Annotated in this window: 50 protein-coding genes and 2 pseudogenes (2 of these 52 cut by a window edge); 18 read left to right on the top strand and 34 right to left on the bottom strand. The window is 68.1% G+C overall.

Annotated features, from left to right (window positions below; all coding sequences use genetic code 11):
* Window positions 1–688, bottom strand: partial view of a class I SAM-dependent RNA methyltransferase gene (locus AC1DSO_RS01720; protein ID WP_477067181.1) — the 5' portion only. Its footprint begins 554 nt before the window's first position; 688 of the gene's 1,242 nt are visible here — the first part of the coding sequence; its start codon is at window positions 686–688; its stop codon lies off the left edge, out of view.
* Between the two features lie 184 nt (window positions 689–872).
* Here AC1DSO_RS01720 and AC1DSO_RS01715 point away from each other — a divergent pair, with 184 nt between their 5' ends.
* Window positions 873–1,535: a hypothetical protein gene (locus AC1DSO_RS01715; protein ID WP_477067180.1), complete on the top strand. Its 663-nt coding sequence runs from the start codon at window positions 873–875 to the stop codon at window positions 1,533–1,535.
* A 57-nt stretch (window positions 1,536–1,592) separates the two neighbouring features.
* On the opposite strand, the gene AC1DSO_RS01710 is transcribed toward AC1DSO_RS01715, so the two are convergent.
* On the bottom strand, window positions 1,593–2,324 hold the full coding sequence (locus tag AC1DSO_RS01710; RefSeq protein WP_477067179.1) for a TlyA family RNA methyltransferase: 732 nt from the start codon (window positions 2,322–2,324) through the stop codon (window positions 1,593–1,595).
* Window positions 2,325–2,444: 120 nt separating this feature from the next.
* Between AC1DSO_RS01710 and AC1DSO_RS01705 the strand changes: the two genes are divergently transcribed.
* Window positions 2,445–3,932 (top strand): amidase, encoded by a 1,488-nt coding sequence (locus AC1DSO_RS01705; RefSeq protein WP_477067178.1) that lies wholly within the window; start codon window positions 2,445–2,447, stop codon window positions 3,930–3,932.
* 121 nt (window positions 3,933–4,053) lie between these two features.
* Here the strand turns inward: AC1DSO_RS01705 and AC1DSO_RS01700 are convergent, their stop codons facing one another.
* Window positions 4,054–5,805 carry a class I adenylate-forming enzyme family protein gene (locus AC1DSO_RS01700; protein WP_477067177.1) on the bottom strand — a complete coding sequence of 584 codons (1,752 nt, stop codon included), beginning with the start codon at window positions 5,803–5,805 and terminating at the stop codon, window positions 4,054–4,056.
* A 249-nt stretch (window positions 5,806–6,054) separates the two neighbouring features.
* On the opposite strand from AC1DSO_RS01700, the gene AC1DSO_RS01695 reads away from it, so the two are divergent.
* The gene (locus tag AC1DSO_RS01695; RefSeq protein WP_477067176.1) at window positions 6,055–7,290 is read left to right on the top strand and encodes a serine hydrolase domain-containing protein; all 1,236 of its coding nucleotides are present in this window, start codon (window positions 6,055–6,057) and stop codon (window positions 7,288–7,290) included.
* Window positions 7,291–8,045: 755 nt separating this feature from the next.
* On the opposite strand, the gene AC1DSO_RS01690 is transcribed toward AC1DSO_RS01695, so the two are convergent.
* The 6 genes from AC1DSO_RS01690 to phnC all read right to left on the bottom strand — a co-directional run bounded on the left by AC1DSO_RS01690 (window position 8,046) and on the right by phnC (window position 14,865).
* Window positions 8,046–9,356 carry a hemolysin family protein gene (locus tag AC1DSO_RS01690; protein ID WP_477067175.1) on the bottom strand — a complete coding sequence of 437 codons (1,311 nt, stop codon included), beginning with the start codon at window positions 9,354–9,356 and terminating at the stop codon, window positions 8,046–8,048.
* Between the two features lie 136 nt (window positions 9,357–9,492).
* Window positions 9,493–10,536, bottom strand: a complete 1,044-nt coding sequence (locus AC1DSO_RS01685) for a substrate-binding domain-containing protein (RefSeq protein ID WP_477067174.1) — start codon at window positions 10,534–10,536, stop codon at window positions 9,493–9,495.
* A 73-nt stretch (window positions 10,537–10,609) separates the two neighbouring features.
* Window positions 10,610–11,869, bottom strand: coding sequence for an OprO/OprP family phosphate-selective porin (locus AC1DSO_RS01680; protein WP_477067173.1), 1,260 nt, complete (start codon window positions 11,867–11,869; stop codon window positions 10,610–10,612).
* Window positions 11,870–12,203: 334 nt separating this feature from the next.
* Window positions 12,204–13,034 carry a phosphonate ABC transporter, permease protein PhnE gene (phnE, locus tag AC1DSO_RS01675; RefSeq protein ID WP_477067172.1) on the bottom strand — a complete coding sequence of 277 codons (831 nt, stop codon included), beginning with the start codon at window positions 13,032–13,034 and terminating at the stop codon, window positions 12,204–12,206.
* A gap of 8 nt (window positions 13,035–13,042) precedes the next feature.
* Window positions 13,043–14,074: a phosphate/phosphite/phosphonate ABC transporter substrate-binding protein gene (phnD, locus tag AC1DSO_RS01670; RefSeq protein WP_477067171.1), complete on the bottom strand. Its 1,032-nt coding sequence runs from the start codon at window positions 14,072–14,074 to the stop codon at window positions 13,043–13,045.
* Window positions 14,071–14,865: a phosphonate ABC transporter ATP-binding protein gene (phnC, locus tag AC1DSO_RS01665; protein WP_477067170.1), complete on the bottom strand. Its 795-nt coding sequence runs from the start codon at window positions 14,863–14,865 to the stop codon at window positions 14,071–14,073. The genes phnD and phnC overlap by 4 nt, the downstream gene beginning before the upstream one ends.
* 235 nt (window positions 14,866–15,100) lie before the next feature.
* Between phnC and AC1DSO_RS01660 the strand changes: the two genes are divergently transcribed.
* The 6 genes from AC1DSO_RS01660 (at window position 15,101) to AC1DSO_RS01635 (ending at window position 20,370) form a co-directional block, all read left to right on the top strand.
* The gene (locus tag AC1DSO_RS01660; RefSeq protein WP_477067169.1) at window positions 15,101–16,384 is read left to right on the top strand and encodes a type III PLP-dependent enzyme; all 1,284 of its coding nucleotides are present in this window, start codon (window positions 15,101–15,103) and stop codon (window positions 16,382–16,384) included.
* 273 nt (window positions 16,385–16,657) lie between these two features.
* Window positions 16,658–17,710, top strand: coding sequence for a 1,9-bis(guanidino)-5-aza-nonane synthase (locus tag AC1DSO_RS01655; RefSeq protein WP_477067168.1), 1,053 nt, complete (start codon window positions 16,658–16,660; stop codon window positions 17,708–17,710).
* A gap of 78 nt (window positions 17,711–17,788) precedes the next feature.
* Window positions 17,789–18,577: an acid phosphatase gene (locus AC1DSO_RS01650; RefSeq protein WP_477067167.1), complete on the top strand. Its 789-nt coding sequence runs from the start codon at window positions 17,789–17,791 to the stop codon at window positions 18,575–18,577.
* Window positions 18,578–18,629: 52 nt separating this feature from the next.
* Entirely contained in the window at window positions 18,630–19,118 is a 489-nt protein-coding gene (locus AC1DSO_RS01645) for a transcriptional repressor (protein ID WP_477067205.1), read from the top strand.
* A gap of 46 nt (window positions 19,119–19,164) precedes the next feature.
* Window positions 19,165–19,368, top strand: a complete 204-nt coding sequence (locus AC1DSO_RS01640; RefSeq protein WP_477067166.1) for a hypothetical protein — start codon at window positions 19,165–19,167, stop codon at window positions 19,366–19,368.
* Between the two features lie 57 nt (window positions 19,369–19,425).
* A complete protein-coding gene (locus AC1DSO_RS01635) occupies window positions 19,426–20,370 on the top strand; it encodes a thioesterase family protein (protein ID WP_477067165.1) in 945 nt (314 codons plus the stop codon).
* 63 nt (window positions 20,371–20,433) lie between these two features.
* Here the strand turns inward: AC1DSO_RS01635 and AC1DSO_RS01630 are convergent.
* Window positions 20,434–20,508, bottom strand: a pseudogene (locus AC1DSO_RS01630) (hypothetical protein); the annotation flags it as partial.
* Between the two features lie 6 nt (window positions 20,509–20,514).
* Entirely contained in the window at window positions 20,515–21,405 is an 891-nt protein-coding gene (locus AC1DSO_RS01625; RefSeq protein ID WP_477067164.1) for an alpha/beta fold hydrolase, read from the bottom strand.
* 71 nt (window positions 21,406–21,476) lie between these two features.
* On the opposite strand from AC1DSO_RS01625, the gene AC1DSO_RS01620 reads away from it, so the two are divergent.
* A complete protein-coding gene (locus tag AC1DSO_RS01620) occupies window positions 21,477–21,911 on the top strand; it encodes a DUF488 domain-containing protein (protein WP_477067163.1) in 435 nt (144 codons plus the stop codon).
* A 139-nt stretch (window positions 21,912–22,050) separates the two neighbouring features.
* Here AC1DSO_RS01620 and AC1DSO_RS01615 read toward each other — a convergent pair whose 3' ends face one another.
* Window positions 22,051–22,857: an SH3 domain-containing protein gene (locus AC1DSO_RS01615; RefSeq protein WP_477067162.1), complete on the bottom strand. Its 807-nt coding sequence runs from the start codon at window positions 22,855–22,857 to the stop codon at window positions 22,051–22,053.
* A gap of 100 nt (window positions 22,858–22,957) precedes the next feature.
* Here AC1DSO_RS01615 and AC1DSO_RS01610 point away from each other — a divergent pair, with 100 nt between their 5' ends.
* Window positions 22,958–23,818, top strand: a complete 861-nt coding sequence (locus tag AC1DSO_RS01610) for a crotonase/enoyl-CoA hydratase family protein (protein WP_477067161.1) — start codon at window positions 22,958–22,960, stop codon at window positions 23,816–23,818.
* 14 nt (window positions 23,819–23,832) lie between these two features.
* Here AC1DSO_RS01610 and mdoH read toward each other — a convergent pair whose 3' ends face one another.
* The 8 genes from mdoH to AC1DSO_RS01570 form a co-directional block, all read right to left on the bottom strand.
* On the bottom strand, window positions 23,833–25,719 hold the full coding sequence (mdoH, locus tag AC1DSO_RS01605; protein ID WP_477067160.1) for a glucans biosynthesis glucosyltransferase MdoH: 1,887 nt from the start codon (window positions 25,717–25,719) through the stop codon (window positions 23,833–23,835).
* A gap of 90 nt (window positions 25,720–25,809) precedes the next feature.
* Window positions 25,810–27,345, bottom strand: a complete 1,536-nt coding sequence (locus tag AC1DSO_RS01600) for an OpgD/OpgG family glucan biosynthesis protein (protein ID WP_477067159.1) — start codon at window positions 27,343–27,345, stop codon at window positions 25,810–25,812.
* 83 nt (window positions 27,346–27,428) lie between these two features.
* Window positions 27,429–28,859 carry an alpha/beta hydrolase gene (locus tag AC1DSO_RS01595; protein WP_477067158.1) on the bottom strand — a complete coding sequence of 477 codons (1,431 nt, stop codon included), beginning with the start codon at window positions 28,857–28,859 and terminating at the stop codon, window positions 27,429–27,431.
* 73 nt (window positions 28,860–28,932) lie between these two features.
* On the bottom strand, window positions 28,933–30,171 hold the full coding sequence (locus AC1DSO_RS01590) for a pentapeptide repeat-containing protein (protein ID WP_477067157.1): 1,239 nt from the start codon (window positions 30,169–30,171) through the stop codon (window positions 28,933–28,935).
* 105 nt (window positions 30,172–30,276) lie between these two features.
* Window positions 30,277–30,834: a putative glycolipid-binding domain-containing protein gene (locus tag AC1DSO_RS01585; protein WP_477067156.1), complete on the bottom strand. Its 558-nt coding sequence runs from the start codon at window positions 30,832–30,834 to the stop codon at window positions 30,277–30,279.
* 14 nt (window positions 30,835–30,848) lie between these two features.
* Window positions 30,849–31,808: a magnesium transporter CorA family protein gene (locus AC1DSO_RS01580; protein WP_477067155.1), complete on the bottom strand. Its 960-nt coding sequence runs from the start codon at window positions 31,806–31,808 to the stop codon at window positions 30,849–30,851.
* A 60-nt stretch (window positions 31,809–31,868) separates the two neighbouring features.
* A complete protein-coding gene (locus tag AC1DSO_RS01575; RefSeq protein ID WP_477067154.1) occupies window positions 31,869–32,570 on the bottom strand; it encodes a CHAP domain-containing protein in 702 nt (233 codons plus the stop codon).
* 67 nt (window positions 32,571–32,637) lie between these two features.
* Complete coding sequence (locus AC1DSO_RS01570) at window positions 32,638–33,735, bottom strand: acyltransferase family protein (RefSeq protein ID WP_477067153.1); 1,098 nt, start codon at window positions 33,733–33,735, stop codon at window positions 32,638–32,640.
* Window positions 33,736–33,875: 140 nt separating this feature from the next.
* On the opposite strand from AC1DSO_RS01570, the gene AC1DSO_RS01565 reads away from it, so the two are divergent.
* Entirely contained in the window at window positions 33,876–34,664 is a 789-nt protein-coding gene (locus tag AC1DSO_RS01565; protein WP_477067152.1) for a TerC family protein, read from the top strand.
* 86 nt (window positions 34,665–34,750) lie between these two features.
* On the opposite strand, the pseudogene AC1DSO_RS01560 reads toward AC1DSO_RS01565, so the two are convergent.
* Window positions 34,751–34,836 (bottom strand): annotated as a pseudogene (locus tag AC1DSO_RS01560) (hypothetical protein); the annotation flags it as partial.
* 97 nt (window positions 34,837–34,933) lie between these two features.
* On the opposite strand from AC1DSO_RS01560, the gene AC1DSO_RS01555 reads away from it, so the two are divergent.
* Window positions 34,934–36,517 carry an MDR family MFS transporter gene (locus AC1DSO_RS01555; RefSeq protein ID WP_477067151.1) on the top strand — a complete coding sequence of 528 codons (1,584 nt, stop codon included), beginning with the start codon at window positions 34,934–34,936 and terminating at the stop codon, window positions 36,515–36,517.
* A gap of 187 nt (window positions 36,518–36,704) precedes the next feature.
* On the opposite strand, the gene pstS is transcribed toward AC1DSO_RS01555, so the two are convergent.
* Window positions 36,705–37,748 carry a phosphate ABC transporter substrate-binding protein PstS gene (gene pstS, locus AC1DSO_RS01550; protein WP_477067150.1) on the bottom strand — a complete coding sequence of 348 codons (1,044 nt, stop codon included), beginning with the start codon at window positions 37,746–37,748 and terminating at the stop codon, window positions 36,705–36,707.
* Between the two features lie 131 nt (window positions 37,749–37,879).
* Window positions 37,880–40,042, bottom strand: coding sequence for a primosomal protein N' (locus AC1DSO_RS01545; protein WP_477067149.1), 2,163 nt, complete (start codon window positions 40,040–40,042; stop codon window positions 37,880–37,882).
* 125 nt (window positions 40,043–40,167) lie between these two features.
* Between AC1DSO_RS01545 and AC1DSO_RS01540 the strand changes: the two genes are divergently transcribed.
* From AC1DSO_RS01540 to AC1DSO_RS01525, 4 genes are all read left to right on the top strand, one after another.
* The gene (locus tag AC1DSO_RS01540; RefSeq protein ID WP_477067148.1) at window positions 40,168–40,845 is read left to right on the top strand and encodes a DUF484 family protein; all 678 of its coding nucleotides are present in this window, start codon (window positions 40,168–40,170) and stop codon (window positions 40,843–40,845) included.
* A complete protein-coding gene (locus AC1DSO_RS01535) occupies window positions 40,842–41,771 on the top strand; it encodes a tyrosine recombinase XerC (protein ID WP_477067147.1) in 930 nt (309 codons plus the stop codon). Before AC1DSO_RS01540 ends, AC1DSO_RS01535 begins: the two co-directional genes overlap by 4 nt.
* A 146-nt stretch (window positions 41,772–41,917) precedes the next feature.
* Window positions 41,918–43,930, top strand: coding sequence for a methyl-accepting chemotaxis protein (locus tag AC1DSO_RS01530; RefSeq protein WP_477067146.1), 2,013 nt, complete (start codon window positions 41,918–41,920; stop codon window positions 43,928–43,930).
* Between the two features lie 323 nt (window positions 43,931–44,253).
* On the top strand, window positions 44,254–44,826 hold the full coding sequence (locus AC1DSO_RS01525) for an alpha-ketoglutarate-dependent dioxygenase AlkB (RefSeq protein ID WP_477067145.1): 573 nt from the start codon (window positions 44,254–44,256) through the stop codon (window positions 44,824–44,826).
* Here the strand turns inward: AC1DSO_RS01525 and AC1DSO_RS01520 are convergent.
* Both AC1DSO_RS01520 and lpdA read right to left on the bottom strand, forming a co-directional pair.
* Window positions 44,823–45,218 (bottom strand): hypothetical protein, encoded by a 396-nt coding sequence (locus AC1DSO_RS01520; protein WP_477067144.1) that lies wholly within the window; start codon window positions 45,216–45,218, stop codon window positions 44,823–44,825. The two genes, AC1DSO_RS01525 and AC1DSO_RS01520, sit on opposite strands and share 4 nt — an antisense overlap.
* Before the next feature lie 88 nt (window positions 45,219–45,306).
* Entirely contained in the window at window positions 45,307–46,707 is a 1,401-nt protein-coding gene (gene lpdA, locus AC1DSO_RS01515; RefSeq protein ID WP_477067143.1) for a dihydrolipoyl dehydrogenase, read from the bottom strand.
* A 263-nt stretch (window positions 46,708–46,970) separates the two neighbouring features.
* Between lpdA and AC1DSO_RS01510 the strand changes: the two genes are divergently transcribed.
* Window positions 46,971–47,654, top strand: a complete 684-nt coding sequence (locus AC1DSO_RS01510) for an AcvB/VirJ family lysyl-phosphatidylglycerol hydrolase (protein WP_477067142.1) — start codon at window positions 46,971–46,973, stop codon at window positions 47,652–47,654.
* On the opposite strand, the gene AC1DSO_RS01505 is transcribed toward AC1DSO_RS01510, so the two are convergent.
* From AC1DSO_RS01505 to AC1DSO_RS01465, 9 genes are all read right to left on the bottom strand, one after another.
* Window positions 47,651–48,058, bottom strand: coding sequence for a PIN domain-containing protein (locus tag AC1DSO_RS01505; RefSeq protein ID WP_477067141.1), 408 nt, complete (start codon window positions 48,056–48,058; stop codon window positions 47,651–47,653). The genes AC1DSO_RS01510 and AC1DSO_RS01505 overlap by 4 nt on opposite strands.
* Window positions 48,058–48,324: an antitoxin gene (locus tag AC1DSO_RS01500; protein WP_477067140.1), complete on the bottom strand. Its 267-nt coding sequence runs from the start codon at window positions 48,322–48,324 to the stop codon at window positions 48,058–48,060. The genes AC1DSO_RS01505 and AC1DSO_RS01500 overlap by 1 nt, the downstream gene beginning before the upstream one ends.
* Window positions 48,325–48,384: 60 nt before the next feature.
* Window positions 48,385–48,732, bottom strand: coding sequence for a DUF3088 family protein (locus AC1DSO_RS01495; protein WP_477067139.1), 348 nt, complete (start codon window positions 48,730–48,732; stop codon window positions 48,385–48,387).
* A gap of 97 nt (window positions 48,733–48,829) precedes the next feature.
* Entirely contained in the window at window positions 48,830–50,050 is a 1,221-nt protein-coding gene (gene odhB / locus AC1DSO_RS01490) for a 2-oxoglutarate dehydrogenase complex dihydrolipoyllysine-residue succinyltransferase (RefSeq protein ID WP_477067138.1), read from the bottom strand.
* A 60-nt stretch (window positions 50,051–50,110) separates the two neighbouring features.
* The gene (locus AC1DSO_RS01485) at window positions 50,111–53,074 is read right to left on the bottom strand and encodes a 2-oxoglutarate dehydrogenase E1 component (protein WP_477067137.1); all 2,964 of its coding nucleotides are present in this window, start codon (window positions 53,072–53,074) and stop codon (window positions 50,111–50,113) included.
* Window positions 53,075–53,249: 175 nt separating this feature from the next.
* The gene (gene sucD, locus AC1DSO_RS01480; protein ID WP_047406411.1) at window positions 53,250–54,134 is read right to left on the bottom strand and encodes a succinate--CoA ligase subunit alpha; all 885 of its coding nucleotides are present in this window, start codon (window positions 54,132–54,134) and stop codon (window positions 53,250–53,252) included.
* A complete protein-coding gene (gene sucC, locus AC1DSO_RS01475) occupies window positions 54,135–55,334 on the bottom strand; it encodes an ADP-forming succinate--CoA ligase subunit beta (protein WP_477067136.1) in 1,200 nt (399 codons plus the stop codon). It lies immediately after the preceding gene.
* 226 nt (window positions 55,335–55,560) lie between these two features.
* Window positions 55,561–56,244: a hypothetical protein gene (locus tag AC1DSO_RS01470; RefSeq protein WP_477067135.1), complete on the bottom strand. Its 684-nt coding sequence runs from the start codon at window positions 56,242–56,244 to the stop codon at window positions 55,561–55,563.
* Window positions 56,245–56,300: 56 nt separating this feature from the next.
* On the bottom strand, window positions 56,301–56,306 hold the final stretch of the coding sequence (locus tag AC1DSO_RS01465) for a glycosyltransferase (protein WP_477067134.1). Its footprint extends 3,372 nt past the window's final position; 6 of the gene's 3,378 nt are visible here — the last part of the coding sequence; its start codon lies beyond the right edge, outside the window; its stop codon occupies window positions 56,301–56,303.

The raw sequence follows: 56,306 nt of genomic DNA, 5'->3' as shown, positions 1-56,306 counted from the left end.
GAGCGCCGTAGACGGTCTCGCCCGCCAGGGTCACCCGCGCGAAGTCACCCTCGCCCGCCGCCATGGCCGCGCGCATTCGGGCGTCGGCGGACAAGCCGCCGCTCTTGCGCTCGACGCCGGTGACATCGATGTCCAGGCCCGTGGCCGTCAAAGTGACGTGCAGGGTCGGGGCCGACTTCGGATGTTCCAGGAACGGCTCGGCCAGGCGCGACAGCGCCGGCAGGGCCGCGACGATGCGCGGATCGGTGACCGGGCATTCCTCGATCGGCACCAGGTTCCAGGAGCGGCGCTCCTTGAAGCCCAACGCGGCCCCGCCCTTCACCTTGCGGGCATGCAGGGCCACTCGGCGGCGCGAGGCTGGCGGGGCGGCGAAGGTCGGCAGGATCTCGGTTTCCAGGCCTTCCATCGACAGCTGAATGCGAACCTGCTCGGCCTTCCAGGCGCGATAGGGCTCGGCAGCCCAGTGCTGCAAGGCGCAGCCGCCGCAGGCGCCGAAGTGCCGGCAGGGCGGCGTGACGCGGTCGGCGCTGGCTTTGAGGATCTCGGAGATCTCGCCGCGTGCGCCGTCCATCTGCGCGAGGATGGTCTCGCCAGGCAGGCTCAGGGGCACGAAGGCCGGCTTGCCGTCGCCGGTGCGCGCGAGACCGTCGCCCTGGGCGCCGACGGCGTTGATCATCATTTCTTGCATTTGCCGTCCATACCCCAAAAACGGGGCTTGAGCGCGGGCCGTGAATGATTTTCCGTGCGGGTGAACAAAGCTGAATAGTCCGGTCAGGCGCCGTTCATGTTCGCCGCGCCATTCCTATATCAACGGACGGACTTGGGCGGTCGGCGCGGACGCGGCGGACGCCCACAAAAAGACAAGCTCTCTCATGACCATCTCTCTCAAGACCGCGACCGCCTCAACGAGCAGGACTCCGATGATCAAGACCGTTCTGGGCGTTACCGCCGCCCTCGTCTGCGGCGTGCTGACGCCGACCCTGGCCTCGGCCCAGGCCTATGGCTCGTCGAGCTATGGCAGCGGCGCCTACGACAACCGGGGTTACTACTACGACCCGTGTCAGCGCTCGACGACCAACCGCACCACGGGCGGCGGTCTGGCCGGCGCTGGTATCGGCATGGCGCTGGGCAGCGGCATCGCCGCGCGCGGCCACCGCACCGACGGCGCGGTCCTGGGCGGCGTGCTTGGCGCGGTGGTCGGGTCCATGGCCGGCAAGAGCTCGGCCGCCTGCCGTCCTGGCCAGGCTCCGCCGCCGCCTCCCCCGCCGCCGGCCGCCTACAATGGCTCCTACGAGGATCCGGCCTATCGTTCGGGATCGTACGAGGACGCTCGCCGTGACGCCGACCGCGACAGCTACTACGAGCGCAGCTACGAGCGCCGCGAAGGCTATCGCGTCAGCGACCGCAGTGGTCAGGCCGACGTCAACGGCTGCACCCTGGCCGAAAGCCCGATCTACCTGCCGGACGGCCGCACCCAGAAGCGCTTCGTGCGCGTTTGCCCGGACGCCAACGGCAAGTACCAGGTCGTCGACTAAGTCCGACCGACGTCTTGTGGAAGACCATCGGCCGCCCTCCGGGGCGGCCGATTTCGTTTAGCGCTTGGTCGCCCAGACCAAACGCTCGACCTGGCCCTCGCCGCCCGTGATCGGGCTTTCGGCCAAGCCCTTCACCGACCAGCCGGACGCTTCCAGGAAGTCGACGACCTCGCGCTCGACACGGGCGATGGTCTCGGGATCCTTGACGAGGCCGCCCTTGCCGACATTGCCCCGGCCCGCCTCGAACTGCGGCTTGATCAGCGCCACCAGATCCGCGCCGGCTTGCGCCAAACCCAGCGCGGCCGGCAAGGCCTTGATCATCGAGATGAAGCTGACGTCGCTGACCACCAAGGCCGGCGGCGTCGAGATCAAGCTTGCATCCAGCGCCCGGGCGTCGACGCCCGACAGCTCGACAACGCGCGGGTCGCCCCTGAGCTTGGCATGCAGCTGCTCACGCCCGACATCGACCGCGAACACCTGGATCGCGCCCCGCGAGAGCATCACCTCGGTGAACCCGCCGGTCGAGGCGCCAACGTCGATGGCGACGCGCCCCTCCACGGTGATCGGCCAGAGATCCAGCGCATGGACCAGCTTCAGCGCCCCGCGTCCCACCCAGGGATGGGCGGCCTCGGCGACGATCTCGACGTCCTTCTCGACCGTTTCGGCCGGCTTGAGGATCACCTTGCCTGCGACCGACACCAGCCCCGCCTCCACGGCCGCGCGCGCCTTGGACCGGCTATCGAAGACGCCTCGCTCGACGAGCAACTGATCGATGCGCTTGCGGGCCATGCGGCCTCCTGAAAACTCTGGGTTCGCCGTTTAGCACGGGCTTGCGGCCAAGGTCTCTTCGGGATCAACTGAACAGTGATCACCGGCGCATCAGACGCCGGTCCGTCGGGAGGGAACTCAATGCGTTTTAGCCGCCGCGGCCTGATGGCCGCCACCGCCGCGATCGCGGCCGCGCCTTCGGCCTTCGCCAAACCCGGGACGTCTTCCGCGCCAGCGCCGTGGACGCCCGACGCCACAGAGATCGCCGGCCGCATCCGCCGCAAGGAGATCAGCGCCGCCGAGGCGGTCGAGGACGCCATCCGCAAGGCCGAGGCGCTGCAGCCCCAGGTCCAGGCCCTGGTCGATTCCGATTTCGACCGCGCGCTGGCCAAGGCCAAGAGCGGCCAAGTCTCCGGTCCGTTCGCAGGCGTACCGTTCCTGGTCAAGGACCTGGACCCCTACAAGGGCGTGCCCACCCGCTACGGCACGCGCGCCAGCCTGGGGGCCGGACCCGAGAAGGAACAGACCGCCTATATCGACGCCTTCGACGCGGCGGGCTTCGTGACGATCGGCAAGTCGGCGACGCCGGAATACGGCTTCCTGCCCACGACCGAGCCGACGGGCTTTTTGCCCACACGCAATCCGTGGAACATCAAGCACTCGTCGGGCGGTTCGTCCGGCGGGGCGGCGGCGGCCGTCGCCTCCGGCATCGTGCCGATCGCCCACGCCAGCGACGGCGGCGGCTCGATCCGCATCCCGTCGTCGAACTGCGGCCTGTTCGGCCTGAAGCCCTCGCGCGGGCGGATGATCGAGAACCGGCCCAGCAGCCGAGGCATCGACCTGTCGGTCTCGCACTGCGTGGCCCACAGCGTCCGCGACTCGGCCGCGCTGTTCGCCGCCACCGAGCGCACCGATGCCGGCGCGCCCTTCAAGCCGATCGGGGTGGTCACCGCTCCTCTGAAGCGAAAGCTGAAGATCGGCCTGGTCATGAACACCGGCACCGGCCTGACGCCCCATCCGGAGGTGCAGGCCGCCGTCAACAATGCCGCCAAGCTGCTGAAGGACCTCGGCCACAAGGTCGAGCCCACCGCCTGGCCGATGGACGGCGCCCAGTTCGGTCAGGACTTCACCGTGCTGTGGGCCAGCGGCGCGGCCGAGCTGGTCGCTGGGATCGGCAAGGCCATGGGCCGCAAGCCCGATACGAGCGTGCTGGAGCCGTTCAGCCTCGGCATGGCCGAGCTGGTCGGCAAGCTGCCGCAAGGCGCCCTGCCCGCCGCCCTGCAGCGCCTGAACGCCACCATCGGGACCTATGACGCCTGGCTCTCCAAGTACGACGTCATCCTCTCGCCGGTGCTGGGCATGCCGCCGGTCGAGCTGGGCTATGTCGCCGGCTGGGTCCCGTTCGAGGAGCTGCAAGCCCGCCTGATGGCCTATGTCGGCTACACCCCGGTGCAGAACGTCGCCGGCGCGCCGGCCATGAGCGTGCCGCTGCACTGGACGGCGGACGGCCTGCCGGTCGGCGTCCAGATCGCCGGCCGCTCAGGTGGCGAAGCCACGCTGCTGGCTCTGGCCTATCAGCTTGAGGACGCCCAGCCGTGGGCGCACAGGAAGCCGCCGGTCAGCGCGTAATCGCCAACATTGTCATCCCGGGCGTAGCGCAGCGAAGACCCGGGACCGCAACAAACTCAGAGCTTCCGGCGGTCCCGGCTCGGCGCGCTTCGCGCTTGGCCGGGATGACAGCTTTTACGGCCTAACCCTCGACGAACACCTTCTTGAGCTCGTTCTTCATGATCTTGCCGTTGGCGTTGCGCGGCAGGGTCTCGTGCCAGAACACCACCTTCACCGGCACCTTGAAGGCCGCCAAACGGTCGGCGACGAAGGCGCGCAGTTCGGCCTCGGTGGCTTCGGCGCCCGGCTTCAAGGTCACCACCGCCGCCGGCTCCTCGCCCAGGGTCTTGTGATCGATGCCGACCAGGGCCGCGTCCATCACCGCCGGATGGTCGTACAGGCAGTTCTCGACCTCGATGCAGTAGATGTTCTCGCCGCCGCGGATCAGCATGTCCTTGGCGCGGTCGATGATGAAACAGAAGCCCTCGGCGTCGAGGCGCGCCAGGTCGCCCGTGCGCACCCAGCCGTCGATGAAGGTCTGGGCCGTGGCCTCGGGCTTGTTCCAGTAGCCGCGCACCACCTGCGGGCCCTTGCACCACAGCTCGCCGACCTCACCGATCGGCAGCTCGCGATACGGCGCCTCGACGGTCATAATCTTGAGGTCCGTGACCGGCACGGCAGGACCGCAGCTGTCGGGACGGTTCTCGTAGTCCTCGGCCGAGTTGGAGGTGGCCGTGGCCGAGGTCTCGGTCATGCCCCAGCCGTTGCCCGGTGAAGCCTTGGGCCAGATCTCCTTGATCTTGCGCACCAGCTCCGGCGCCGACGGCGCGCCGCCATAGGCCACGGCCTCGATCGACGACAGGTCGTACTTCTCGCGATTGGGATGCTCGATGATCTGCCAGGCGATGGTCGGCACCCCGCCCATCTGGGTCAGGCGCTCATCCTGGATCAACTGCATGGCCTTGTCGGGATCCCACTTGCGGATCATCGCCAGCTTGGCCCCGGCGAACAGCGATGGGTTCAGCACCGCGAAGCAGCCCGTGGCGTGGAAGAAGGGCACCGAGATCAGCGAGCCCTTCTGCGGCAGGCTGGGGTCGGGCTGGGGCGGCGCCTCGCCGCGGCGCAGGAAGCTGCGCGCTCCCGCGGCGGCGGCGGCGAAGATGTTGCTGTTGACGTTGCGGTGCGTGCCGATCGCGCCCTTGGGCTTSCCSGTGGTGCCCGAGGTGTAGAWGATCGTCGCGTCGTCGTCCGGGCCGATCGGCACGGTCGGCATCGGCTTCTCGTCCAGCTTGATCCAGTCGTTCGGGCAGCCGATCACGCCCTCCAGCCGCTTCACGTACGGGTGGGCGATCTCCTCCTTGGCGCGGCTGACATAGACCCGTTCCAGCGCCGGGCAATTGTCGAAATGCTCGGCCAGACGCTCGAAGCGTTCGACGTCGACAATGGCCAGCCGCGCCTCGGAATCGACCAGGCCGTATTCCAGCTCCGCGCCTGTCCACCAGGCGTTCAGCGGCGTGACGATCGCGCCCAGCGACAGGGCCGCGTAGAAGGCCACCGGCCATTCGGGCAGGTTGCGCATGACGATCGCTACGCGATCACCTTTTTGGAGGCCGAAGGCCTCCAGCTCGGCGGCCATGACGGTCACGGCGCGATAGAAGGCCTCGAAGCTGACGCGCTCGTCCTCGTGGACCAGGAAGATCTTCTCGCCATGGGCGCGGCCGACCAGAACGGTGTCGCGCAGGGTCGGCGGAGCGTTCTTCCAGGTCCGAGTCTTCACGCCCCGGATCTCGACCTCTTCCATCTCGCCGGGCGTGCCGGGCGCGGTGATCAGCGCATAGGCTTGCTGCACGGACATCGCCGGCCACGGCGCGGGCTTGGAGGCGGCCTGGGTCATGTTTTTACTCTCCCGGTATGGTGTCGCGCCTTGTTGAGCGAGCGCGTTCGTTGAAGACAGAGCACAGCCCGAAGCTGGATGCAAACGTACGTTTGATCCAAAGAGAACATTGATAACCTAGGCGCCCACGCGGGCGGTTCACCCCAGGTCATCACACCCCGGACTAGGCAAGGCCTTGCGCTCCCGCTTGGCGACCTCACATGCCCTGACAAGGCGTAGAGTCGCCGCGATTCGAGGGAAGAGGTTCCGATGCGTGTCCTGCTCACTGGCTTGGCGGCCGCCGCCAGCCTGGCCTTGGCCGTCCCGAGCGCGACCGCCGCCGCGCCGCGCCTCCCCGTCGCCGCCCAGGCGCCTGACGCGGCCCTGAAGGCGCGGATCGACGGTGTGCTCGACCGCGCCATCGCTGAGCAGCGCCTCGTCGGCGTCGTCGTGTTGGTCGCCCGGGACGGCAAGCTGGTCTATCACCGCGCCGCCGGCCTGGCCGATCGCGAGGCCAATCGGCCGATGACCGAGGACGCCGTCTTCCGCTTCTCGTCCGTGACCAAGCCGTTCGTCAGCGTCGCCCTGATGCGCCTGGTCGAACAGGGCAAGATCAAGCTCGACGCGCCGGTGACCACCTATCTGCCGGATTTCAAGCCGAAGCTGGCCGACGGGACCACGCCGGTCATCACCATCGGCCAGCTCCTGGACCACACCGCCGGCCTGACCTACGGCCTCGCGGAAGGCCCTTCGCACCCGTACCACACGCTGGGCGTCTCGGACGGCATCGACCTGTCCGGCCTTAGCCTCGACGAGAACGTCCGTCGCATCGGTCAAGCGCCCCTGGCCTTCACGCCGGGCTCGGCTTGGCGCTACTCCGTCGCCATCGACGTGCTGGGCGACGTGATCGAGAAGGCGGCCGGCAAGCCCTTGCCCGAGGTCGTCGCCGAGACCGTGACCCTGCCGCTGGGCCTGAAGGACACCGGCTTCCTGGCCAAGGCCCCTGCCCGCCTGGCCACGCCCTACGCCAACGCCCAACCCGCGCCAGTCAAGATCACCGACAATCAGGACGTCCCGCTCGGCCCGACCGCCGTCCGCTTCGCCCCCAGCCGCGCGACGCATCCGGAAGAGTTTCCGTCGGGCGGGGCCGGCATGGTCGGCACGGCCGGCGACGTGCTGACCTTCCTGGAGACGATCCGCAAGGGCGGCGCGCCGATCCTGAAAGCCTCGACCGTCGCGGAGATGATGAAGGACCACACCGGCCCACAGGCGGCCACCCAGGGACCGGGCTGGGGCTTCGGCTATGGCTGGGCGGTGCTGGACGATCCGGCGGTCGCCAAGACCCCGCAGGCGGCCGGCACGCTCGCCTGGGGCGGCGTCTACGGCCACAACTGGTTCGTCGACAAGAAGAACGGCCTGACCGTGGTGCTGATGTCCAACACCGCCTTCGAGGGCATGAACGGCCAGGTGACGCGCGAACTGCGGGACGCGGTGTACGGGCGATAGCGCCATGGCATGCGTCCTCGGCTTCACGCGGCTTCAAAGCGGGGCCCTGGCCCCCTCCGCGCCTGCGGCGCTCCTCCCCCGAAGGGGGAAGAAGGAAACGCGATTCTTCCGCCCCCTCCGGGGGCGGACGGCCGCGAAGCGGCCAGGTGGGGGCAAGTGACGTCGGCTTCACGCGGCGATCCGCTGAAGTGTGCTGGGGAGGCGACGGAGCGGCCGGGCGAACCCGGAGACCGTGATGGTTTGTATGTTTCGGCTCGCTTACCGCTCCGCCAGGCTGTTCTCTGCCGTGAGGACGGCGGGCGTGAGCGTTGTCTGCTCGGGCCTCCGTTACCCCCGGACGGGCGTGGACCAACTGGATCGGCTACTCCGTCTCCAGCTCGGCGATCCACGATAGGCGGTTTTGGATCGATCACCGCCCTGTCGCTCCGCTGACGATTTGATCCCGGACGACCTCGCCACTCGCACGCGCTCCTAAAGAGTAAGCCGCGCGACCTGACGCCACCGTCGGGAACCGCCAGCGGCCCCGCTCAACCTATCCCCATCGCCGCTTCGGGCCGGATCCAAGCGCCCTCCCCTTGCGACGGGGACAGGATTGATTGTGCGGCGGGTTTGAACGCGGATCATTCAGACGCGCGTAAAAGTGAGAAGCGGTTGATTTCGTTGGCTTCGGTTTCGCGAACGCCGGGGACACAGCGCCGCCAATCCCCGTACTATCTGCCGAATCCCTCTCTCTGAGAGAGGGATTGTGGCGCGCCCTACCCCTCGGCCTCGCCCTTCTTCCGCTTGCCGGACTTGACGATCACCTTGTCGATCCGCGAGCCGTCCATGTCGACGATCTCCAGGTCGAACGCGCCGATCTCGACGTGTTCGCCCTCGACGGGGATGCGGCCCAGGCGGTCGAGGATCAGGCCGGCGACGGTGTGATAGCCGCCGTCGGCCACGAAGTTCTCGCCGAGGTGATCGTTCAGTTCCTGGATGTCGAGGCGGGCGTCGATCAGCCAGCTGCCGTCGTCGCGGCGCAGGATGCGCTTTTCGTCGTCGTCGTGGTCCTCGGGGAAATCGCCGGCGATCATCTCCAGCAGGTCCAGCGGCGTGATCGCGCCCTGCAGCGAGCCGAACTCATCGACGACCAGGGCCATGTGCAGGCTGGTCAGCTTGAAGACCCCCAGGGCCTTCAGCAGCGACATCGTCTCCGGGATGGCGACCGGCTGCTGGACGTGGGCCTTGAGGTCGAAGGGCTCGCTGCTCAGGCAGGCGTCCAGCAGATCCTTCTTCAGGACGACGCCGATGTCGCCGTCGAGGTCGTCCTCGGTGGCCACCAGGATGCGCGAGTGGGCGCTGGCGCGGATCTCACTGAGCACCGTCTCGGGCGAGTCGGCCAACGAGACCCAGAACAGGTCGCGGCGCGGGGTCATGGCCACGCGGACGGGACGATCGCCCAGGCGTAGCACCTCGTTGATCATCGCCCGCTCCTCGGGCTCGATCAGGCCGGCGTCGGCGCCCTCGGCCAGGACCGCCTCCATCTCTTCGGTGGTCACGCCGTTGTTGCGCTCGTCGCGCACGCCCATCAGCTTCAACACGAAGGCGGTCGAGACGGTCAGCAGGGTCACGAACGGGCGCAGCACCATGGCGACCACGGCCAGGAACGGCGACATGCGGCGGGCGATGACGTCCGGGAAGATCAGGGCCAGGCGCTTGGGCACCAGCTCGCCCAGGATCACCGAGACATAGGTCAGGCCGATGACCACGATCGTCGTGGCGATGCCTTCCGAATATTTGGCGATCGGCGGGAAGCGTTCCAGCCACTTGTCCAGGGCGCCGGCGATGGTCGCCTGGCCATAGGCGCCGGCGAAGATGCCGATCAGGGTGATGCCGACCTGGACGGCCGACAGGAACCGTGTCGGGTGCTCGGCCATCTCCAGGGCCAGCCGGGCGCCGCGGTCGCCGCGGTCGGCGAAGCCTTGCAGGCGCGCCTTGCGGGCCGATACGACGGCCAGTTCGGACATGGAGAAGACCCCGTTCAGCAGAACGAGGAGGAAGACGACGGCGAGCGCGACGAGGATCATGGCCCTTGGGGGTCGGGGACGCGTCGCCGGACGGCGCCGCGGCGCGGGCGTGGGGGAGGCCCGGCCGAGCCACTATACAAAGAAAAACGCCGCGGCCCATAGGACCGCGGCGCTGATCTTAGGCTGTGGTCGCTGATTAGGCGGCCGGACGGCTCATGGTGGCCTTGCTGTTCACGACGCCCTTCTGGGCGTCATGCTGGCCGGGGGGCAGCGGGATCAGGCCGCGGCCCTGCAGGTAGCCGCCACGGCCGGTCGCGGCGTCCGAGGTGAACTCCTTCAGGAACTCTTCCAGGCCCGGCGTGACGCCGATATTGGCCTTCTTGACGTAGATGTAGAGCGAACGCGACAGCGGGTACGAGCCGTCCGAGATCGTCTGCGGCGACGGGCGCACGCCGTTGACGCTGGCGCCCTTCACCTTGTCCATGTTCTCTTCCAGGAACGACCAGCCGAAGACGCCCAGCGCACCAGGGGTCTTGGTCAGGGTGCCGACGATGGCGTTGTCGTTCTCACCAGCGTCGATCCAGCCGTCGCCGCGCAGCGGGTCGACCAGGCCCTTGAACTTCTTCTCGTTGTCCGAGCGGATGGCGTCCAGGGTCGGGAACTTGCGGGCGCCGGCCTCGATGGCCAGTTCGACGAAGGCGTCGCGGGTGCCCGACGTGGGCGGCGGGCCATAGACCTGGATGCGGTTGCCCGGCAGGCCGCCGGCCACGTCGTCCCAGTTCTTGTTCGGGTTGGCGATGAATTGGCCGCCCTTCAGGACCGTCTTCGAGAGACCCATGTAGAGGTTCTCGGTCTTGAAGTTGTAGTCGGCGCCGTCCTTGTCGGTGGCGACGACGATGCCGTCGAAGCCGATCTTGATCTGGATGATGTCCTTGATGCCCTTCGACGCGCAGGCGTCGAACTCGGCCTTCTTCATCGGACGCGAGGCGTTGGCGATGTCGGGGAAGCCTTCGCCGTTACCCGAGCAGAACAGCTTGATGCCGCCGCCGGTGCCGAGGCTTTCGACCTTCGGGGCCTTCTTGCCGGACTTCTTGGCGAAGTTTTCGGCGACGCGGGTCGAGAACGGGAACACGGTCGAGGAGCCGGCGGCCCAGACATAGTCGCGGGCGGCGTAGGCGGGGGCGGCGGCCAGGCCCGACAGGGCGACGGCGGCGGCCGCGCAGGACAGAAGCTTCTTCATGGCGAACTCCGGAGGAGACGGATGTTGGGGAGCGGGCGGACCGGAAGCGGCCCGCCCGGGAACGCGGCGTGACTTAGAAGTCGAGCTGAGCGCGCAGCTGGAACTGCTTGACGTCGTAGTCCTGGTTCAGGCCGACGTTGTCGGACTTGCCGTCCGTGTAGTTGGCCTGGAAGCGGACATACGAGGTCGGGTAGTAGTTCACGCCCAGGGTCCAGCCCGTGTACTTGCCGGCCTGCGAGGTAGCCGGTTTGACCTTCAGGGTGTCGTAGGCGTCGCCCAGGTCGGCGTAGTCGTAGCGTACGGCCAGCTCCAGGCCGCCCATGCCGCCGGCCGTGACCGGGTTCAGGATCTTCGGACGCTTCACTTCGCCGGCGACCGGGTCGTAGTTGCGCATCTCGCCGGTCGGCCAGAAGCTGACGAAGGCGTAGCCGACCTTGACCTTCGGGTCGCCGCCGACCGCCGCGCCGCCCAGGCGGGTGATGTCGATGTTCGAGTACTCGCCTTGGACCGAGAACGGGCCGTGGATGTACATGCCTTCGGCGGCCAGGGTCTTGTCGCGGTTGCCGATGCCGCCGGTGGTGTAGAAGGTCGTGCCGTTGGTGTAGGCGGTGTTGGTGCGGCCGCTATAGGCGAAGGCGCCTTCGTCGCCGCGGTTGCGGTAGCGGTACGACAGGGCGACGTGCAGCTTGTCGGTGTCGGTGTTGACCGGAGCCCAGTGGCCGCGGGCGGTGACGCCGAAGCGTTCCTTGGAGTCGGCGCCGGCGTTGGCGACGTCGGCGGTGTTGATGCTGTTGCCCTGCACGGCCAGCGTCGCCGAGTAGTTGAAGCCCTGGTACTTGGCCACGGCGCTGAGCAGGTAGCTGTCGACGCCGAAGTCACCGTACGGACCGCGGTCCATGAAGGTGACGAAGCGGGTCGAGGTCAGGTTTTCCAGGCCGGCGGCCTTGATGTTGCCGACCAGCAGCGAGACCTGTTCGTTCGGCTTGTACTCGATGACCACGTCGTCCCACGAGGCCGCGCCGCCGTTCACCCAGCCGCCTTCGGCCTTGTAGGCGAAGTAGTTGTTTAGCTTGCCCTCGACGCCCAGGAACACCTGGCGGCCGCGCCAGTTGCTGGTCTTGAAGTCGCCGCCGGGACCGGCGCGCTCGACGTCCTGGTTGACGTAGTCCACCAGGATCCGGCCCCGGAACTTGAACATCACGTCGTCATTCGAGAACTGCGGAGCGCCGCTCCACTTGTAGCTCATGTCCTGGGCTTGGGCGGCGACGCCCAGGCCGAGCGCGAGCGCGACGCCCAGCGCCGAACCGGCCACTAGCGAGGTCTTGGTGCTCATTTCAGATATCCCCTTGAAAGGCGCCCCCTGTCCTCTCGCCCATCGTGAGCGGGATCAGGTTGATGGCGGGCTTAACGGGGGGGCGTGACGGTTCCGCCACCGATTTGTGACAGCCCGACGACAAGCGTTTTCAAGGTGTTAAGCTGTGTCGTTCCGGCAACAAGGCGACGCCGGGGCAGATCGCGAAATATCCGTTCACCGACGGTGCGTGCATAGAAAATGTCATCCCGGACAAGCGCGTAGCGCGCCGATCCGGGACCGCCGGAAACGCTGAGCCTGTTGCGGTCCCGGCTCTTCGCTTCGCTACGGCTGGGATGACAGTTCTAAATTGACGTTACAGCAGGCGGGTGCGGATGATCTGCGACAGCAGGTCGATCAGCGACACGGCGACCACGATGACCAGCACGATGCAGCCGGTCTGGTCGTATTGGAACGCGTTGACGGAATCGAGCAGCACCTGGCCGACCCCGCCGGCCCCGATCAGCCCCAGCACGGTGGCCGAGCGGCTCGACGATTCGAAGCGGTAGAGGGCGTAGCTGGTCCACAGCGGCGCGACCTGCGGGATCACGCCCCAGACCACTTCCTGCAGCTTGCCCGCGCCGGTGGCGCGCACGCCCTCGACGGGGCCCTTGTCGATCGACTCGACCGCCTCGGCGAACAGCTTGGCCAGCACGCCGCCGGTGTTGAACATCAGGGCCATGACGCCGGCGAACGGGCCCAGGCCCACGGCGGTGATGAAGATCAGCGCCACGACCAGGTCGGGGATCGAGCGGATCAGGTCCAGCACGCGGCGCACCGGCTGCTGGATCCAGAATGGCGTGATGTTGCGCGCGCCCAGCAGGCCCAGCGGGATGGCGACGATGATGGCCAGGGCCGTGCCCCACAGCGCCATCTGGATCGTCTGCCACATCTTGCCGACATACAGCGCCCAGTCGGCGGCCATGAACGCCTTGGGATCGGTGAACGGCGAGAAGAAGCCGCGCGCGAACTCCCGCATCCGTCCCGCCTCGGTGAACAGCTGCGGGAACTTGTCGATCTCGGCCGGCTTGAAGCTGACGATCAGCAGCATGGCCACGCCGCCCCAGATCAGGGCGTCGAAGGCCAGCGCCGTGGTCGAGCGCTTGGGGGGCGCCAGCGAGGGCGCGGCCGGAAGGGTCTCGCTCATGAAACGGCTCAGTTGGCGGCGGGAACGGCGGGCGCGACGAGGCCGGCCTTGCCCTCGGCGGCCAGGCGCTCGGTTTTGATCCCGTCGAGAGCCTTCTGGGCCGCGGCGATCTTGGCCTGGTCGCCGGTCTCGCGGGCCAGGCCCAGAGTCTCCAGCGCTTCCATCTCGCGCACCACCAGCAGGTGGCTGTCGTCGGCCGGCTTGAAGCCGCCCATCGACAGCTTGGCCAGGTTGGCGCGCTGGGTGGCCGCCTCGGGCGTGTCGCCCTGGCCGTAGGTCAGGAAGAACTGGCGCAGCTTTTCCTTGATGGCCGGGTCGAGGTCCTTGCGCCAGACGATCGGGTCTTCCGGCAGGGTCGGCGATTCCCAGATCACCTTGACCCTGCCGGTCTTGTTGTCCGAGCGCGCCGCGTTCAGGCGCAGGGCCGTGGTGTTATTGGTCGAGGCGTCCAGCTTGTGGTTGGCCACCGCCGCCAGGTTGGCGTCATGGCTGGCGCTAAGCACGGTCTTGAAGCAGTTCTCGGGCTTCTTGCCGGCCGGGATGAAGACATAGGTCATCGGAGCCAGGGTGCCCGAGGTCGACTTCTTGTCGCCGATGCCGAAGTTCAGGGTCTTGTCGCACTTCAGCAGGCCTTCCAGGGTCAGCTTGCTGTCGGCCGGGACGATGATCACCGACTTGTAGCCGTCGGTGCCGGACGGGTCGAACGTGCGGGCGAACACCTCGCCGCCCGAGCGGCGCACGGCCTCCAGGCCCGACTGGTTCGAGAACCAGCCCAGGTCGGTCTGCTTGGCCCCCATGGCCACGATCAGCGACGAGTAGTTGGACGAGAAGAACGGCTTCACCTTGAGGCCGGTCTGCTTCTCCATGTCGGCCAGGATGGGCTTCCAGTAGCCCTCCATGTTCTGGGCCGACTCGGTCGACAGGATCGAGAACACCACCGTGTCCTTGGCGGCCGGCGTCGAGGGCGCCTTGCCACACGAGGCCAGGGCCAGCGCCGACAAGCCGGCGGCGATGACGAGAGCCGAACGACGGCTGATCATTGGGGAGCTCCTTCCCAGAATACGTCCTCGAATTCCGGGCCGTAGATATCGATGAGTTGTTCGCGCTTCAGGGCCGAGGCCGGGCCGTCATAGACCTTCTGGCCGGCCTTCAGGGCCACGACCCGGTCGCAATAGCGCAGGGCGTAGTCCACCTGGTGCAGGGTGACGACGACCGTAAGACCGTCTGTCTTGTTGAGGTCGCGGAGGATCTCCATGACCTTGCGCGCCGAGACGGGATCGAGCGAGGCGACCGGCTCGTCGGCGAGAATGATCTTGGCCTTCTGGACCAGGGCCCGGGCGATCGCGCCGCGCTGCTGCTGGCCGCCCGACAGGGTGTTGGCGCGCTGGGCGGCGTAGTCGGCCACGCCGACGCGGGCCAGGGCCGCCATGGCCGCCTCGCGCGTCTCCTTCGGCCAGACCCCGAACAGGCCCCGCGCAAACGGGATCCGGCCCAGTGAGCCGAGCGCGACATTGCTGAACAGCGACAGCCGGCCGACCAGGTTGAACTGCTGAGCGATGAAGCCGATGCGGATGCGCGCCTTGCGGACCTGGTCGGAGACCTTGCCCTTGGCCTGCACCGGGCCGCCGAAAGCGGTGATCACACCACTTCCCTCGTCGATGGTCTGCAGGCCGTCGATCGAGCGCAGAAGCGTGGATTTCCCAGAGCCGGACGGCCCAATGAGCGCGATCATCTCGCCTCGCGCGACGTCGAGGGAGACGGTGTCCAGCGCGCGGCGCGACCCGAAGGTCTTCGAGGCGGCGCGGATCGAGAGAACAGGGTCCGACGTCATGGTCGGGGCGAATCCTTAACGTGGTTTCATAGCTTGGGAAGTGCGTTCACCGGTTTGGTGGAGGTACGCAATGGATTTGTGACAGCGGGTAGATCAATTGGTCGCAAAACGGGGCCGCAAAAGACGCTTTACATCCCTGCCCAATGCCCCTATTTCGCACGGCTCCGGCGGACCCGAAGTCCTCAACGCTGCTAACGCCGGCCTGGGTTTAGCTTCCAACAGGGGGTTACGTGAATTGCGCACGTACCACATGCCCCTGGACCTGGTCCGTGAGCGGTCACCGGAACGTCCCGTCGCACTCGTGCGGCCCGACGCGGTTTCCGTAGCTGCGCGCTGGTTCCAGTCTGAATTTAAAGGCGACGTCTTCTATGCGGTGAAGGCCAATCCTTCGCCGTGGGTGATCCGTGAGCTGGCCCAGGCCGGCGTTCGGTCCTTCGACGTCGCGTCGCTGAACGAGATCGAACTCGTGGCCCAGGAGGCCCCGGGCTCGCGAATGGCGTTCATGCACCCGGTCAAGAGCCGGGCGGCGATCTCGGCCGCCTATTTCGACCACGGCGTGAAGACCTTCTCGTTCGACACCCACGAAGAGCTGGCCAAGATCCTGGACGCCACGGGCCAGGCCAAAGACCTTAACCTGATCGTCCGCATGGGCGTGCAGGCCGAGGGCGCGGCCTATAGCCTGTCGGGCAAGTTCGGGGTCGAGAGCCACAACGCTCCCGCCCTGCTGCTGGCCGCCCGGCGCGCCACCCAGGACCTGATGGGCGTCAGCTTCCACGTCGGCAGCCAGTGCATGCGCCCGACCGCGTACCAAGCCGCGATGGCCCAGGCCTCGCGCGCCCTGGTCCGCGCCGGCGTGCTGGCCGATGTCGTCGACGTCGGCGGCGGCTTCCCGTCGATCTATCCGGGCATGGTCCCGCCGGACCTCTCCGAGTATCTGGCGGCCATTGACCGCGGCTTCGCCGAGATGATGGTCCACGAGACCACCCATCTCTGGTGCGAGCCGGGCCGCGCGCTGGTGGCCGAGGCCTCGTCGCTGCTGGTCAAGGTCGAGCTGAAGAAGGGCGACGCGCTGTATCTGAACGACGGGTCGTACGGCTCGCTGTTCGACGCCGCGCACATGAAGTGGCCCTTCCCGGTCAAGATGTACCGCAAGAACGGCCCCGTTGGCGGCCCCAATGGCGGCGAAGTGGTGGAAGAAAGCCTCAAGCCTTTCCGCTTCTACGGCCCGACCTGCGACAGCGTCGATCACATGCCCGGCCCGTTCTACCTGCCGGAAAGCGTCGACGAGGGCGACTACATCGAGATCGGCATGCTGGGCGCCTATGGCGTGGCCATGTCGACCCGCTTCAACGGCTTCGGAGAGACCGACACCGTCGAGGTGCAGGACGCTCCGATGGCCTCGATGTACGGCCTGGCCAAGCGCTCGATCCCGGCGGTTCGCCAGGAGAACGAAGAGCGCAAGATCGTCCGCTTCTCGCGTCCGAAAGGCGCGGCCGGCAAGCGCAAGCGCCGTCGCTGATCTGACGTCTAAGACGGCTATCTAGTCCTTTAATTCCCGTCTCCCCGGCGAAAGCCGGGGCCCAGGTGAAACCCAGAGCCGCTCTGGATGAATCTGGGTCCCGGCTTTCGCCGGGAAAACGGGATTTGGGAGTCTGGTCATATCGGCCTAGAACCCCACCCGCCGCCGGACGTTCTTCCTCGCTGCGGCCATCCCATCGCCCCCACCGGTCGCTCCGTCCCGGTGGACGGCCACTTCCAACGACGGGCGTCCAAAGTCAGGGAAACCGAAGCGATGAACGCTCCCGTTCCGAACAACACCAAAGCCGAACTGCTGCAGAACGTCGTCGAGCATATCGACATCACGTCGTTCGACGCCCGTCCGATCATCGACTCGATGCGCAAGATGTCGTTCTCGAGCCGCGACACGGCCCGCGCCGCCGACATCTTCAACATGGCGCTGGAAGATAAATCCTGCTCGCCCTGGCTGATCCTGGCCGGCTCGACCTCGGCCGGCGGCTGCATGCACGTGTACCGCGACATGGTGAAGAACGGCATGATCGACGCCGTGGTCGCCACCGGCGCCTCGATCGTCGACATGGATTTCTTCGAAGCCCTGGGCTTCAAGCACTATCAGGCCGCCGGCCCGGTCGACGACAACGTGCTGCGCGACAACTATATCGACCGCATCTACGACACCTATATCGACGAGGAAGAGCTCCAGAACTGCGATCACACGATCCTGGAGATCTGCAACGCCCTCGAGCCGCGCGCCTATTCCTCGCGCGAGTTCATCTGGGAGATGGGCAAGTGGCTGTCGGAAGGCAACGCCAAGAAGCCCGGCTCGCTGATCCAGACCGCCTATGAAGAAGGCGTGCCGATCTTCTGCCCGGCCTTCGTCGACAGCTCGGCCGGCTTTGGTCTGGTCAAGCACCAGAAGGAACGGATCGCGGCCAAGCAGCCCTATCTGATGATCGACGCGGTCGCGGACTTCCGCGAACTGACCGACATCAAGATCGCGGCCGGCACCACGGGCCTGTTCATGGTCGGCGGCGGCGTGCCCAAGAACTTCGCCCAGGACACCGTCGTCTGCGCCGAGATCCTCGGCGTCGAGGCCGACATGCACAAGTACGCGGTCCAGATCACCGTGGCCGACGTGCGCGACGGCGCCTGCTCGTCGTCGACGCTGAAGGAAGCCGCCTCGTGGGGCAAGGTGGACACCACCTACGAACAGATGGTCTTCGCCGAAGCCACCACGGTGGTCCCGCTGATCGCCTCGGACGCCTACTGGCGCAAGGCCTGGGAAGGCCGCGAGAAGCCGCGCTGGAACAAGCTGTTCGGCAAGTAAGCTTGAACGACTCCCAAGTCCTTGATTGAGAGGGCGTGAAAATGCAGGGTCCCCGGAGTTTCTCCGGGGGCCTTTTTCATGCGCGTTTCGTGGTTGGCCGCCGTCGCGGTCCTGGCCTTGACCGGCTGCGCCGCCCTCAGTGGGGACACCTCGTCGGACCGCTACCTGGCCAAGGGCGTCTACGACGCGCGCGGTCTCCTGCCGCCGCCGCCCGCCAAGGGCTCGCCGGAGGCGCAGAAGGACCGCCAGATCTTCCTAGCCACCCGCGCGCTCGAGAACACGCCGCGCTGGTCGCTGGCCCAGGCCGACACCGACAAGAAACACATCCTCGAAAGCTACGCCTGCGCCCTCGGCTTTACCCCGACCCGGGAGAGCAATCCGAAACTGGCCGCTATGCTGCTGCGGATGAGCCACGACGTCCGCTCGGCGGTCGCCGGCCCGAAGCTCGCGCACCGGCGGCCCCGGCCCTACCTGTCGGCGAGCGGTCCGATCTGCGTGAAGCGCGGCCTGAGCCTGGCGCTGTCGCCCGACTATCCGTCCGGCCATTCGACCTGGGGCTGGTCGGTGGGCCTGCTGCTGGCCGAGGCCGCCCCCGACCGCGCCGAGGCGATCCTGGCTCGCGCCCGCGGCTATGGCGAAAGCCGCATCGTCTGCGGCGTCCACAACGCCAGCTCCGTGGAAGCCGGGCGGAAGAACGCCGAGAACCTGTTCGCGGCCCTGTGGAGCTCGGAAGCGTTCAAGGCCGACCTGGCGGCGGTGCGGGCCGAACTGGACGCGACCCGCGCCAAGGCCCRGGCCATGGGGACGTCGCCGGAGCCGGCCCGTTGCACGGCCGAGGCCAACCTGATCGGCGCACCGCTGCTCTAGCCAAGACCGCCGCGAGGTTGCGCACACGGGCGCGGCCCTCTACCTCTTGGCCATGGCCCATACCGGTTCCGCCTGCGGACACGATCATCACAACCACGGCGTCGCCGGCGACGCGCTCGCGGCCGAACTCCACGCCGCCGAGGTCCGTTGCGCCGCCGCCGACCAGCGCCTGACCGCGCCGCGCCGCCGGGTGCTGGAGCTGCTGCTGGGCGCCGGCCAGCCGGTGAAGGCCTACGACCTGATCTCGACCTTCGGGGGCGAGGGCCCGYCGGCCAAGCCGCCGACCGTCTATCGCGCCCTCGACTTCCTGGAAAAACAGGGCTTCGCCCACCGGATCGAGAGCCTCAACGCCTATGTCGCCTGCCGCAAGGAGGCCGACGGCCACGCCGCCGCCTTCCTGATCTGCGACTGCTGCGGCGCGACCCGCGAGATCGAGCCCAAGGCCAGCGCCGAGATCATCGCCGCCGGCGCCTCGGCCGGCTACGCCCTGACGGCCGTGACCATCGAAGCTCACGGCCTCTGCGCCGACTGCCGGAACTAGGCCGCCGCGCCCTGGGTTGTCTTCTCGTCGATCGAGGAGACCAAGCATGGCTGAGCAACCCAACACCAAAGGTCGCGAAAAGAACGAGGCCGAGCCGCTGGGCGAGTTCACGGCCCTGGGCGGCAAGGACAGCGTCCAGAAGACGGGCGAGGAGTCGCGCAAGCGCGCCGGGCCGGACGGTCCCGACGCCAAGGCCATCGGTGACCACTTCAAGGGCCCGGCCGGCGATCCGGCCGAAGGCAAGCGCTAGCCAAGCTCGCGAACGCCGCTAGTCTCGAACGACCGTTCACCCCGTTCGAGACGCCGCATGACCGCAGAAGCCCTCCCCGGCGTCGAGATTTGGCGTGGTGGCGTCAACACTTGGGACTGCGACGAGATGGGGCACATGAACGTGCGCCACTACCTCGTCCGCGCCATGGAGGGCCTGGTCGGCCTGGCCGCCGAGCTGGGCCTGCCGCACGCCTTTTCGCCCTACGCCAACGCCACCCTGCTGGTGAAGGAGCACCACATCCGCTTCCTGCGCGAGGCCCATGCCGGCGCGCCGCTGCACATGCTGGGCGGGGTGATCGAGATCGGCGACAGCGAGGCGCGGCTGCTGCAGCTGCTGGTCCACTCCAATACGGGCGAACTGGCGGCGACCTTCCAGACCACCGTGGTCCACGCCACCCCGCGCGATGGCCAGGTGTTCCCCTGGCCCAGCATCGCCCGCGAGCGCGCCGAGGCCTTGAAGGTCGAGGTTCCGGAGCTGGCGCGGGCGCGGGGCATCGCCCTGGCGCCGTTCACGCCGACCGCCAGCCTGCCGCGCGCCGACGCGTTAGGCCTGACCCGCATCGGCCTGGGCGGCCTGCTGCCCTCCGACTGCGACGTGTTCGGCCGGATGCGGGCCGAGCAGTTCATCGGCCGGGTCTCGGACGGCATCGGCGCGTTTATCCACCCGTTCCGCGACATCGTGGTCGAACATGCCGATCCGAGACCGGCCCGCACCGGCGGCGCGGTTTTGGAATACCGCATCGCCTATCTGGCCTGGCCAGGGGCCGGCGACCGCGTGGAGATCCGCTCGGGCCTGATCGGGACCGACGCTCGCACCATGCGGGTCGCGCACTGGCTGCTGGACCCCGCCACCGGCCAGGCCTGGGGAACCTCCGAGGCCGTCGCCGTCACCTTCGACCTCAACGCCCGCAAGGTCGTGCCCGTCAGCGACGCGGCGCGGACGGCCCTGGCGGCGCATGAGGTGGAGGGGTTGGGACTGTAGCGCCCCCTCCGTCTCGCTGCGTATCCGCAGCGATCCACCTCCCCCGTTGCACGGGGGAGGATGACGCACACCCTCCTCACCCGTAAAACGGGGGAGGTGGCGCGGCGCGGATACGCGCCGTGACGGAGGGGGCGTTCCTGCGCTCTAGCCCGTCGCCATGTCGAACAGCGCGTCGCGCACCAGGTCCGGCCGCTCCATCGGCAGGAAGTGGCTGGTCCCGGCGATTGTCTCGATCCGCACGTCCCTGCCTCGCCGCGCGAAGCCGTCGCCGGCCCGGCAGGTGGAGTGCATCTGCGCCTTCAGGATCCGCACCGGCGCCTGGACCTGGCGCGCCGCGCGCCACGGATCATGGCCCTGGGCGGCGTAGTTGGAGGCCTCCCAGGCCGGGGCGCAGGCCAGTTCGACCTTGCCGTCCGCCCGCTCGACGAAGCCGCCAGCCACGTAGTCGGCCAGCATGGTCTCGGGCCAGGTCTTGAAGGCGCCGCGGCCCTTGTAACCGGCGAACACCGCCTCGCGGCTGTCGAACACCGCCCGCCGGCGCAGGGCCGACTGGACGATCGGCATGCGCCGCCATAGCCGGCCCGAGCTCCACGGCGCCTTGGCGTAGAGGGTGGCCAGCCACGGCATGATCACCGGGTCGAGCAGGACCAGGCCCTTGACCCGGTCAGGGCGCTCGGCGGCGGCCAGCAGACTAACCGTGCCGCCCATCGAGTGGCCGGCCAGCACGGCCGGCGGACCGTCCAGCGCATCCAGTAGGCCGATCAGGTCGTCGCGCAGGTCGCGCCACGAGCGGCGTCCGTCGGGCTCGACGGGTAGGGTTGTCTCGCCATGACCGCGCTGGTCGATGGCCAGGATGCGCAGGCCCGCCGCCAGGGGCGAGAGCAGCACGCGATAGGTCTGGGCGTTGAAGCCGTTGGCGTGGACGAAGACGACGTCGATCGGTTTGTCCGTCGGGCCGAACTCCAGGGCCGCGATCTCCCCGCCGGTCACCGCCACGGCGCGCTTGCGAGGTTCGCGAAAGACGGCCGCGTCCATCGGCGTGGCTCCTGTTGTCGGCTGGCGTCTAAGGTAGGCTCGCCACGACCCGACGTCCATGGAGCTCAGTTATGAACAAGCTCGCCACCATCGGCTACGAGACCGACACGCAGGGCGGCATGATCGGCCGCCTGAAGGCCGCCGACGTCGAGCTGGTGGTCGACGTCCGCGCCGTGGCCAGCTCGCGCAAGGCCGGCTTCTCCAAGACCCTGCTGGGAAACAGCCTGAAGGCCGAGGGCATCGACTATCTGCACCTGCGGCCGCTGGGCGCCCCCAAGCCGGGCCGCGAAGCCGCCCGCGCCGGCCGGATCGACGAGATGCGGCGGATCTTCAACGCCCACCTGGAAGAACCCGAAGCCCAGCTGGCCCTGGCCCAAGCGACCGAGCTGGCCGGGACGAGGCGGATCGCCCTGCTCTGCTACGAGGATGACGCCAACTGTTGCCACCGCCAGATCGTCGCCCAGCGGATCCGCGAGCGGCTAAAGTGCGAGGTGGTGGATCTCTGATCCTTCTTCCCCCTCCGGGGGAGGAGCGCCGAAGGCGCGGAGGGGGCAAGCCTGACTAGACTTGGCTCACTTGCCCCCACCTGACCGCGCGTCGCGCGGTCGTCCGCCCCCGGGAGGGGGCGGAAGGAAACGCTGCTCCCTAAGCCTGGGTGACCTGCCACTCGCCGCGTTCGTCCTTGCAGGCGCTGTAGCGCTGGCTGGTCGCGCCCTGGCCGCCGCCGGCGACCGAGGCGTCGATCACCCGGCAGCTGGCGACCGTCTGGCCGTAAGGGCGCACCAGCGAGGCGGCGGCATAGCCGACGCCCAGGCCGTTGCGGCCGACCAGCACCCAGCCGCCCGTCGGGGCCACGCCCAGGGCGTCGAAGCTCTCACCAGAGGCCACCTTGCCGACAATCTTGGCCTTGGTCGACGGACCGGCGCGCAGGTTGGCGGTCGAGTTGGCGACATAGGCGCCGCCGGCCGCCTCGAAGCTGGGCAGGCTCTGGACGCCCGAGGCGTAGCGGATGTTGCGGCCGTCGATCGGCGGGCCGTAGCTGGACGACACCACGTTGATGCGGCCCGAATTACCGGTGCGGCTGTTGCTCCAGGTCTGGGCCACGCCCGTCTCCAGGGCCTTCTTGGTCGCCTGCTCGGCCATGGCCGCGTCGGTCGACTGCATGCGGCAGCCGATATAGCCGCCCGCCGCCGCGCCGGCGGCCGCGCCGACCAGGGTGCCGATGGTCTTGTTCTTCTTCGAAACCTTGTTGCCCAGCAGGGCGCCGGCGGCCGCGCCGATCAGGGCGCCGCCCTCCTGCTTCTTGCCCGAGCCTTCGCACCCGAACAGGCCGCTCAAGCCTTTCGACTGGGCCAGGGCCGGCAGCGGCGCGGCGGCCAGGGTGGAGCCCATCACGGCGGCGATGGCGACGGCGGCGGCGATCTTGTTCGAGGGGGTCTTGCGGGTGGTCATGTCGGAAATCCTCTTCCGTCGGGTCAATGTTGTCGCCGTCGGCCGCCCGGTCGATAGTCGCTGATCAACGAAATGAACATCGACATCAGGGGAGGCCGGCATGAGCAACCACGATCAGACGGACTATAGCTGTTTCAAGGTCGAGATCGAAGCTGGCGTCGCCCACATCCAATTGAAGCGGTCCGAAGCCATGAACACCATGACACGGCCGTTCTGGAACGAGCTTCCCGCAATTGTAAAACATATTGACGACAACGCCTTGGCCCGCTGCATCGTCATCACCTCGACCGGCAAGCACTTCAGCGCCGGCATGGATCTTTCGGTGTTCACCGACGGCGAAGGCGTCACGGCCGACCAGTCCAGCGACCGTTGGGTCGCCGCCGAGAGCTTCCGCCGCTTCGTCCATCACCTGCAGGAGACGTTCTCCTGCCTGGACAAGGCCCGCATGCCGGTGATCGTCGCCATCCAGGGCGGCTGCATCGGCGGGGCGGTCGATTTCGTCAGCGCCTGCGACATCCGCTACGCGACCACCGACGCCTTCTTTCAGATCCAGGAGATCAATATCGGCATGACCGCCGACGTCGGCACCTTCCCGCGTCTGTGCAAGCTGATCCCCGAGGGCTGGGTGCGCGAGCTGGCCTATACGGGACGCCGGCTGCCGGCCGCGCGGGCTCGCGAGATCGGCCTGGTCAACGAGGTCTTCGACACTCACGAGGCCCTGGTCGCGCACGCCCTGGCCACCGGCCGCGAGATCGCCGAGAAGTCGCCGCTGGCCGTGGCCGGCAGCAAGGTCATGATCAACTACGCCCGCGACCACTCCATCGCCGACAGCCTGGACTATATCGCCACCTGGCAGACCGGCATGTTCTCTGGCCCGCACATGGCCGAGGCGTTCACGGCCAAGGCGCAGAAGCGCGACGCGGTCTTCCCGGACCTGCTGCCGCTGAAGAAGACGATGTAGCGGGAGCCCCGGCGTCAGGCGGTCTCGTAGCCCAGGCCAGCCGGCAGCGGCAGCGGCGCCGGCGGCTCGTTGGACGACACCAGGCTGGCGACGACCGCCGCCGACCGCAGCTTCAGGGCGCGGTCCAGCAGGCGTGGCGRCCGACGGGTCTCCGGCGTCTCCAGCAGTGGCAGGTCGCCGGCGTCCTCGGCGGTCCAGGCCGACACCAGGAAGGCGAAGGTCAGGGCCAGGGCCGGGATCGCGATCCAGACGAAGGCGTCCGGCGCGAAGATCAGGCCGACAACGACCAGCACCGAGCCGAACACCGCCTCCTGCCTGTGGGCGCGGAAGGTGTCGACCAGCGACACGCGGTCCATGTCGCGGCGCTGGGCGGCCCAGCCGCAGTCGCGGCCGGTCAGGATCTCGACCACCGAGCGGGTCTGGGCGAACAGCACGATCGGCGCGATCAGGCTGGACACCACGGTCTCGAAACAGACCCCGGCCAGGGCCCTGGTCCCGCCGCCGAATCCGGCCGCGCGGCCGGTGCGCAGCAGCAGGGCCCAGGCCATCAGCTTGGGGGCTAGCAGCAAGGCCAGGGACACGCCCAGCACCAAGCCCGTCGGCGGCTGGGCGAAAGCCGAGGCGGCGTCTTCGGTCACGCCGGCCAGGCCCGGGAAGGCGGCCAGCGACAGGCCCACGGTCAGCAGGGCCAGCCACAGCGGCGCGGTCAGATAGGTCGAGAAGCCGCGCAGCAGGTGAAAACGGCTCAAGGGGTGCAGGCCCCGGGCGGCGATGACGGCGATGTGCTGTAAGTTGCCCTGGCACCAGCGGCGGTCGCGGACGATCTGGTCGATCAGGCTGGGCGGGCTCTCCTCGTAGCTGCCGCCCATGCGCGAGGCCAGGCGCACCTCCCAGCCGGCCCGGCGCAGCAGGGCGGCCTCGACGAAGTCGTGGCTCATGATCGCCCCGCCGAACGGCTTGGGCCCGCGCAGGTGCGGCAGGCCGGCCTGCTCGGCGAAGGCGCTGACCCGGATGATGGCGTTGTGGCCCCAGTAGCTGGACTCAGCCCCGCTCCACCATTCCAGGCCCCGCGCGAACATCGGGCCGTAAAGGCGGCTGGCGAACTGTTCGAGGCGCGCGAACAGGGTGCGGGCGTTGATGATCATCGGTACGGTCTGCAACAGGCCAAGGTCCGGCTCAGCCTCCATGGCGGCGGCCAGGCGCACCAGGGTGTCGCCGGTCATCAGGCTGTCGGCGTCCAGCACCACCATGTGGTCATAGGCCCCGCCGAAGCGGCGGACCCACTCGGCGATGTTGCCGGCCTTGCGGTCGGTGTTCTCGACGCGGCGGCGATAGTGGATGCGGGCCTGGCCGGCGAAGCGCGCGCATAGGCGGTCATAGGCCTTGCGCTCCTCGACCGCGACGGCGTGCTGGCGCGTGTCGCTGAGCACGAAGACGTCGAACCGCTCCAGCCCTCCAGCGGTGCGCAGCGATTCCAGCATCGCGGCCAGGCGCGCGAAGACCGGCTCGGGCGCCTCGTTATAGACCGGCAGCAGCAGCGCGTTGCGGCTGGTGAGCGACGGCGTGGCGCCTTCGCGCGCCGAGTCCGCCTCGCGCCACATCGCCACGAAGCCCGCGGCGGCCGAAGCGCACGAGAAGGCGGTCCAGGCGAACAGGCTGGCGAACAGCGGCAGGGCGACCAGCTCCAGCGCCGTGATGCGGTCGGACGCGAAGGCCAGCGCCATGACCAGGCTGGCGGCCAAGCTCAGCACGATGGTGAAGGCCAGCAGGGTCGCCCGCCGGCGCATGAGGCCCAGCGCCAGGATAGGGCGCCGTTCGGGCGCGGAACTCAGGCATTGGATCGGCATGGGCAGGGGCGATTCCGGGGGAATCGCGTCGGCCGGCCAAGTTACGCTTCGCATCGACAGAAAGCCCAATCACTCGTAGGCCCCCCGGCCCCGGCCGCCGCGAGCAACGAGGCGGAAGCGAGCTCGAAAAGTCTCAGCCGGCGTTTAGTTCCCGGCCGGGGCCGGAAAAACCAACGCGGTCCAAGTTTCGCTCAAGGATTGACCCTTTTGCCGCAAGACGACGCGAACATCGGCCGGTTCCGCGCCATCGGGCGCGACATCGAACACGACCCGCCACAGCCCCTCGGTCTCGACCTCGCGACGGGCGGCGGGATAGTGCGACAGCAACCTAATCTGGCCGCCGCGGGCGGTGACGTCGGCCTCGACGTCGATCGCCGCGCGCAGGGCCAGCAGGTTAGCGCCCCGGAACTCGACCGCGATCTTGCGGCCCTGGGCGACCAGGTCCTTGCCCGGCTCGCCCGGCCGCCCCGTGCGGGTGGCGACGACGCGGGCGAGGTCAGCGCCCGCCGGCGGCGCATCGCTGGTCCAATGGAGCCGATAGCTGAGGTCGACCGCGCTTCCCGCCGTCACCGGCGCCTCGGGCGTCCAGAAGGCGACGATGTTGTCGTTGGTCTCGTTGTCGGTGGGAATCTCGATCAGGCGCACGCTGCCCCGGCCCCAGTTGCCGATCGGCTCGACCCAGGCGCTGGGCCGGCGGTCGGCGTTGGCCTGGTCGTCGTGATAGTGCTCGAAGTCGCGATCGCGCTGGATCAGGCCGAACCCCCTGGGGTTCTCGTCGCTGAACGTGCTGGTCACGACGCGCGAGGGGTTGGACAGCGGCCGCCAGATCCGTTCGCCGGCCCCGGTCCACATCAGCAGGCCGTCGGAGTCGTGGATCTCAGGTCGCCAGTCCGGACCCGCCCCACCGCGATCCTCGCCGAACCAGAACATGCTGGTCAGGGGCGCGAAGCCCATCTGATCGAAGGCGCGACGAAAAAAGACGGCGGCCTCGACGGTCTGGGTCAGGGCCAGGCCGTCGCGGTCGTTGACGAAGCGATAGGCCCCGACGACGCCCGGGCTTTCCATCAGGGCGTGGATCACGAGGCGCCCCTGGGCGTCCTTCTCCAGCCAGACCTCGCGCCAGTCGGGGAATTCCTCGGGCTGGACGGCGTAGGTGTCGGCGGCGATGGCGCGGGCCGACAGGCCATACTGGCCGAACGGCGCGGGCGAGCGGAAATAGGACGCGCCGTGGAACACCAGCCACTCGCCCCGGTCGTCACGGCTGATGGCGCGGAAGCCCGCGAACCCGGCCTTGGCGGGCAGCGCGCGGAACGGGCTGTCGGCGCGCGACGAGAACATCGTCGAGTCGTAGGCCAGCGGACGCGCCGCGCCGTTCTCGACCAGGTTGATGGCGAGGGTCTTGCTGACGCCCCGGCTCAGCGGGAACAGCTCGATGCCCCAGTCGCCGCCCCACAGCGGGATCTTCTCGCGATAGAAGCCGACGGCCTGGGCGGCGTCGTAGTCCATGGCCTGGACCTGCGGCGGCGGCGGCGACGGCGCGACATAGGGCTTGGCCGCCAGCGCTCGGGCGCGCGCCTTGACGCCTTCGAACGAGAACGGCGAGGCCGACGCCAGGCTGGGCGCGGCCAGGGCTCCGCCGGCGAGCAGGACCAGGGCGGCGCGGCGATCGAACGTCGTCAAGAATCCTCACAGCGCGTTGCAACGAATCCGGCGCTGCTAAAAGGGTTTCATGGCGAAAATGGTTCAGCTTTGGTGCTGGATATCTACTCGTAGGTGAAGCTCATCGGCGTGTCCGCCGCTGGCAGGCAGCTGCGGTCGACCGGCTTGGTCGGGTCCTGGAAGAAGCCGCGGATCATCTTGCGGACGCACGGGCTGCCGCGCGAGACGCCGTGGGTGGCGTTGGTGACGATGACCACCTGCGAGCCCTGGTAGCCCTTGGCGGCGGCGCGGGTCAGTTCCGGCGGGCAGCCCGGATCGATCTCGGCGGCCAGGAACAGGGTCGGGACGGCGGTCTTCACCGGCTGCTGCTCGACCTTGGAGATCGGGCCGACGTCGACGCCGGCGCAGACGTCGTGGATCCGCTGCATCGAGGCCACCATCAGCCGCGCGACCGGATCGGCCTCCGTGCCCTTGGCCACGTCGGCGCGGGCCTCGAACGGGATCTCCTCCTTGCACAGGTGGGTCATGAACTGGCCCTCGCTGTAGTAGTCGCGGCTTTCGACGAAGGCCTCGACCGGCGCGACGTCGCCCTGGATGATCTTCCACAGGTCGCGCGGCAGCACCCCGGCGGTGAAGTAGCTGGCGTCCATCAGATAGCCGCCCAGGTCGTCGGCCGTGTAGGTCTTGCCGTTGATGGTCTGGGGACCGGCCAGCCAGCGCTCGGCCACCACCGCCAGCTTGGCCTTCAGGTCGGGATAGCGCCGGGCGCATTCGGCGACGACCGCGCACTTGGCCATGACGATGTCGATCGAGCTGGAGACCATGGCCGGGCCGCCGACGGTCCAATCGGCCTCGGGCGGCCAGGGCGAGTCCTGGACCACCGCCCGGACGCCCTGCGGCGCATGGGTCTGGATCGCCGCCTCGATCCGCGTGCCGTACGAGCCGCCATAGAGGTCGATCAGCGGCAGCTTCAGCAGCTTGCGCAGGTCCTGGACGTCCTTGGCCACTTCGACGGCGTTGTAGCGCGACAGGTTCACGCCCTGGGCCTGGAAGGCCTTCAGGCAAGTGACGATGCCGTCCTTGTCCTTCTCGGAAGGCGGCCCGGCGTCGGTCAGGTTCGTCCCCGGGCAGTTCAGGTTCGGGTCCGACTGGCCGCCGCCGCGCTGGTCGAAGAAGATCCAGTCCTGGTCGACGGCGACGAACTCGCGCGAGGTCTTGCTCTTCAGCATCCGGGGCAGGCCGGCCAGCGCCGAGCCGCCGGGACCGCCGTGCAGGGAAACCACCGGCGGCAAGCCGGCCTTGGGCGCGGAGGCCCGGACGATGGCCACGGCCACCTTGATCCGCCGGCTCTTCGGGTCGCCCCGCGTCTCGTCGACGATCAGGTTTCCGCACTCGACCTTCAGGTCGACGCCCTTGTAGTCGCCGACGCAGGCTGCGGGCTTGAACCGCGGCGCGGCCGCGTGTGTCGCGCCGCCCAGAGCGGACAGGCTCAGCGCGCCGACGGCGGCGGCGATCCAGGACAAACGCGACATCAAAGACTCCAGCGGCTTTCGCGCATCAACACCAAGGTTAATGCCGACCGCAAGGCTTGCGTCCGTGAAGGGGTTTTCAGGCGGTGAGGTTCGCCGGCATTTCCGCGCCGGTCAGGTCGGCGCCGTCCAGCTTGGCGCGGGTCAGGTCGGCTTCGATGAACCGGGCGCGAGGGGCGCTGACGCCCTTGAGGTTGGCCCCGCGCAGCACGGCGCGGGTCAGGTCGGTGCGGATGACCCGGTTCTCGGCGATCTTCAGCGGGCCCAGCTTGGCGCCCGACAGGTCAGCGCGAGCCAGCTGGGCGTCGACCAGGCGCGCGCCCCGCAGGTCCGCGCCCTTCAACTTGGCCCCACGCAGATCCGCGCCCGCGAGGTTGGCGCCCTGCAGCTGCACACCTTCCAGGTCCATGCCGAAGAACACGGCCTTGGGGGCGATCAGGCCGCTGAGGCGACGGTTCCTCAGGCGCTTGAGCGGACGGAAGTCGACGTCGGTCAGGTCGCCGACCTTGCCGTCGCGGCCGTCGGTCTCGCAGAACAACTCGTGGGCTTCCAGCACCTCGTTGAGGGGCTGGTCGTCGACATAGATGATCGGCTTCGGCGCGCGCAGCACCTGGGTCAGGTCGGCGTCGGTCAGGTCGGCTCCGCTGACATCGACGCCCACCATCACCGCCCGGCGCAGCGAGACATTGGCCATCTCCGCATTGTGCAGATTAGCGCCCGACAGGTTCGCCCCGTCCATGCGGGCGTTGGTCAGGCGAGCGCCCTGCAGCGTGACGTTCGAGAGGTCAGCGTCGGTGAAGTCGGCCTGCCGTGCGAAGGCGCCAGACATCTGGGCGCCGTTCAGGTTGGCCCCCTGCAGCATGGCGTAGTCCAGCTCGCCCGGCCGCTTGGAATGCTCGAGGATCCGCAGGCCCTTTTCGTCGTCCTGCACGGCGGTGACGCCCTCGCGCAGGTCGCAGCCGGCCAGGTTCGCCCCGCCCAGATTGGCCCCGCGCAGGCAGGCGCCGCGCATGTCGCAGCGCGACAGGTCGGCGTCGCGCAGGTCGGAGTCGCGCAGGTCGGTCCCGTAGAGCGTGGCGCGCGCCAGCTTGACGCCGCGCAGCGAGGCCCCGCCCAGCAGGGCGCCAGTCAGGTCGGCCTCGGAGAGGTCGACGCCGTCCAGCTCGTAATTGTTCAGGTTGACGTATTGCAGCACCGCCCGGCGACCGGCCGGCAAGCCTTTCAGGTAGCGCGCATGCGCCTCCACCGCCTGGCGCACCACGGAGGCGTGCAGGGTCCGGATCAGGCTCGGTCGTGAAGACTCGGCGGCGGCGGGCATGCGATCGGAGAGCGCTCGGGCTGGTACGCGGTGAGGCGGAAACAGCGCTCACTGTGTCACATCAGCTTTAAGCAAACGTTCAGTCCGCGGCGGAAAGTCGCGGGCCTAGCCTTTCACCCGCTCGAACAGATGCTCGTAACGCAGCACCAGCCCTTGCTCGTCGACGACCAGATCGGCCTCGAAGCCCGCCGAGAGGCCAAGATCGACATAGCGCACGCGGCCCGGCCCCTGGCGATCATAGCGCTGGCGCGAGCGGGCGACGGTCAGGGCTGGTCCGTCGATGAAGGCGGTGTCGAGCGGCAGGCCAGGCCCCGGCGCCTCGGGCGTACGGCGGATCGGAAAGGTGTTGCAGAAGGGCGTGACCGACAGATCCGGCTCCTGCGCCCCGTCGAGGTCCGGGCGCGCGACACCGTCGACGGCCCAGCCCGAACCGGTCCGTTCCAGCGTCAGCCGACCGTGGCCCGTGGCGTTCCAGCGCTCGACCTCGACCGACAGGGCGCGCCAGTCCGGGGTAAGGCGCCAGCGATGATCGAGACGGAAGCCGGCGTCCTCCAGGCACAGCACGGTCGAAACCGCCTCGACCGCGTCCGCCGTGATCGACAGTTCCAGGCGCTCCAGACCCTCGAGGTCGGTCCGCCGCCAGAAGAGGATGGATGTCGGCATGGGCTCTCCTGCGTCTACAGCCAGCCTTTGCGCTTGAACCATAACAGCGGCGCGCCGGCGGCCAGGATCATCATGCCGATGGCCATCGGATAGCCTTCCATCCAGCGCAGCTCGGGCATGTGCTCGAAGTTCATGCCGTAGATCCCCGCCACCAGGGTCGGCGGCAGGAACATCACGGAGAACACCGAGAACACCTTGAAGATCGAGTTCTGCTCGATGTTGATCAGGCCCAGGGCCGCGTCGAGCAGGAAGGTGACGTTGCCGGCCAGGTAGCTGGAGTGGTCGGTGATCGACTGGACGTCGCGCTGCAGCGATTTGAGATGATCGCGAAGTTCCTTCTCGCCGTCGAACTGGTCGGCCAGGGCCGCGAAGCTGAGCAGGCGGGCCAGGCTGACCAGGCTGTCGCGGGCCTTGGAATTGACGTTCTGCGACCGGCCCAGCTTGTTGAGGATCTGCTCGAAGGCCGCGCCGCGCGGGCGGCTGAAGATGGCTCGCGACTGCACCTCGACCTCGGCGGCGGTGCGCTCGAGGATGTCGGCGGTGCGATCGACGATGGCGTCCAGCAAGCCCAGGAAGGTCTGCAGGCCGTTGGGGCAAAGGCTGGGCTGGCGCTCGGCCTGGGCGGCGAACACCGAGAAGGCGCGCGGCTCGACATAGCGGATGGTGACCAGGCGGTTCCCCGCCAGGACGAAGGTGACGGGGGCGGCGGTCGGCAGGTCGCCGTCGGCGTTGACCAGCACCGTGGCGGTCATGAACGTGCCGCCGTCTTCCTGGTAAAGGCGCGAGGAGGCCTCGATCTCGGCCATTTCCTCGCGGGTGGGCAGCAGCAGGCCGATCGACTGCTCAACGGCGACTTCCTCGCCGCGGGTCGGGTCGACCAGCTCGATCCAGACGGCGTCGTCAGGCACGCGCCAGTCAGGCGACAGTCCGCCGGCTTCGAAGCCTGGCGCGCCGTGGCGGAGAATTCGCAGCATCGATCACCCTCGCTAAGGCCGGGTGTGCCCCGGCCCAAGCGTCAGGTCAACGCGCTCAAATCAACGGGGCGCGTTCTGCTTGTTCGTGTCGTTCGAGGACGAACCACCGTTGGCGGCGGCCTCGATCAGGGCGGCGATACGGTCGGTCGAATCCGCAGCCTGGCCGATGATGTCCAGAGGCGAAGAGCGAACCGAGGCGGCGACCTGGTTGGCGGCCTGCTTGGCGGCCGAGACCACGGCGTTCTGGGCCATGGCGATCTTGCTGGTGGCCATGGCGATCTTGGTCGCCTGGGCGTCCTGATAGATGAAGCCGTTGGTCGGATAGACGCTGGTGCCAAGGTCGCGGATCGGGTCGTACCAGACCTTGACCTGCGTCCAGTCGCCTTCCGGCGAGACGTCGACGACGGTGACGTCTTTTTCGATCTGGCCGCGATCGCCTTCGATGATCGACCAGTTGGCGTGGGTGACTTGGATGACCCGGTCGGTGAGCACTTGGCTGACGAAGGCCACGTGGCCAAGGTTCATGCGGGCGGTAGGCTTGAAGGAGAGCACCGAGCCGATCTTCGGGATCGAGCCCGTGTCGTACTTGCCGGCGGCTTGCGTCCACCAGGTGCGGGCGTCGCCGAAAATCTGGATGCCCGACATCAGCCGGGCGAAGGGCACACACTGCCAGTAGCCATCAGCATTCGCCGCTACGGGCGCAAAGCTGATCATGGCGGCAGCGGCCAGGGAACCCAGAAGGGCCCTTGTCCGTTTCGTCATGCTGTGGGTACTCCCCCGCGTCACTGGGCTAAGGGATAACCTTGCCAGAGACATGTGAAAAGAGTGTTTATGTCGCAGCTGTAATGGCCAAGCGGCGCTGTTTCCACCCCAGAGCCCAAGTCTTCATCCGCTCCCGACACGGACTTTCTATGACGTGGAAGGAAATCGCGGACAGCGGAACCAGGGCGGCGACAATCCCGATCCAGATGAACAGCGGCAACTTGTCGCCCTCGATATTGAAGAGCTTGGCCGCCGCATTGATCGCCAGGATCTTCCACGGGATACAGATCATATAGGTCGAATAGCTGATCTCGCCGAGATAGACGAAGACTGCCTGTCCAGCAAACTCGAAACCGGCCGAAGCGAGGCTGGCGAGCGTGAAAATCAGCCCCCCCATCAACATGATAATGATCGAATCCGAGGCGCCGAACTGTACGGCGGCCAGCGTGGCCATGCCCAATAAAGCGGCGCCGTAGCCGCTGAGTCGCGCCGGGAATCGCCCCGAGCGCCACAGAGCATGCAGGGCGCAGCCGAAGGCGAAGCACGGCACGATGCGCAGGGCGCCCCACTGGATGGTCGCGTCGGTCAGCGAAAAGCCGGCCAGGGCCTCGAAGGCGGGATAGAGCAGTGCGATCACCGCCAGAGCGCCAGCCACCGCCATCAGCGGCCGCTCGCGCAGCTTCCAAGCCGCGAAGGCGAAGGCCGGGAAGGTCAGATAGGCGAACCACTCGGCCGAGATCGACCACGAGGCGTGGTTCCAGCCCGACACCGGCGCGAAGCCCCAGGCGTGGACCAGCAGCAGGTTGGCCGGCAGAGCTTTCCAAGCAAGTATGTTCGGATCGACGGCCAGGCCCGCCATCGTACCGACGATCGCCATGGCCCCGACCCCGGCCAGGGTGGCCAGGTGCAGCGGATAGACCCGCGCCAACCGGTTCCACAGGAAGTCGCCGTAGCGGAACCGCCCTTCCCCGAAGCCGCTCAGATAGACGTGGCACAGGATGAAGCCCGACAGCGTGAAGAACGCCTCGACGCCCAGATAGCCCTTCTGGGCGATCGCCGGCGTGAAACCGACGTCCAGCTTGGGCCAATAGTGGAACAGCACCACCCAGAAGGCGGCGAAGAACCGGAGGGCCGTCAGGGGCTTTACGTGTGCGGCGTCGGGCATGACGTCGATCCTTAAGGGCCATCTTTCCTTCCCCCAACGGTGGAAAGATCGGCGTTCCCCGCCTATTTCACCTAGGGTGAAATGCATACGCGAACGCATACGCGAAACAGCGGCTCGTCCAATAACCTTAGAGAGGACCGATGAACGAACTCCTTAGCCTTGTCGCCGACCCGGCCGCCTGGGCCGCCTTGGTGACACTGGTGGTGATGGAAGTGGTTCTGGGGATCGACAACCTGGTCTTCATTTCGATCCTGTCGAACAAGCTGCCGCCCGACCAACGCACGAAAGTGCGCCGCATCGGCATTTCGCTGGCGCTGATCATGCGTCTGGTCTTGCTGTCGACCATCGCCTTCATCGTCGGCCTGACCGCGCCGGTCTTCGACCTCGGCATCGTCGGTCCCGTGGGATCGCACGGCGAACCGGGCTTCGAGACCGCCTTCTCGTGGCGCGACCTGATCCTGATCGCCGGCGGCGTCTTCCTGATCTGGAAGGCGACCAAGGAGATCCACCACACGGTCGACCCCGCCAAGAGCGACGACGTGCTGGAGAAGGACAAGGCCAGCGTGGTGATCTCGAACGTCGGCGCGGCGATCTTCCAGATCATCCTGCTGGACCTGGTGTTCTCGATCGACTCGATCCTGACGGCCGTCGGCATGACCGATCACCTGCCGATCATGGTCGCCGCCGTGATCATCGCGGTGCTGGCCATGCTGCTGGCCGCCGACCCGCTGGCCAACTTCATCAACGACAACCCGACCGTGGTCATGCTGGCCCTGGGTTTCCTGCTGATGATCGGCACCGTCCTGATCGCCGAGGGCTTCGGCGCCCACGTGCCCAAGGGCTACATCTACACCGCCATGGCGTTCTCGGGCGGCGTCGAGGGCCTGAACATGCTGGCTCGCAAGCGGGGTCCGAAGAAAGACCACTAGGGCGCGCACCCGATCGGCCGCCAGATACGCGCCAAGTAAATCAACGCTCTAATCGTCGTGTCATCCCGGAAGCCTCGCAGAGGCTATCCGGGACCCAGGGGCCGGCGCGGCGCGGTTGCCCTGGGTCCCGGCTCTCCGCTTCGCTGCGGCCGGGATGACACGGAGATGTTTTCTGGCGGCCAAGGTTTTCCCAGGCCGAAACGAGCCTCTACTTCCGGCGTTTGGGTCGTGATAGTCCGGCCATCCTCCGGCTATCGCTCCCAAGGCTCATGACCCAACAGACCTTCACCGACGCCGAGCGCCGCCTGACCCTGGCGGCGCTGATGATCGTCTTTCTGCTCAGCGCGCTGGACCAGACGATCGTGTCCACGGCCATGCCGCGGATCATCTCCGAGCTGAACGGCCTCAATCTCTATTCGTGGGTGACCACGGCCTATCTGCTGACCTCGACGGTGATGGTGCCGATCTGGGGCAAGCTGGGCGACATCTTCGGCCGCAAGCCGGTGCTGATCACCGGCATCACCATCTTCCTGGCCGGCTCGTGGCTGTCGGGGATCTCGGGCGAGTTCGGGACCATCCTGGGCGTGCCGGGCATGGTGCAGCTGATCGTGTTCCGCGCCCTGCAGGGCATCGGCGGCGGCGCCTTGTTCACCACCGCCTTCGCGATCATCGCCGACCTCTATCCGCCGCGCGAGCGGGGCAAGTTCGCCGGCATCTTCGGCTCGGTGTTCGGCCTGGCCAGCGTGCTCGGCCCCATCATCGGCGGCTATTTCACCGACCACGGCACGGTGCAGATCGGGACTCACATGGTCGCCGGCTGGCGCTGGGTGTTCTACGTCAACCTGCCGCTGTCCTTGCTTTCGCTGTTCATGGTCATCGTCAAGATGCCGCCGCTGGAGCATCGCCGCTCAGGCAAGATCGACTTCCTGGGCGCGGCCCTGCTGATCGCCGCCTTCGTGCCGCTGCTGCTGGCGCTGAGCCTGGGCGGCCACAACTTCGCCTGGCGCTCGCCGCAGAGCCTGGGCCTGTTCGCCCTGGCCGCCGTTTCCCTGGCCGCCTTCGTGGTGGTCGAGACCAAGGTCTCCAACCCGATCCTGCCGATGCACCTGTTCCAGAACCAGGTGTTCACCACCGCCAACACCGCCGGCTTCCTGATCTCGATGGCCTTCATGGGCGTGGTGATGTTCCTGCCGCTGTTCCTGCAACTGGGCCGCGGCGTGCCGGCCACGATCAGCGGCATGACCATGCTGCCGCTGATGGCCGGCCTGATCATCGGCAGCACGATCGCCGGCCAGCTGGTCAGCAAGACCGGCCAGTACAAGCCCTACATGATCGCCGGCGCATCGATGCTGCTGGTCTCGGTGTTCCTGCTGCACGACCTGTCGAAGATCCACAGCCTGCCCTTGCTGTGCCTGCTGCTGGCCTTCGTCGGCCTGGGCCTCGGCCCCGGTCAGAGCCTGTTCAACATCGCCACCCAGAACGCGGTCGATCCGCGCGACATCGGCGTGGCCACCAGCTCCAACCAGTTCTTCCGCCAGATCGGCTCGACGGTCGGCGCGGCCCTAGCTGGCACGATGCTGACCGCGCGCTTGGCCAACCTGCCGGGCGGCGGTCTTGATCTCGGCAAGCTGGAAGGCATGGCCGTCAAGGCCGCCGCGACCGGCCAGGCGGCCCACGCCGATCCGGTGCTGCAGGAGGCCCTGGTCCACGCGGTCAGCGGGGTGATGGTCGCGGCCCTGTTCGTGATCGCGGCGGGCCTCGTGACCATCTTCTTCATCCCCGCCCTGCCCCTGCGCTCGCGCCAGCCGGCGCCGGGCGCGCCGCCCCTGGACAAGGCCGAGCCGACGAACTGAGCGATCGTTCGTTCCGCGTTAGGTCCCTTTCTCCTCGTCATCCCGGCCGAAGCGAAGCGTAGAGCCGGGATCCAGGGGGTGACGGAACGCGGTGCGCGCCGCCCCTGGGTCCCGGATAGCCTCTACGAGGCTTCCGGGATGACGAGAGATTTTAGGGTCATCGATGCGGCGATATCTCGATGAATCCCTACTTCGCCGCCTTCCACTTGGCCTGCACCGCCGCCTTCACCGGCGCCGGCACGGGCGCGTAGCCCAGCTTGACGATGTCGGCGTCGCCGTTGGCGTAGCCCCAGCCGAAGAAGTCCCGCACCCGCTTGGCCCGGTCCGGCGCCGCGTCGTCGCGCAGCAGGCCGTAGCTGACCAGCACCAGCGGCCAGGTCGCCTTGCCTGGCCGATCCAGGGTCTGGACGCCGAAGCCCTTGGTGGCCGTCCACGGCGCGCTGTTGGCGAAGGCCGAGAAGGCCGCCGGCGAGGGGGTCACGAACGCCCCGTCGCGGTTCTTCAGCGCCACCAGGTCCAGCTTGTGGTCCAGGGCGTAGGCGTATTCGACATAGCTGATCGTGCCCATGGTGCCGGACATGATCTCGCTGATCCCGGCATTGCCCTTGCCGCCCAGGCCGATCGGCCAGGCCACGGTCTCGCCGGCGCCAGGGCCGGCCTTCCACTCGGGGCTGACCGCCGACAGGTAGCTGGTCAGCAGCAGGCTCATGCTGGCCGGGTCGGTGCGGTGGGCAACGGTGATCGGCCAGTCCGGCAGCTCCAGGCCCGGATTGAGGGTCTTCAGCGCCGGATCGTTCCACTTGGTGACCTTGCCCAGGAAGATCGCCGCCAGGGTCGCCGCGTCCAGCTTCAGCTTGCCGCTCTCCAGGCCCGGGACGTTGGTGACCAGCACCGTGCCGCTGATCACGAACGGAAATTGCGTGAGGCCCTTGGTCTTCAGGTCGGCGTCCGACAGCGGCATGGCGGTGACGCCGAAGTCGGCGGCCTTGCTCTCGATCTGGCTGATCCCGAAGGCCGAGTTCTGGCCCTGATAGGCGATCGGCTCGCCGCCGGCCTTCTGGTAGTCGGCGATCCAGGCCTTGAACAGCGGCGACTGGATCGAACCGCCGGAACCGGAGAGGCCCGGGGCGGGCGCCGAAGCCGGAGCCTGAGCCGGAGCCGTCTGGGCGACGACGGAGCCGGCCACGGCCAAACTCAACACGAACGCCACCGATGCAACGAGCGACTTCATAGGCTTCCTCCAGTGCTCAGGCGCGCGCCTGGCTATCCGCGATGCGTTGTTCGCATCGTCGGGGCCCGGACCGTGGGCGTCCGCCTGCCGCAGGGGAATGTGGCGCGAGGCCGCAGAGCTTGGCTGGAAGCCTAGAGGAAGCTGTAGGGATCCACGTCGATCACCACCCGCACCGAGTTCGGGACCTTGGCCCGGGCTCGCCAGGCGGCCATGAAGCCCTGCAGGTCGACATTGCGATCGGCCCGAACCAGGAACCGCTTGCGCCGGCGGCCGCGCACCAGCGACAGCGGCGCGTCGGCGGGACCGAACACCTCGACCCCCTCGGCATTGGGGATCACGGCGGCCAGGGCCTCGACATAGGACTCCAGCGCCGCCGCGTCGGGCCCGGAGGCGATCACCGCCGCCAGACGACCGAACGGCGGCAGGCCGGCGTCCTGGCGCATGCTCATCTCGGCCTCGATGAAGGCGTCGCGGTCCTGGGCCTTCAGGGCCTGCATCACCGCGTGCTCGGGCGAATAGGTCTGCAGCAGCGCCCGCCCCGGCTTCTCGTGCCGTCCCGCCCGGCCAGCCGCCTGGGCCAGCAGCTGGAAGGTCCGCTCGCCAGCCCGCAGGTCGCCGCCACGCAAGCTGAGGTCCGCGTCGACCACCCCCACCAGGGTCAGGTTCGGGAAGTTGTGACCCTTGGCCGCCGCCTGGGTGGCGACCAGGATGTCGATCTCGCCGGCCGCCATGGTGGCCACCAGGGTCCTGGCGGCCTCGGCGTCCATCACCGTGTCGGACGAGAACACCGCCACCCGGGCGTCGGGGAAGATGTGCCGCGCCTCCTCCTCGACCCGCTCTACCCCCGGGCCGATCGAGACCAGGCTGTCCTTGGCCCCGCAGTGCGGGCAGGCCTCGGGCTTCTTCATCGAAAAGCCCGTCAGGTGGCAGACAAGACGGCCGGTGTAGCGGTGCTCGACCAGCCAGCTGTCGGTGTCGGGCGACTTCATCTTCTCGCCGCAGGCCCGGCAGAGGACCAGCGGCGCATAGCCCCGGCGGTTCAGGAACAACATGGCCTGCTCGCCGCGCTGCAGGGTCACGGCCATGGCCTTGATCAGCGGCGGCGACAGCCAGCGGCCAGGCTCCGGCGGGGTCTGGCGCATGTCGACCAGGTCGATGTCGGGCAGCTGGGCCGCGCCATGGCGAGCCGACAGCCGCAGCCAGCGGTAACGGCCGGCCTGGGCGTTGAACAGGCTCTCCAAGGACGGGGTCGCCGAGGCCAGCAGGACGCTGGCCCCCTCGATCTTGGCGCGGGCCACGGCCAGGTCGCGGGCCTGGTAGATGAAGCCCTCTTCCTGCTTGAACGAGCTGTCGTGCTCCTCGTCGACCACGACCAGGCGTAGGCCTTTGAACGGCAGGAACAGCGCCGAGCGGGCCCCGACCACGATGCGGGCGTCGCCGCTGGCCACCGCCTCCCAGACCTGGCGGCGACGCGGCGGCGAGACGCCGGAGTGCCACTCGGCCGGTAGCGCCCCGAACCGCTCCTCGAAGCGAGCCAGCACCGCCTGGGTCAGGGCGATCTCGGGCAGCAGCACCAGCACTTGAGAGTCGGGACTCTCGGCCAGAGCGGCGGCGACGGCTTCCAGATAGACCTCGGTCTTGCCCGAGCCGGTCACCCCGTCCAGCAGCGCCGCCTGGAAGCCGCCGGCGTGCAGCATCTCGGTCAGCACCTCGACACAGGCCGCCTGGCCCGGATTGAGGTCGCGGGGCGGCAGGGAAAGGTCCGGCTGCGGCAGGCCACGCTCGGGCTCGACGAAGTCGACCGCCAGCGCGCCCTCGTCGACCAGCCCCTTCACCACGCCAGCCGAGACCCCCGCGGCCGAGGCCAGGGCGGCGCCCGAGAGCTTTTGCCCCTCGGCGGCGGTCAGCACCTTCAGCCGCGCCGGCGTCATGCGGGCGGGCTGGGTTCCGGTCAGGACCAGCACCTTGTCGGGCTTGGGCGGCGGATGGCGCAGGCCGCGCAGGGCCATGGCCAGAGGCCAGCCGGGCAGATCGACCGAATAGCGAGCGGCCCATTCCACGAAGGTCAGCACGCCGGGCGGCAGGGGCGGATCATCGACCCGCTCCAGCACCGGCTTCAGCGGCCGGTTGCCGCCGCTCCCGTCGCGCACGGCCATGACCACCCCGCGAATCACCCGCGGCCCCAGCGGCACGGTCACGTGGTCGCCCGGCCGCAGGTCCAGACCCTCCGGCTCGGCGTAGTCGAAGGCCTCCGGCAACGGCATCGGCAGCAGGACGGAAGCGATACGCGGCATGGTGCGATGCTTCTGCCGCGAAACCGCCCCCAGGTCGAGAGCACCGGCCGTGAACGTCATCAAGCGGGTGTTAACCGTCTTGCCGCTTCTCTAGGTCCAGAGTTTGTAACCGGTGGGGACGACGAATGAGCGACGCGACGCGAGCGACCAAGAAGGCCGTCGACCCGGAGAGCGTCCGCGACTTCCTCCGCACCGAGCCGGAGTTCCTGCGCCACGACGAGGACCTGCTGGGCGAGCTGGGCCTGAAGGTCGCCGCCGGCAATGTCGTCGACTTCGGTCCCGTCGCCCTGGCCAAGGCCGCCGCCGCCCACAAGCGCGAGGCCAGCGTCCGCCAGGCGATCGAGGCCAATGCCCGCGCCAACTTCTCGGCCCAGGCCCAGACCCACGCCGCGGTGATCGACATGCTCGACGCCCGCAACCATTCGGACCTGGCCCGCCGCGTCGACGAAATGGCGATGAAGCGCTTCGGCCTGGCCGCCGGGGTGATGGCGCTGGAAGGTCCCAGCCGGGTCCCGGCGGGCTGGCGCGCCCTGGCCGAGGGTCAGGTCGACATGCTGCTGGGCGACGCGCCCATCGCCCGCCTCGGCTTCTTCGCCCCGGCCCTGCACTTGTTCGACGAGCGGATGAACGTCATCCGCAGCATGGCCCTGGTCCGTATGGCCGTCTGGGAGCCGCGTCGTGAAGCGCTGATCGCCTTCGGCTCCAAGGACCCGGAAGGCTTCACGCCGGACATGGGCGCCGAACTGGTCAACTTCCTGGCCCGCGTGGTCGAGCGCACGGCCGAACGCTGGCCGGTGCTATGACCGCCAGCGTCGGGAGCGCCCGCCAGGCCTACACGGCCTGGCTGGACTACCTGACGCTGGAGCGCCGGGCCTCGCCCCGCACGGTGCGGGCCTATGGCGACAACGTCTTGGCCTATCTGAACTTCCTTGAACGCCACAACGCAGAGACGCCGAGTCTGGCCGCCATGGGCCAGGTCTCGGCCGCCGATCTACGCGGCTACCTGGCCTTTCGCCGGCAGGGCGAGAACGCCCTGGCGCCGCGCTCGATCTCCCAGGCGCTGTCGTCGATCCGCGCCTTCCATCGCTATCTCGACCAGCGCCATGGCGTGGCCAACGCCGCCGTCGAGCTGGTGCGCGGCCCGCGTCTGAAGATCGGCCTGCCGCGCCCCGTCTCCGAGGACCAGGCCCGCGACCTGATCGCCGAGGCGGCCGACGACCTCGAGCGCGACCCGTGGGAAACCGCCCGTGACGAGGCGGTGCTGACCCTGCTGTGGGGCTGCGGCCTGCGGATCTCCGAGGCGCTGTCGCTCACCTGGTCCGACGCGCCGCTGGGCGCTTCGCTGCGCATCACCGGCAAGGGCGGCAAGACCCGCATCACGCCAGTGTTGGACGCGGTGCGCGAGGCGGTCGACGTCTATGTGAACGAGCTGCCGTTCGTGCTGGGTCCCGACGAGCCCCTGTTTCGCGCCAAGCGCGGCGGGCCCCTGTCGCCTCGGCACGTCCAGGCCCTGGTCCAGACCCTGCGCGGGCGCCTGGGCCTTTCCGACCGGGTGACGCCACACGCCTTCCGCCACGCCTTCGCCACCCACCTGTTGGGGGCCGGCGCCGACCTGCGGGCGATCCAGGACTTGCTGGGCCACGCCTCGCTGTCGACCACCCAGCGCTACACCCAGGTCGACGCCGCCGGCCTGCTGGCCGCCTACCAGGCCGCCCATCCGAAGGCCTGACATGCGGCCGCCAGCTGCGGCTGAACGTCGCGAAACAGCGTTATAAGCTCGGCATTAACCGCGATTTTACGGCGCGAGCCCCCTCCTGATCTCGAAACCGCGCGCTTTTCGCCGACCGCGAGACGCGCCGCTCAACGAGGCCTCCGATGAAGTTCGACGACCTGAAGATCTCCACAAAGGTGGCGCTGCCGGCCATCATCCTGACGCTGATCGCCTTGGTGATCGTCGGTCTGGGGGCCTTCGAGTCGCGAAAGATCGAGGCCAATACGAAGGTTCTCGTCGAGCAGCGCGCGCCGGCCGAGCTGGAGATCGCCCGCTTCAATCGCCGCGTCTCGAGCATCGGCTATGCGACCTATCGCACCCTTTCGTACGATGGCGCCTCGCCAGAGGCCAAGCAGGCCAGCGAGGACCTGGACGCGGCCTACAAGGGCGCCAAGACAGGCCTGGAAAGGGTCAAGGCCGCCGACCTGGCGACCGCCAAGCAAATGACGGTGTTCGGGGCTCGCCTCGACAAGCTCTACGCCGCGGCCCGCAACGGCGCGGACATGGGGCTGCAGAACATGAACGACGCGGCCAAGATGATGATGGTCGGCATCGATCCGGACATCAGCAAGCTGACCGATGACATCGCCGCCTACAACGACGCCCACGTCGCCGAGACGAAGAGGATGGCGGACGAGGCTTCCAAGGAAGCCGCCGCCGGCACCGTGTTCTCGATCCTGTTCGGCCTGATCGCCGCCGGCGGCGCGCTGGTGCTGGCCCTGTGGATCGGCTCCAAGAAGATCGCCGCGCCCCTGGTCGCCACCGCCAAGACCATGGAAGTCCTCGCTCAGGGCTCGATCGACGTCGAGGTCCGGGGCGCCGAGCGCAAGGACGAGGTCGGCGCCATGGCCCGTTCGGTCCAGGTGTTCAAGGATAACGCCGTGGCCCTGCGCACCGCCGAAGCCGCCCAGCAGCGCGCCACCGCCGAGACCGAGGCCGAGCGCCGCCGCAACCAGGAGATCGCCGCGGCCTCCGCCAAGGAGCAGGCCTTTGTCATGGAAGCCATCGCCGGCGGCCTGACGCGTCTGTCGGACGGCGACCTGACCTACCGCCTTGAGCAGGATTTCCCCGAGGCCTACCAGCGCCTGCGCATGGACTTCAACGGCGCCATCGCCCAGCTGGAAGAGGCGATGAGCACCATCGTCCACGCCGCCAACGGCATCGGCGCCGGCTCGGACGAGATCGCCTCGGCCGCCGACGACCTGTCGCGCCGCAGCGAGCAGCAGGCCGCCAGCCTGGAAGAAACCGCCGCCGCCCTGGACGAGATCACCGCCACGGTGAAGCGTTCGTCGGCCGGCGCCCTGGAAGCCGCGAAGGTGGTGGGTTCGACCCGCACCGACGCCGAACGCTCCAGCGTCGTGGTCCGCAACGCCGTCGAAGCCATGAACCAGATCGAGAAGTCGTCGCAGTCGATCAGCCAGATCATCGGCGTCATCGACGAGATCGCCTTCCAGACCAACCTCTTGGCCCTGAATGCCGGCGTCGAAGCCGCGCGGGCTGGCGACGCTGGCCGCGGCTTCGCGGTTGTCGCCCAGGAAGTCCGGGCCCTGGCCCAGCGCTCGGCCGACGCGGCCAAGGAAATCAAGACCCTGATCTCGACGTCCAGCCAACAGGTCAACCAAGGCGTCAGCATGGTCGGCCAGACGGGCGAGGCCCTGCAGGCCATCGTCGGCAAGGTCGGCGAGATCGACGCCCTGGTCGGCGAGATCGCCGCCTCGGGCCAGGAGCAGGCCACCGGCCTCAACCAGGTCAACGCCGCCGTCAACCAGATGGACCAGACCGTCCAGCAGAACGCCGCCATGGTCGAGCAGTCGACCGCCGCCTCCCACGCCCTCAAGGGCGAGGCCAGCAATCTGATGCAGATGATTTCGCGCTTCCAGGTGAGCGGCCGTTCGGCCAACACGGCCGCCTCGACTCGCACGGCGCGCCGTCCGGCCGCCCCGGCCCCGTCGCGTCCGGCCGCTCCGGCGCCCAGCCGAGGCCCGTCTCTGGCCAGTTCGACCAGCCGTCCGGGCGCCAACCCGGTCGCCGCCGTCCAGGCCAAGCTGGCCAGCTTCGCCCAGAGCGCCCGTGGCGGCTCCGCCCAGCCCGTCAGCGAAGACTGGGAAGAGTTCTGATCCCTCAAGTTCAGTAAGCGTAAGCCCCGTCCGCCGACGGGGTCCTCCCCTCGAAGCGAATGGCCCCGCCCCCCTCAGGCGGGGTCATTTTCTTTTTTGGCCGGAACCGAGAGCGCCGCGGCGACGCTCCATTTGGTAGATCACCAACGGATCCTCGCCGTGCCACGCCTCGCCAAAGCCCTCGCCGCTCCTTCGCGTTCAGCGCTTTCCTTCGGCTCGACGGTCGTGGACTGGCTGACCCTGGGCGTGTTGGGCGCAGCGACCGTGGCGCTGGCGATCTCGTCCCGCCGCGCCAAGACTCCCAAGGCGCGATGATCGGCGTCATGCCGCTCCAACCCGACCTGTTCGCCCGGCCGCCGCCGCCCGACCTGCCGGAAGGCCTACGCTACCGGCCCGACTTGATCACGCCCGAGGAGGAACGCGACCTCGCGGCTCGCTTCGAGACCCTGCCGTTCAAGCCGTTCGAGTTCCACGGCTATACCGGCCATCGCCAGGTGGTGTCGTTCGGCTGGCGCTACGATTTCGGCCGCCGCAGCCTGGATCCAACGACGCCGATCCCGGATTTCCTGCTCCCGTTGCGAACCAAGGTCGCCGCCTTCGCGGACCAGGCGCCGGAGGCCTTCGAGCAGGTTCTCGTATCGCTATACGAACCCGGCGCCGTCATCGGCTGGCATCGCGACCGGCCGGAGTTCGACGAAGTCGCCGGGGTGTCGCTGCTGACGCCGTGTCGGTTCCGTCTGCGACACAAGGTGTCCGGCGGCTGGGAGCGCCGTGCCTTCGAGGCCGCGCCACGCTCGGCCTACCTACTGTCGGGAGCCGCGCGGACGGACTGGGAGCACAGCATTCCGCCGCTGGAGACGCGGCGCTATTCGGTGACGTTCAGGACCCGGGCCTAGGGGGCCGGTGTCTGGGCGATCATCACGGCCACCGGGCAGCCGTCGACCAGACGCGCCACGGCCCGTTCGCCATGCGCCTTGGGCATCTTCGACAGCGGCTGAACCTGCAGCGCCTCGGGATGGCCGGCATGCTCCAGCCCATTGTTCCTGCAACCCGGCGCCTGCGGACCGCGCACGAAGCCCAGCGGCGGCGCGGGCTTGAAGGCCCGTCGAGACCACGAGAGCGCTCGGGCTTCCTTGACGGTCGCCGGCTTGGCCGCGTGAGGGACCACGATGAGCTCCCCGACCGGCTGGGTCCTGGCGGAGGGGCGCTGCCCGTTCAGGTAGCCCGTCAGGCCGATCTCGGGAGCGGCCTGCAAAGCGGCGGCGAAGGTCAGGGCGGACAAAAGCATGGCGGGGCTCCAGGGGAACCCCGCCACTCTACGTTCGATTGACCAATACGGTCATCAACTATCGTAAAGGCCTGTTACGCCTGCCCAGTTAGGCCTGCATCGTCCAGCCTTCGACGCCCATCGCCGCCTGGCGGAAGGCTTCCGAGCGGGTCGGATGCGGGTGGCAGGTGCGGGCCACGTCTTCCGAGGCGCCGCCGAACTCCATGGCCACGCAGATCTCGGCGATCATGTCGCCGACGTTCGGGCCCACGGCGTGGGCGCCCAGGATGCGGTCGGTCTTGGCGTCGGCCAGAACCTTCACGAAGCCGTCGGTCTCGTGGTTGATCTTGGCGCGGCTGTTGGCCAGGAACGGGAACTTGCCGACCTTGTAAGCGATGCCCGCGGCCTTCAGGTCCTCCTCGGTCTTACCGACCGTGGCGACTTCCGGCTTGGTGTAGATGACGCCCGGGATGATGTCGTAGTTCACGTGGCCGGCCTTGCCCGCGATCATCTCGATGCAGGCCACGGCCTCGTCCTCGGCCTTGTGGGCCAGCATGGGCCCCGAGGTCACGTCCCCAATGACCCAAATCCCGTCGACGCCGGTCTTGTAGTGGTTATTGGCGATGACGCCGCGCTTGTCCGGCGTGATGCCGACGCTCTCCAGGCCCAGGCCCTGGGTGAACGGACGACGGCCGATGGCGACCAGCACGTAGTCGGCCTCGATCGTCACGGCCGCGCCGCCGGCGACTGGCTCGTGGGTCAGCTTGACGCCCTTGGCCGAAGCCTCGGCGCCGGTGACCTTGGCCCCCAGCTGGAACTTGAAGCCCTGCTTGGTCAGGATCTTCTGGAAGGCGTTGGCCACTTCCAGGTCGGTGCCCGGCAGGATGCGGTCCAGGAACTCGACGACGGTGACTTCCGCGCCAAGGCGCTTCCAGACCGAGCCGAGCTCCAGGCCGATGACGCCGGCGCCGACCACGACCAGGCTCTTGGGCACTTCCGGCAGCGACAGGGCGCCGGTCGAGTCGATGATGCGCTTGTCGTCGATCGTCACGCCCGGCAGCGGGGTCGGCTCCGAACCGGTGGCGATGACGATGTTCTTGGTCTCGAGGATGGTTTCCGAACCGTCCTCGGCCTTCACGACCACCTTGCCGGGTCCGTCGATGCGGCCCCAGCCCTTCACGTAGTCGACCTTGTTCTTCTTCATCAGGAACTCGACGCCCTTGGTCAGGGCTTCGACGCTCTCGCTCTTCTGGGCCATCATCTGCACGAGGTTCAGCTTCGGCTTGACCTCGATGCCCAGCTTGGCGAACTCGCCGCCGGCCGCGGCTTCGTAATATTCCGAGGCGTGCAGCAGGGCCTTCGACGGCATGCAGCCGACGTTCAGGCAGGTGCCGCCCAGCTTGCCGCGGCCTTCGACGATGGCGGTCTTCAGACCCAGCTGGCCGGCGCGGATAGCCGCGTTGTAGCCACCAGGACCGCCACCGATGATGACGACGTCGTACTGAGCCATGGGTCTTCGCCTTCAGGACGCGCCGGGAGCGGCGCCGGACAAAATATGGGGCCTCGCCGGCCACATTGTCAGACCTCTGGAGGCGCGTGTTCCTTAGAGGCAAGCGGCCCAAAACGAAACCCGCTTTCGACGTCCAGACCTTGAAAATCAAGGAGAATGGACGGCTCGCATCAGCGAAGCGCCCCGCCGTTCCCGCGAGCTTGGCCACAGAGCGAACACCGTGACGCCTGGAGAGCGCCACGGACCGGTGGCGTCATGTCGCCATGAACCCGCGCCTCCGCCTCGCGACCGCCTTCGCCGCCCTGGTCCTGACCGCCGGCGCGCCGCTGCCCGCGCCGGCCAGCATCAGCCAGATCCCGATCGCCAGCGGCAAGGCCGGCGACACCTTGGCGGTGCTCTATTCGGGCGATGGCGGCTGGGGCGCCCTGGACGAAAAGCTGGCCCGCCACTTGGCCGACAACGGCGTGCCGACGGTGGGCGTCAACTCCCTGACCTACTTCCGCACCCGGCGCTCGCCCGCCGGCGCGGCCGAGGATCTGGCGAGCGCCCTACGCGCCTACGAGGGCCTCTGGGGCCGCAAGACCGTGGTGCTGATCGGCTATTCGTTCGGCGCCGACGCCCTGCCGGCGATCCTGCCACGGCTGCCGGCCGACCTTCGCGCCCAGGTCAGTCATGTCGTGCTGATCGGGACCGGCCCGCACGGCGACCTGCAGTTCCACCCGGCCAGCTGGCTGAACCTGGCGACGCGCGACTCCTTCCCCGTGCGGCCCGCGATCGACGCGCTGAAGGACGTGAAGATCACCTGCATCTATGGCGACCAGGAACGGGCGGACATCTGCCCCACCCTGCCCGACGCCGAGGTCGCCAAGATCCGGCTGCCCGGCGGCCACCACTTCAACGGCGACTACGCCGCCCTGGGCGACGCGGTGTTGCGGGCCAGCCGCTAGGCGGACCAATCCTCGAGGTCGAGGCCTTCGATCCGGGCAAACTCCCTGGTATTCGATGTCACGAGCGTCCAGCCACGATTGATGGCTTGGCCTGCGATAAACGAGTCGGCCAGACCGATCGTCTCGCCTTTCCGCTTGAGGCTTGCGCGGATGTGCGCGGCGGCGGCGGCGTCGTCCGACGCCCAATCCACCAAACGAAACAGCGCACACATGGCCAGCACGCGTTCAGCCTGGAATTCCGGCCGCGCGCTCGCTTGGGCCCCAAACATCAGTTCATGGAAGACGACGGCGCTGAGGTACAGGACTTCGCCGCCGTCGGCGAGATCTTGGAGGCGGTCACGCAGACCCTCGCCGCGCCCACGGAGCATGTCCACAAGGACGCAAGTGTCGAACGCCAGCACCATCAATCGAGGTCGATCGCCCCGCGCTCAGAGGCCGGCTGCTCGCGCTCGGGAAAGGGTTCGTCCGTGATCGTATCCAGACGGGCCCAGAACGCCTGCCATTCTTCCTTGTTCTTGGGACGAGACGGTAGAGGCTCCAGGATCACCTTGTCGCCATCGCGGCGGATGACGACCTCCGAACCTTCCAGGTGAAAAGCCTCGGGCAGGCTGACGGCCTGACTGCCGTCATGCATGAACAGCTTGGCTCGCGCGATCTCGAACTTGCCCATCGGAACGCCTCGTATCCTCGGACGCCAAGATACAGCATCCGCGTCCCGGCTCAATCGCGCTCAGGACAGCGGCGCCGCCAATCCGTATCTGGCCGCCAACCACCGCGTGATCGGGCGGGCGTCGCTCAGGAAAGATAGGCCATTGGCGGACTGGATCTCGCCATGCGGACCAGGGTCCAAGGCGGGCTCCGTCAGGATCAGGGTCGGGGCGTTCTGGTGCTCTTCGCCGAGGCGTTCGACCAGGGCCGCACGCGGACGGGCGTAGTCGACGCGGACGATGTCGAGGGCCTCGCGCAACTGCGGATAGGCGGCCAGGTAGCCTTCCATCATCGCGCAATCCGGGCAGAAGCGCTGCTGGCCGTCCTTCTCGAAGCCCATCGGCAGCAGATAGAGCGTGTCCTTGGCCATCGTGCGGACTCCCGAAACGAAAACGGCCCCGACGCATAGCGCACGGGGCCGTCGAAGCGAAGAAGCCCGCCGGGGTCGGGCGGGCTTCTCGTAGGTCTTAGAGGTCCAGCAGCAGGCGCTGCGGGTCTTCCAGGGCTTCCTTGACCTTGACCAGGAAGGTCACGGCGCCGGCGCCGTCGACCACGCGGTGGTCGTAGGACAGCGCCAGGTACATCATCGGCCGGATCTCGATCTTGCCGGCCACGACCATCGGACGTTCCTTGATGGCGTGCATGCCCAGGATGCCCGACTGCGGCGCGTTCAGGATCGGCGTCGACATCAGCGAGCCGTAGATGCCGCCGTTGGTGATCGTGAAGGTGCCGCCTTGCATGTCCTCGATCGACAGCTGGCCGTCGCGAGCCTTCTTGCCCAGGGCGCCGATGGCCTTTTCGATCTCGGCCAGGTTCAGGGTGTCGGCGTCACGGACGACCGGAACCACCAGACCCTTGTCGGTGCCGACGGCGACGCCGATGTCGTAGTGGTTCTTGTAGACGATGTCCGTGCCGTCGATCTCGGCGTTGACGTCCGGCACCGACTTCAGGGCGGCGACCACGGCCTTGGTGAAGAAGGACATGAAGCCCAGCTTCACGCCGTGGCGCTTTTCGAAGATGTCCTTGTACTGGCCGCGCAGGGCCATCACCGCGGTCATGTCGACCTCGTTGAAGGTCGTCAGCATGGCGGCGGTGTTCTGGGCTTCCTTCAGGCGGCGGGCGATCGTCTGACGCAGACGCGTCATCTTCACGCGTTCCTCGCGCTCGTGCAGGGCGCGCGGCGCGGCCGGAGCGGCGGCCGGAGCCGGGGCCGAAGCGCGAGCCTCCAGGGCAGCGAGAGCGTCGCCCTTGGTCACACGGCCGTCCTTGCCGGTGCCCGCGACCTTCGACAGGTCAAGGCCCGTCTCGGCGGCGATGCGGGCCGGAGCCGGGCTGACCGGCGCGGCGGCGGCCGGAGCCGCAGCGGCGGGGGCCGGAGCCGGGGTCGGCGCGGGAGCCGGAGCCGGAGCGGCGGCCTTCGGAGCGGCGGCGGCCGGAGCGGCCGAGGCGGTCGCGCCCTCGCTGACCACGCCCAGGATCGTGCCCGGAACGACGGTCGCGCCTTCCTCGGCGCCGATCGCCGACAGGACGCCGTCGGCCGGCGACGCGACCTCCAGGCTGACCTTGTCGGTTTCCAGCTCRACGAGGATCTCGTCTTTCTTCACGGCCTCCCCGGCCTTTTTGGTCCAGCGAGCGACCGTCGCTTCCGTGACGGATTCGCCGAGGGCGGGGGTCATGATGTCGGCCATGGGGCTTTCCGAGTCTTTCTTGCTTGGTCCGGCGGGTTTTCTAGTCTTACGGGGCGACGCTTACGCGAAAGCCTCGTTGAGGAAGGTCTCGAGTTCTTTCAGGTGGCGGCTCATCAGGCCCGCGGCCGTGGAGGCCGAGGCGGGACGGCCCACATAGCGGGCGCGCTTGGCCTTGATGTCCAGCTTGTCGAGCGTCAGCTCCAGCCACGGATCGACGAAGGTCCAGCCGCCCATGTTCTTGGGCTCTTCCTGACACCAGACCAGGTCGGCGTTCTTGAAGCGGCCCAGCACCTGCATCAGCGACTTCATCGGCCATGGATAGAATTGCTCCAGGCGCAGCAGGTAGACGTCGTCGCGGCCGGTCTTGGCGCGCTGGTCGACCAGGTCGAAATAGACCTTGCCCGAGCAGACGACGACCCGCTTGATCTGATCGTCGCTCTTCAGCGTGATCCCGCCGACGTCGCAGCCGGCTTCGGCGCCGTCCACCATCACGCGGTGGAAGGTCGAACCTTCGGTGAAGTCGGCCAGGTTCGAGACGGCGCGCTTGTGGCGCAGCAGGCTCTTGGGCGTCATCACGATCAGCGGCTTGCGGAACTCGCGCTTCATCTGACGACGCAGCGCGTGGAAGTAGTTGGCCGGGGTCGTGCAGTTGATGACCTGCATGTTGTCTTCGGCGCACGACTGCAGGAAGCGCTCCAGGCGGGCCGAGCTGTGCTCGGGGCCCTGGCCCTCGTAGCCGTGCGGCAGCAGCATCACGAGGCCGCTCATCCGCAGCCACTTGCGCTCGCCCGAGCTGATGAACTGGTCGATCACCACCTGGGCGCCGTTCACGAAGTCGCCGAACTGGCCTTCCCACAGGGTCAGGGTGTTCGGGTCGGCCAGCGAGAAGCCGTACTCGAAGCCCAGCACCGCCTCTTCCGACAGGGCCGAGTCGATGACCTCGTAGTGGGCCTGGCCGCTGCGGATGTTGTTCAGCGGCGTGTAGTGCTCCTCGGTCGTCTGGTCGACGACGTCGGAGTGGCGCTGGGTGAAGGTGCCGCGCACCGAGTCCTGGCCCGACAGGCGGACCGGGAAACCCTCGTCGAGCAGGGTGCCGAAGGCCAGGTGTTCGGCCGTGCCCCAGTCGATGCCCTCGCCCTTCTCGATCGCCTCGCGGCGATTGTCGATCGCGCGCTTGACGGTCTTGTGGGCGTTGATGCGGTCCGGAACGCTGGTGATCTGGCGGCCGATTTCCAGCAGGCGGGTCCCGGGGAAGTCGGTCTTGCCGCGACGGTCCTCGTCGACCGGCAGGGCCAGACCCGCCCACTTGCCATCCAGCCAGTCGGCCTTGTTGGCCTTGTAGCTCTTGCCGGCGTCGAATTCCTTGTCGAGGAAGGTCTCGAATTCGGTGACCCAGCCGTCCGACTCCGTCTGGCTGATCACGCCCTCGGCGATCAGACGGTTGGCGTAGAGTTCGCGCGTCGGGGGGTGACCCTTGATCTTCGCGTACATCAGCGGCGACGTCATGGTCGGGTCGTCGCCTTCGTTGTGACCGAAGCGACGGTAGCAGAACATGTCGATGACCACGTCCTTGCCGAACATCTGGCGATACTCGGTCGAGACCTTGGCGGCGAAGACCACGGCCTCAGGATCGTCGCCGTTCACGTGGAAGATCGGGGCCTCGACCATCAGGGCGACGTCCGAGGGATACGGCGAGCTGCGCGAATAGCGCGGGCTGGTCGTGAAGCCGATCTGGTTGTTGACGATGAAGTGGATGGTGCCGCCCGTGCGATAGCCCTTCAGGCCCGACAGGGTGAAGCACTCGGCCACCACGCCCTGGCCGGCGAAGGCGGCGTCGCCGTGCAGCAGCAGCGGCAGAACGTGGCCGCGGCCGGCGTCGGGCTGTTCGCGCAGGGCGAAGGCCTGCTTGGCGCGGGCCTTGCCGATCACGACCGGGTTGACGATTTCCAGGTGCGACGGGTTGGCCGTCAGCGACAGGTGGACCTTGTTGTCATCGAACTCGCGGTCCGACGAGGCGCCCATGTGGTACTTCACGTCGCCCGAGCCCTCGACGTCCGAGGGGACCGACGAACCGCCTTGGAACTCGTGGAAGATCACGTGGTAGGGCTTGCCCATCACGGCGGCCAGCACGTTCAGGCGGCCGCGGTGGGGCATGCCCAGGACGATGTCCTTCACGCCCAGCGCGCCGCCGCGCTTGATGATCTGCTCCATGGCCGGGACCAGGGCTTCGCCGCCGTCGAGGCCGAAGCGCTTGGTGCCGGGGAAGCGCTTGTGCAGGAAGCGCTCGAAGCCCTCGGCCTCGATCAGCTTCTTCAGGATGGCGACCTTGCCCTCCTTCGAGAAACTGATTTCCTTGTCGCGGCCCTCGATGCGCTCCTGCAGCCAGGCCTTCTCGTTCGGGTCGGAGATGTGCATGTACTGCACGCCGACATTGCCGCAGTAGGTGCGGCGGACGATCGACAGGATCTCGCGGATCGAGGCGGTCTCGAGGCCCAGCACGAAGTCGAGGAAGATCGGACGGTCGTAGTCGGCGTCCGAGAAGCCGTAGGTGGCCGGATCCAGTTCCGGGGCGGGCTTCGGCGGCTCCAGGCCCAGCGGGTCGAGATTGGCGGCGAGGTGGCCGCGCATCCGGTAGGCCCGGATCATCATGATGGCGCGCAGGCTGTCCAGCGTGGCGGCGCGGACGGCTTCGGCCGACGAGCCGGGAGCCTTGCCCTCGATCGCCTTGGCGACCTTGGCCTCGACGGCCGGGGCGACGCTGGCCCACTGGCCGTCCAGGGCCGACAGCCAGTCGGGACGGACGCTGGGCACCTTCTTGGGCGTCCAGGCCGGATCTTGAGCGGCGCGCTTAACGTTGTCGGCCTGCTCCTGCAGGCTGGCGAAGAAGGCATTCCACGAGGGTTCGACCGAGCCGGGGTTCTCCGCCCATTGGGCGTAGAGGTCTTCCACGAACGCCGCATTGGCGCCGTAGAGGAACGAGGTCTCGGTCAAGACCTGATTGATGATGCCTGCGTCGTCCGCCATCGTTCTTCGCCTTAGATCCGCTTTGTCTACGGGACCGGTACCGGAAGCCCGTAAATATAGTCTCTCAATCACCCCGGCGCCCGTCGCTTGACGGGGCCCAGGTGATTTTTTCGGATCGTCGACTGGCGGTCGCAAAAAACCTGGGCCCCGCGCGGGGCGGGGTTTCGGTGTCTAGTTAGCCTTTCAGGACCTCAAGCAGGGTTTCACCCAGCTTGGCCGGCGACGGCGAAACGCGGATGCCCGCGTCTTCCATCGCCGCGATCTTGTCCTCGGCGCCGCCCTTGCCGCCCGACACGATCGCGCCGGCGTGGCCCATGTGACGGCCCGGAGGCGCCGTACGACCGGCGATGAAGCCGACCATGGGCTTGCTGCGGCCGCGCTTGGCTTCGTCCTTGATGAACTGAGCGGCTTCTTCTTCGGCCGCGCCGCCGATCTCACCGATCATGACGATCGACTTGGTGGCTTCGTCGGCCAGGAACAGTTCCAGGATGTCGATGAACTCGGTGCCCTTGACCGGGTCGCCGCCGATGCCGACGGCCGTGGTCTGGCCGAGGCCGGCATTGGTGGTCTGGAAGACCGCTTCGTAGGTCAGGGTGCCCGAACGCGACACGACGCCGACCGAGCCCGCCGAGAAGATCGAGCCCGGCATGATGCCGATCTTGCACTGGTTGGGCGTCAGGACGCCCGGGCAGTTCGGGCCGATCAGGCGCGACTTGCTGCCTTGCAGGGCCTTCTTGACCTTGACCATGTCCAGCACCGGGATGCCTTCGGTGATGCAGATGATCAGCGGGATCTCGGCGTCGATGGCTTCCAGGATCGAGTCGGCCGCGAAGGGCGGCGGGACATAGATCACCGAGGCGTCGGCGCCGGTGCGGTCCTTGGCTTCGGCGACGGTGTCGAACACCGGCAGGCCGATATGGGTCTGGCCGCCCTTACCGGGCGTGACGCCGCCGACCATCTTGGTGCCGTAGGCGATGGCTTGTTCGGAGTGGAACGTGCCTTGGGCGCCGGTGATGCCCTGGCAGATGACCTTGGTGTGGGAACCGATCAGAACCGACATTTAGCGGGCGCCCTTCACAGCGGCGACGATCTTCTCGGCGCCGTCAGACAGATCGTTGGCGGCGATGACGTTCAGGCCGCTTTCCGAGATGATTTTCTTGCCGAGTTCGACGTTGGTGCCTTCCAGGCGAACGACCAGCGGGACCTGCAGGCCCACTTCCTTCACGGCGGCGATGACGCCTTCCGCGATGATGTCGCAGCGCATGATGCCGCCGAAGATGTTGACCAGGATGCCCTTCACGGCCGGATCGGCGGTGATGATCTTGAAGGCCGCGGTGACCTTCTCCTTCGAGGCGCCGCCGCCGACATCCAGGAAGTTGGCCGGCTCGGCGCCGTACAGCTTGATGATGTCCATGGTGGCCATGGCCAGGCCCGCGCCATTGACCATGCAGCCGATTTCGCCGTCGAGGGCGATGTAGGCCAGGTCGTACTTGCTGGCTTCGATTTCCTTGGGGTCTTCTTCGCTCTCGTCGCGCAGCGCCTTGATGTCGGCGTGGCGGAACAGCGAGTTGCCGTCGAACGACAGCTTGGCGTCCAGCACCTTCAGGTGATCATCCGCCGTCACGATCAGCGGGTTGATCTCCAGCATGGCCATGTCCTTGGCCATGAACGCCGTATACAGCTGGTTCAGCAGCGAGCCGGCTTCCTTGGCCAGGGCGCCGGTCAGGCCCAGGGCCTTGGCCAGGGCGCGGGTATGGGTCGGCCACACGCCGGTCGCCGGGTCGATGGTGAAGGTGTGGATCTTCTCGGGCGTCGAGTGGGCGACGTCCTCGATGTCCATGCCGCCTTCGGTCGAGGCGACCACCGAGACCTTGCTCGAGGCGCGGTCGACCAGCAGCGACAGGTAGAATTCCTTGGCGATCGCCGCGCCTTCTTCGATGTAGAGGCGGTTGACCTGCTTGCCCTTGGGGCCGGTCTGGTGGGTCACCAGCACGCGGCCGAGCATTTCCTCGGCGTTGAGGCGGACCTCTTCGACCGACTTGACGACGCGGACGCCGCCCTTGGCGTCGGGGCCCAGGCCCTCGAACTTGCCCTTGCCACGGCCACCGGCGTGGATCTGGCTCTTCACGACGAAGACCGACGTACCGAGCTTTTCGGCGGCGGCGGCGGCTTCGTCGGGCGTGAAGGCGGCGAAGCCGCGCGGCACGGGAGCGCCGAACTCGGCGAGTACGGCTTTGGCTTGATGTTCGTGGATGTTCATGAGGGCCCGGTCTCGACGACGGCTTTCTGAAATGTGGCCGGGTTATAGGAGCGGTATTTCGCAGGCGCAACCGCGTGAGGGCGATAAGGTGAAGGCTTGCGCGCTTATCTTGTCGGGTAGGACGCCCTCGCCACGGGTTCGGGCGCCTCTGCAAAGGGAAACCCTTGACCCTGCGGAAGTGTTACCGGTCACACCCTTCGGGCGCGAAACATCCTGTCCACCGGTGTCAGTCGGCGTCGTCCTTCAGGAAACACACGATCAGGGCCGCGATCGCCGCCGCGTCGCGGTCGCCGCTGTCCTTGGCCGGCAGGTAGGCGCTGAAGTTCAGGCCGGTCATATCCATCGCGCCGACATCGACGCCGTCGCGGCTGAAGATGTAGCCGATCGTCCCGCCGCCGTTGAGCGGCAGACCGCTCTCGACCACCTTGGTCTCCAGCCGATAGGTGCGACCGCCGAAGCGTAGCTCGCCAGCCCGTTGGGGCTGCTGCAGCCGGCTGAGGAAGGTGCCCTTGGACCGCGCCAGGGCGAACGCGGCGTCGGCGCCGGCCTTCGCGCCCTCGAAAGTGCAGACATATTGCAGCCGGTCGTGCTTGAACGTGATCCAGCTCAGGCCCAGCCGGCTCTCGCCGCCGCCGCAATAGACCACCACCTCTCCCAGCGACGGCGAGGTGACATGGATCTCGACCTTGGCCTTGCTGCCCTTGAAGAACGGCATCGAATTGGTCGACGAGACGCCGCCGTAATAGCCCTCGTACTCGCCCAGCTGGAAGCCGGGCCGCAGCAGGCGCGGGCCCTTCTTGCCCTGCAGCTTGACCTTCTCGGTGCGTTCAGTGACCGGCGCGGCGGCCTGGGCCGACCCGACGAGCGCCAGACCCATGGCGAACGAAAGCGCGATAGCGACGAATTTCATGGCGAGCCCCACCCCGACTGTTGTCGAGGCGGAGCTTGCCACAGAACCGCGTTATCTCAACC

It is taken from the genome of Caulobacter sp. P4_E5, assembly GCF_056401555.1.
Note: the sequence above shows the minus strand (reverse complement) of the source record. Positions and strands in the feature narration are given on the sequence as shown.

Coding starts and splice junctions, on each gene's coding strand:
- AC1DSO_RS01580 (WP_477067155.1), bottom strand. CDS start 31,808: ATGCTGCGAATTCTCCGCCACGGCGCGCCAGGCTTCGAAGCCGGCGGA.
- AC1DSO_RS01620 (WP_477067163.1), top strand. CDS start 21,477: ATGAACAAGCTCGCCACCATCGGCTACGAGACCGACACGCAGGGCGGC.
- AC1DSO_RS01500 (WP_477067140.1), bottom strand. CDS start 48,324: ATGGGCAAGTTCGAGATCGCGCGAGCCAAGCTGTTCATGCATGACGGC.
- AC1DSO_RS01510 (WP_477067142.1), top strand. CDS start 46,971: ATGAACCCGCGCCTCCGCCTCGCGACCGCCTTCGCCGCCCTGGTCCTG.
- AC1DSO_RS01520 (WP_477067144.1), bottom strand. CDS start 45,218: ATGCTTTTGTCCGCCCTGACCTTCGCCGCCGCTTTGCAGGCCGCTCCC.
- AC1DSO_RS01575 (WP_477067154.1), bottom strand. CDS start 32,570: ATGACGAAACGGACAAGGGCCCTTCTGGGTTCCCTGGCCGCTGCCGCC.
- AC1DSO_RS01565 (WP_477067152.1), top strand. CDS start 33,876: ATGAACGAACTCCTTAGCCTTGTCGCCGACCCGGCCGCCTGGGCCGCC.
- AC1DSO_RS01685 (WP_477067174.1), bottom strand. CDS start 10,536: ATGAAGAAGCTTCTGTCCTGCGCGGCCGCCGCCGTCGCCCTGTCGGGC.
- phnD (WP_477067171.1), bottom strand. CDS start 14,074: ATGATCAGCCGTCGTTCGGCTCTCGTCATCGCCGCCGGCTTGTCGGCG.
- AC1DSO_RS01525 (WP_477067145.1), top strand. CDS start 44,254: ATGCCGCTCCAACCCGACCTGTTCGCCCGGCCGCCGCCGCCCGACCTG.
- AC1DSO_RS01495 (WP_477067139.1), bottom strand. CDS start 48,732: ATGGCCAAGGACACGCTCTATCTGCTGCCGATGGGCTTCGAGAAGGAC.
- AC1DSO_RS01610 (WP_477067161.1), top strand. CDS start 22,958: ATGAGCAACCACGATCAGACGGACTATAGCTGTTTCAAGGTCGAGATC.
- AC1DSO_RS01570 (WP_477067153.1), bottom strand. CDS start 33,735: ATGCCCGACGCCGCACACGTAAAGCCCCTGACGGCCCTCCGGTTCTTC.
- AC1DSO_RS01590 (WP_477067157.1), bottom strand. CDS start 30,171: ATGCCCGCCGCCGCCGAGTCTTCACGACCGAGCCTGATCCGGACCCTG.
- sucC (WP_477067136.1), bottom strand. CDS start 55,334: ATGAACATCCACGAACATCAAGCCAAAGCCGTACTCGCCGAGTTCGGC.
- phnE (WP_477067172.1), bottom strand. CDS start 13,034: ATGAGCGAGACCCTTCCGGCCGCGCCCTCGCTGGCGCCCCCCAAGCGC.
- AC1DSO_RS01715 (WP_477067180.1), top strand. CDS start 873: ATGACCATCTCTCTCAAGACCGCGACCGCCTCAACGAGCAGGACTCCG.
- lpdA (WP_477067143.1), bottom strand. CDS start 46,707: ATGGCTCAGTACGACGTCGTCATCATCGGTGGCGGTCCTGGTGGCTAC.
- AC1DSO_RS01540 (WP_477067148.1), top strand. CDS start 40,168: ATGAGCGACGCGACGCGAGCGACCAAGAAGGCCGTCGACCCGGAGAGC.
- sucD (WP_047406411.1), bottom strand. CDS start 54,134: ATGTCGGTTCTGATCGGTTCCCACACCAAGGTCATCTGCCAGGGCATC.
- AC1DSO_RS01615 (WP_477067162.1), bottom strand. CDS start 22,857: ATGACCACCCGCAAGACCCCCTCGAACAAGATCGCCGCCGCCGTCGCC.
- AC1DSO_RS01640 (WP_477067166.1), top strand. CDS start 19,165: ATGGCTGAGCAACCCAACACCAAAGGTCGCGAAAAGAACGAGGCCGAG.
- AC1DSO_RS01655 (WP_477067168.1), top strand. CDS start 16,658: ATGAACGCTCCCGTTCCGAACAACACCAAAGCCGAACTGCTGCAGAAC.
- AC1DSO_RS01470 (WP_477067135.1), bottom strand. CDS start 56,244: ATGAAATTCGTCGCTATCGCGCTTTCGTTCGCCATGGGTCTGGCGCTC.
- AC1DSO_RS01485 (WP_477067137.1), bottom strand. CDS start 53,074: ATGGCGGACGACGCAGGCATCATCAATCAGGTCTTGACCGAGACCTCG.
- AC1DSO_RS01535 (WP_477067147.1), top strand. CDS start 40,842: ATGACCGCCAGCGTCGGGAGCGCCCGCCAGGCCTACACGGCCTGGCTG.
- AC1DSO_RS01690 (WP_477067175.1), bottom strand. CDS start 9,356: ATGATCCTCGTCGCGCTCGCCGTCGTCTTCCTCCTCGTTCTGCTGAAC.
- AC1DSO_RS01635 (WP_477067165.1), top strand. CDS start 19,426: ATGACCGCAGAAGCCCTCCCCGGCGTCGAGATTTGGCGTGGTGGCGTC.
- AC1DSO_RS01585 (WP_477067156.1), bottom strand. CDS start 30,834: ATGCCGACATCCATCCTCTTCTGGCGGCGGACCGACCTCGAGGGTCTG.
- pstS (WP_477067150.1), bottom strand. CDS start 37,748: ATGAAGTCGCTCGTTGCATCGGTGGCGTTCGTGTTGAGTTTGGCCGTG.
- AC1DSO_RS01545 (WP_477067149.1), bottom strand. CDS start 40,042: ATGCCGCGTATCGCTTCCGTCCTGCTGCCGATGCCGTTGCCGGAGGCC.
- AC1DSO_RS01625 (WP_477067164.1), bottom strand. CDS start 21,405: ATGGACGCGGCCGTCTTTCGCGAACCTCGCAAGCGCGCCGTGGCGGTG.
- AC1DSO_RS01555 (WP_477067151.1), top strand. CDS start 34,934: ATGACCCAACAGACCTTCACCGACGCCGAGCGCCGCCTGACCCTGGCG.
- AC1DSO_RS01680 (WP_477067173.1), bottom strand. CDS start 11,869: ATGAGCACCAAGACCTCGCTAGTGGCCGGTTCGGCGCTGGGCGTCGCG.
- phnC (WP_477067170.1), bottom strand. CDS start 14,865: ATGACGTCGGACCCTGTTCTCTCGATCCGCGCCGCCTCGAAGACCTTC.
- AC1DSO_RS01710 (WP_477067179.1), bottom strand. CDS start 2,324: ATGGCCCGCAAGCGCATCGATCAGTTGCTCGTCGAGCGAGGCGTCTTC.
- AC1DSO_RS01530 (WP_477067146.1), top strand. CDS start 41,918: ATGAAGTTCGACGACCTGAAGATCTCCACAAAGGTGGCGCTGCCGGCC.
- AC1DSO_RS01505 (WP_477067141.1), bottom strand. CDS start 48,058: ATGGTGCTGGCGTTCGACACTTGCGTCCTTGTGGACATGCTCCGTGGG.
- AC1DSO_RS01705 (WP_477067178.1), top strand. CDS start 2,445: ATGCGTTTTAGCCGCCGCGGCCTGATGGCCGCCACCGCCGCGATCGCG.
- AC1DSO_RS01695 (WP_477067176.1), top strand. CDS start 6,055: ATGCGTGTCCTGCTCACTGGCTTGGCGGCCGCCGCCAGCCTGGCCTTG.